We start from the raw sequence: 56011 nt of genomic DNA, 5'->3' as shown, positions 1-56011 counted from the left end.
GTCGATCGGCCCCCTATGGTGGGCCCATGTCCGGCCGCCCTTTCGCCCCCCGCCTGCCCGGCACGGAGCTGGCTGCCCTCGTGACGGAGGCGGTCGACGAACTCACCCGGCGCCTCGCGCAGGACGTCGCCGCGCCGGCCGACTCGCACAACGCGTTGACGGATGCCCGCCAAAGGGCACTCGTACACCTGCATGTCCTCGGCTCGGTCAGAAAGGCCATCCGGCACCTGGAGGACGAGGCCGCCCGCGCGGCCGCCGCGAACGGCGCGACCTACCCCGAGATCGGACAGGCGAGCAACATGAGCCGGCAAGGCGCGCGACGGCGCTGGCCCGGCCTCGTCACCGGCCGCACGACCCATCCGACCACCCGACCCACCCCCCGGAGTTCGTAACCCATGGCTGCCGCCACCACCCGCCCGTACGACGTGCTGCTGGTCGAAGACGACGTCGCCGACGCCATGCTCATCCAGGACGCCCTCACCGAGCGTGGCACCCGCAACCTCACCCAGGTCTCCGACGGAGTGGCAGCCCTGGAGTATCTGCGCGACCCGCACAAACCGCGGCCCGACCTGATCGTGCTCGACCTCAACATGCCGCGCATGAACGGCCGTGAATTCCTCGCCGTGGTGAAGGAGGACGCCGATCTGCGCACCATCCCGGTGGTCGTCCTGACCACCTCCGCCGCACCGGACGACGTGACCGGCGCCTACCACCACCACGCCAACGCGTATGTGACGAAACCCGTCAATCTGGAAGATTTCGAAGAAGCGGTGCGCAGCATCGACGCGTTCTACCTGGACGTGGCGGTCAAGCCACCGAAGCAGTAGGCCACGGCTCCGGGCGGGCGCCGCTTGCCCGGCGGTCTGGCGGGTACAGCGTTGGCATGAGGATGACAGCCGTCTGGTCCCGGGGTTGTTGGAAGTGATGTGTTCGTGACTCGTCTCGGCGGGGTCGGTGACGACCGGGCAAGCGGGCCGGGCGATGCCCCCGAGGCCCGCGCCCTGGAGATGGCCGACGCCGTGGAGGGTCTGGCGGACCTGTGGTCGGCCGCCGCGCAGCAGGCGAGCCTGCGGCTGTCGCCGCACCAGCTGCGGGGCCTGCGGATACTGAAGGCGCAGCCGGAGCTCAATCTCACGGGTCTGGCCGACCGCATGGACATAGGACTGCCCACGGCCAGCCGGCTGTGCGATCGGCTGGAGGCCGCGGGGCTGCTGGAGCGCTCCCCGCATCCGGACAACCGGCGAGAGGTCCGGCTGAGCCTGACGGCGCACGGCCGGCACGTCCTCGCCGAGGTCGCCTCGCACCGGACGCGGGCGCTGGCCGCCGTACTGGCCGGGATGGAGACCGGGGAACGCGCGGCACTGGGCCGGGGCCTGCGCGCCTTCCTCGAGGCGCACGAGCGCACGCCCCCGCCGCCGGACCGGTCCGGGACACGCGAGCGGTGACGCCCGGGGCCGCGGACCGGCTCGGGGCGCATGTCCGACGGGTGAAGGTCAGCGGCCGTTCCAGTCGAGACACACCACGGCGGCGTCGGACACGGGCTGCTCGCCCCCGAAGTGCTCGACCAGCCCGCCCACCACGGCGCGGGCCGTCTCGTGCGGGGTCGCGGCGCGGGTGGCACCGAGGATCTGACGCAGCACGGACTCCCCGAACACCTCGCCGGTCGCGGCGCGCGCGCCGTGCACGCCCGTGCTGACCGCGATCAGCCGGTCACCGGGCCGGACGTCGAACGTCTGCTCCGCGTACGGCGTCTCCTCGAACATCCCGAGCGGCAGCTGGGCGTCGAGTTCGATCCGTTCGGTGCGCCCGTCGCGCTGGCGGTACAGATGGGGAGAGCCCGCGTCGACGGCGCGTACCGTGCCGGTGGGCAGATCGAACTCCAGCAGCAGCGTGGAGGCGTACACCTTGCCGGCGTACTGGGCGTACAGGGCCTGGTCGGCGAGGGCCGCCTGGTCGGCCAGGCCGACGCCGGCCCGCCGGGCGTTGCGCAGCGCGCCGACGGCGAGGCTGGTCAGCAGGGAGGCATCTATGCCCTGCCCCATGCCGTCGGTGACCGTGAGGACGAGGCGGTCTGCGCTGGTGGACCAGTCGAAGTTGTCACCGCCGACGGCGTAGGCCGGTTCGAGGTGAGCGCCGATGACGTACTCCTGGCGCGCGCAGCCGCGCCCGGGCAGGAGCTGCCACTGCATCTCCGCGGCGAGGGTGAGGCGGCGGGTGCGGCGTGCCTGGAGGTACAGGTCGGTGTCCCGGTCGGCGGCGGCCAGCTCGTGCGCCAGCTCGGTGGCGAATTCACCGAGCCGCAGCACGGTGGCGGGATCCGCCACGTCGGCGCGCAGCCGGACGGAGAGCACGCCCACGCGGTCGCCGCGGACGGTCAGGGGCAGGTGCACCAGCCGGGTGTCGCGCTCGTTCAGGACCTCCACCACCGGCTTCTGGGTGATGAAGGCCGTGCCGGCCGGGCCCTCGTGGGCCGACACCGACGGCTCGGTGTGCGGCAGGTGCGACACGGGCTGCAGGACGGTGAGTCCGTAGTCGGCCATCAGCAGCGTCATGTCCTCGGCGCCCACGAGGTCGGCGAGGATGCGCCCGGCCGTGGCGACCAGCGCGTGGGGCGGAGCGGCGCGCAGCCTGCTCCCCGGGGACGGCAGTGCGTCACGGTTCTCCACGGTCTCCACCCTCTCCCCTTGCGGCCTCCACACTAGCGTGCGGCGGAACGGGGCCTGCCGCCCGGGGGCGGCGACCGCGGCCGCCGGGCGCACGCGGGCGCCGGCCCGCGGGGGCGCGGGGGCGCGGGTCAGCTCCCGGGTGCGGGCGAGACGATGACGCCCTGGCCGTCGAGGGCGTACTGCAGCGCGTCGGCGAGGCGGGCCCGTGTGACGATCGTTCCCAGGTCGATCCCGAGGCCGACGATGGTCTGGGCGATGGCGGGGCGGATGCCGGAGACGACGCACTCCGCGCCCGTCAGCCGGGTGGCTGCGGCGGTCTGCAGGATGTGGCGGGCGGCGAGGGTGTCGACCGCCGGGACGCCGGTGATGTCGAGGATGGCGTACCGCACGCGCCGGGCGACGACCGCCTCCAGCAGGTTCGCCATCACGGCCTGGCCGCGCGCGCTGTCGAGGGTGCCGATCAGCGGTACGGCCACGATGCCCTCCCACACCTCGATCACGGGGGTGGCCGTCTCCAGCAACTGCCGGCGCTGCCGCGCGGCCGGCTCGTCGCCGGTGGTGAGCGCCGCCGCCATCACCGCCAGCCGCAGGGTGCCCATCAGGAGCGCCCAGGCGAGGAGAAGGTCGTGGGTGGGCGCGGCCGGCCGGGCCGGGGCCTCGGCCCGCAGCAGTTCGGCGGCGGGTTCCCGCAGTTCGGCGACTTCGGCGGCGATCCGGGCCGGGACGGCCCCGGTGCGACCGCGGGCGGCGGCCATCCGGCCGAGCTGTTCCCTCACGGCGCCGAAGCCGGAGGCCAGGATGTCCTCGAGCCGGCCGGAACGCGCCACCTCGGCGAGGGCGTCCACCACCGATCTGCTCGCCTCGACGGCCTCGTCCCGGGAGACGGTGAACACCGTCCGGAACAGGGTGGCGTCCGCCCAGCGCTGGGCTATCTGTTCCCGGCGCCGCTCCAGGAAGGCCCCGACGTCGTGGGCCGCCTCACGGGCGGTGTCGCGCTGCGCCATCGGCGTCTTCTCCCTGTCGTGACGTCCGACGCCGTTCGGCGGCGGGTCCGCACCCCATCCTTGCCACAAGGCAACTACCCCGCGCGGGTGAACGATGCGACCGACACACGATCGCCACAACCCGCCGGGCCGGCGGGCTCAGTGGCCGGACGGCTTTCCGCGCCAGTCCAGGCACACCACGAGAGCGTCGTCGTCCGGTGTCGCCTCGCCGCGGTGGCTGGTCAGTTCGCGCAGGATGGCGCGCGGCACCTCGGCCGCCGGGAGCAGCCGGGTGGACTGGATCGCCCGGGCGAGGGCCGCGTCCCCGTAGGGCTCGCCCTTGGGCGAGGCCACGGCGTGCACGCCGTCGCTGACGAAGACGAGCCGGTCGCCGGGTTCGACCGTGAACTCCTGGGCCACGTAGTCCGTCTCCTCGAACATGCCGAGCGGCAGCTGGGCGTCGAGGGTGACGGACTCCACGACGCCGTTGCGAAGGCGCAGCATCCGCGGCGAACCCGCGTCCACCACGCTCACCCGGCCCGTGGCCAGGTCGAAGTCGAACATGAGGACGGACAGGTAGCAGCGGCCGCGGTAGTGGGCGTAGACGGCCTGATCGGCCAGGGCGGCCTGGTCGGCGATGGAGACACCGGCCCGGCGCGCGTTGCGCAGCGCGTTGAGGGCGAGGCTCGTCAGCAGGGATGCCTCTATGCCCTCGCCCATGCCGTTGGTGACGTAGAGCATCAGGTGGTCGGCGGTGGCCGACCAGTCGAAGTTGTCGCCGAAGATGCCGTAGGCGGGTTCCAGTTGCCCCGCGAGGTCGTACTCCGGGCGGGAGCACGAGCGGCCGGGCAGCAACTGCCACTGCATCTCGGCGGCCAGCGTCAGCCGGTCCTTGCGCCGCGCCTGCAGATAGAGGTCGGTGTCCCGCTCGGCGACCACCACCTCGTGCCCGAGCACATCGGCGATGTCGCGCAGCTCGTCCTCGCAACCGCGGGCGAGTTCGCCTTCGGGCAGCGTCACGGTCAGCACGCCGAGCCGGTCGCCGCGCACGCTGACCGGCAGGTGCAGCCGTACGTGGCCGTCGCGCCCGTCCTCGGCGTACGGCTGCTGCGAGCCGAAGGCGCGTCCGGCGGGACCGTTGTGCACCGACAGCGGCTGCAGCGTGTGCGGCAGCACGGAGACCGGCTGCAGCACCGTCAGGCTGTAGTCGGCCATGAACAGTTCGACGTTCGTGGCCGCGTACTGTTCGCTCAGCACGCGGCGCACGGCGTCCAGCAACTCATGGGGGGCCGCTGTACGCAGAGCGCGTTCAGCGGCGAGGAATCTGCTCACGATGGAAAGAATGCCAATCTCTCGCCGGAAATCTTCGGGCCTCGTTCAGGAGGCGAGGCTTCCTCTTCGACCGTGCCGGTCCGGGGGACATCGGTAACCGGCGGCCCTGTACCTAGTACGCTGACGGGCACCCCAGTGCCTGCGAGAGTGTGACCGTGACTGCCTTCCACCGCCGCCCGGAGCCCGAGCAAATCGCGCGTGTGACCACCACGGCCTCCGAGCTGCTGGAAGTCCTGTGGGGCCGGGCCTCCACCGCGCCGGCGTCCGCGTCCCAGCTGCGCCTGCTGCACATACTCGAGCACCAGGACGGCATCAACCTGCGGACCCTCGCGGAGTCGCTCGCGTCCACCCCGCCGTCGACCAGCCGCCTGTTCGACAGGCTGCAGGCCGCCGGCTTCGTCGAGCGCGCGACCAGCCCGGACGACCGGCGCGAGGTGCGCCTGCACCTGAGCCTCCGGGGGCGCGCGTTCCTCGCCGACCTGCGCGCACGTCGCGAGGCGGAGCTGCAGGCGGTCCTCGAACTGATGCCCGCCGCCAAGCGGGTCGCGCTCGCGGAGGGGCTGGACGCCTTCTGCGCCGCTGCGGCCACACAGATACACGACGACGCCCAGGGATCCGGCAGCCGGACGGCCTGAGCGGGCGGGCGCACCGACGCCCCGCCTTCGCGTCCGCGGTGACCAGCACACGGAACGGTCTCCGCCCACGGCAGCATTCCAGTCCCTTCCGCGTGTACGTCGACACGGCTACTTTGTTGCCTCGTGATCATAGTTGTCAAACGACAACATAGAGGTGTGGCTCGGCCCTCGCTGTCTTTTCTGATACCCGCCTTCGAGCGGATCTGTCGCGGATGTGGTCCAGGTCTCGGCCGACGGAGCGGTGCGGTCCGTCAGGTCGCCGGACCGGCCTCGGGCGGCGCGTGCACGGTGCTGAGGTCGGCGAGCCCCGAGACGGTCAGGATCGGCCGGAGCATCGACGGGGCGATCAGTTCGATACGCTCGGCATGGGCGAACAGGACGTTCAGACCGGCGCTGTCCAGGTAGTCGACGGCCGTCAGATCGACGACGACGGCGCCGGGGGCACCCTCCAGCGCCCGGGCCAGCTTCTCGCTGTTGCTGAGGTCGATCTCGCCGGCCAGGGTGAGGAGCGAGGTGCCGTCGTGCCGTGTGGCCGGCGTGATGGTGAGTGGGGTGGCCATCAGGGGATCCTCGTGTACATGTCGATGGTGGTCCCGGTGGGGGCCGGGTCGATGGTCACGTGCTCCATCAGTTCCCGCATGAGACTGATCCCCCTGCCGCGCAGGGGGTTCGCCACGGCCCGGGGTTCCTTCCAGCGTCCGCTGTCGGCGACGGTGAGCCGGACCCGTTGCGCCGAGGCTTCGGCCCGCAGCCGGACGGCGGCACCGGGAGCGTCGCGGTGGCCGTGTTCGACGGCGTTGGCGCATGCCTCCCCCGCCGCGATCAGGATGTCCATCACGGATGTCGGCGGCAGCCCGCAGGAGCCGAGCCAGCTGCGCAGGGCGCGGCGGATGGGGGCCAGCTGCCCCGACTCGGCCGGGAAGCAGATGCTGAGCGGTGCCGGGTGCCGGTACAGCAGCAGCACCACGTCGTCCTCGTAGCCGTCCGCCGGCGCCAGGCGGTCCATGAGGTGGGCGGCCAGGTCCTCCAGGACGACGTCACCGCCGGCCCGGAGGACCTCGCAGGCGCGGCCGATCCCCTTGTCCAGGCTCTGCCGCCGGCGCTCCACCAGCCCGTCGGTGTAGAGCAGGAGCGTCGACCGGACCGGTACGGCGGTGGTCGCCTCCGGCCGTGGCCGTCCCGGCCGCACGCCCAGGGGCAGCGAGCGCCCGTCCTCGAGCAACCGGGCGGTGCCGTCGGGATGGGCGAGGACACCGGGCGGGTGGCCGGCGCTCGCGTACGTCAGCTCGCCGGTGTCCGGGTCGAGGACACCGCAGAAGACGGTGGTGCAGATGGCGCCGGCGATGCCGGTGGCGAAGTGGTCGAGGGCTGTGAGGGTGCGCCCGGGGCTGGCGTCCTGCAGGAACAGCGCCCGGCAGGCGCTGCGCAGCTGCCCCATCACGGCGGCCGCCCGCAGCCCCCGGCCGACGCAGTCGCCGACGACGATCCCGATCCTGCCGTCGGGCAGCGGAATCGTGTCGTACCAGTCGCCGCCCACTTCCAGGGGCGGTGTGGCGGGTTCGTAGCGGACGGCGAAGCCGCCGGGCAGTGCGGAGGGACCGAGGATCGCCCGTTGCAGGGCGAGCGCGGTCCCGCGCTGCAGGTCGAACTGGTGGGCCCGGGTGAGGGCCTGGGCCAGGTGCCCGGCCAGCAGCGTCAGCAGCAACCGGTCCTCGTCGCCGAAGGGCCGGTGCCCGCCTGTCTCCACCCACAGCACCATCGGGCCGTCGGGATGCTCCACCACTGTTCCGGCGCCGGTCTCGTCGGCGGCGGAGGCCAGCGGCGAGCCCCGGTGCAGGTCGGTGATGGTGCTCCGGCGCCGCTCGGGCAGGTCCGGCCAGTCCACCGGGTCGGTGGCCGTGACGGAGGGCGTTCCCCCGGAGGCGAAGACGGCCGCCATGACACGGTCGGCCCGCCACACCTCCTTGAGCTGCTCCAGGGCCGCCGCGAGGGTGTCGGTCAGGCTGGTCGCCTGGGACAGCCGGGTGCCGAGGGCGGCCAGCGCGCTCTCGCGCTGGACGGCGTAGCGCTCGGCGGTCACGTCGCGGAAGGTGCCGACGATCATCCGGCGCCCGGTGTCGGGGTCGTGGGCGTGGGTGAAGGTCACCGCGACCCACAGGCGGCGCCCGTCCCTGCGGACGACCGGCACGGTACGGCTGTCGTGCCGCTCGCGCAGCAGGGCGGCGAAGGAGGCGGCGAACTGCCGGTGCCCGTCCGGGTCGGCCGTGGCATCGGGCCACCAGGGGTGGAGCGGGCGGTAGGGCAGCCCTTCGGGGCCGTATCCGAGGATGTCGGTGAAGGCCTTGTTGATCTCGATCACGACACCGTTCTCGTCGCAGACGAAGAAGGCCTCCTGCAGGGAGTCCACGAGTGCGTTGCGCCACCGGGCGTGGTGTCCGCGCAGCCGGGCCAGTTCCACGTTCGCCCGGACCCGTGCCAGCAGTTCGGCGGCGGCGAACGGTTTGACCATGTAGTCGTCGGCCCCGGCCCGCAGGCCCTCGATGGCCGCCTCCTGCCCCGCCCTTGCGGACAGCAGGAGCACCGGCAGGGACGCCGTACGCGGGTCCCGGCGCAGGGCGTTGAGCAGCGACAGCCCGTCGACGCGGGGCATCATCACGTCGCTCACGATCAGGTCCGGCGGCGTGGTGCGCACGGCCCGCAGCACCTGCTCCCCGTCGGCCACGGCGGACACGCGGTAACCGGCGTGGGTGAGGAGGCGGGTGAGGTACTCCCGCATGTCGGCGTTGTCGTCGGCGACCAGTACCCGGGCCGGCTTCCCGGCGGTGCGCGGCGCGGCGGGCGTAGCGGTCTCCGTTCCCGCGTCCTCGCGCTCCTCGCGGGCCTCCTCGCCGGGCAGCCAGCGCAGCGCCTCCTGGAGGTACGGCGCCGCCGTCACGGCGGAGTCGTGCGGCTCACCGGCGGCGACGGCCTCGACGGGCAGATGCGCGGCACCGAAGCGCAGCCGGACGGTGAAACAGGTGCCCTTGCCCTCCTCGCTCTCGGCGGTGATGGTGCCGCCGTGCAGCAGGACCAGTTCCCTGACCAGGGCGAGGCCGATGCCGCTGCCTTCGTTGGAGCGGGCGCGGGTGCCGCTGATGCGGTGGAACCGCTCGAACAGGCGGGGCATCTCGGCGTCCGGGACGCCGACGCCGGTGTCCCGGACGAGGACCTCGGCCGAACCGTCCCGCTCCCGCACGGTGACCGAGACCGTGCCCTCGAAGGTGAACTTCAGTGCGTTGCTGAGGAGGTTGAGGACGACCTTCTCCCACATGCCACGGTCTATGTGGACCGGCTGGGACAGCGGCGCGCAGTCCACGTCGAAGACGAGGCCCGCCCGCTCGACGGCGGAGCGGAAGACGCTGGCCAGTTCGGCGGTGACGGCGGCGAGGTCGACCGGTTCGTAACGGGCCTCCATCCGCCCCGCCTCGATGCGGGAGAAGTCCAGCAGGCTGTTGACGAGCTTGCCGAGCCGCAGGCCGTTGCGGTGGATGGCCGCCAGGTCCTGCCGGACCGAGGGCTCGGCGGCCGGCAGCCGGGTGAGCAGTTCCTGTGCCGGGCCCATCATCAGGGTGAGCGGGGTACGGAACTCGTGGCTGATGTTGGAGAAGAAGGTCGTCTTGGCCCGGTCCAGTTCGGCGAGTTCCTCCGCGCGCCGCTGCTGTGCCCGGTATCCGCGCGCACTGCCGATGCCGGCGGCCAGGTGACCGGCCGTCAGGTCGATGAAGCCGCGGTAGCCGTCGTCGAGGGGGCGGTAGCGGTTGAGGGCGGCCACCAGGAAGCCGTAGGGGTCGCCGCCCTGCCGGAGCAGCGGCATGACGAGCGCCTGGGCGGGCGGCTCCGGCCACTCGCCCGTGGGCAGGGTGCCGAACCCGTCCTCGACCAGCGGTACGCACACGGGCTCCCCGCGCCTCGCGGCGGCCGCCGGCCACAGCTGGTCCGGCCCGTCCTCGGACAGCAGCGCGGGGGCGGCCGGGTGCCCGTCGGGCAGGCCCGTGCTGCCGGCCAGCCGGGCGCCGTCGGCCGCGAACAGATAGGTCAGGGTGAAGGGCAGATCCCTGGCGTTGCGGGCCAGTTGCCGGCAGGCGAAGGCCAGCGTCTCCGTCTCGGTGCGGATCACGGTGGGGTCGGACCCCAGGTCGCGCAGGGTCGCCATGCGCCGCTCGCCCACGACCCGGTCGGTCTCCTCGCTGACCACGCAGAGCATGCCGACGACCTGCCCGGCGTCGTCGTGCAGCGGACTGTAGGAGAAGGTGTGGTACGTCTCCTCCGGGTAGCCGGAGCGTTCCAGGAACAGCAGGAGCGCCTCGTCCCAGGTGGCCTCACCGGTGTCGAGGACCCGGTCGATGCGGGGACCGATGTCGGGCCAGATCTCCGCCCACACCTCACGAGCCGGCCGGCCGAGCGCCCAGGGGTACTTGCGGCCCAGGGTGTCGCGCCGGTAGCCGGCGTTGCAGAAGAACGTCAGCTCCGGTCCCCACGCCATCCACATGGGGAACCGTGACGAGAGCATGATGCCGACGGCCGTCAGAAGACTCTGCGGCCAGCGGTCCGGCGGACCGAGCGGCGTGGCCACCCAGTCGACGGCGGCGAGGTCGGCACCCACCTCGCGGTCGCCGGCGAACACCGCGCCCGCGCCCGCGGGACGCGCCGTGTCCGCCACGCGCCGAGCCTCGTCGTCCACCCCGTCCCCTTCGCCCATCCCCGGCTCCGATCCTTCCAAGTGCGGCTCGTGTCCGCACGAGGACCGGCTGCGCCGACGCGACCGGCCGGCTCAGCGAGGCCCGTATGCCCCCGGCGGGACGTTCCATCCGTCCCGCTTCCCGAACGCCACGGGTGCCGCGGGACGAGCAGACCAGGACATTCTGCCGGATCCGGCCGCCCTCCGCGGTCGGGGACCGGAAACGGCCGCGAGCCGCTCGGTGAGCAGCGGCCGGTGAGCGGTCCCCTGGTCGGCGGCTCGTGAGCGGGCCCGTGCTCGGCGGATCCTGAGCGGGCCCCTGGTCAGCGGCAGGTGAGCGAGCCCGTGTTCAGCGGCTTGTGAGCCGTCCGGGCGGCGGCATCGCGTCGTCGCGCGAGCCGGTGCCGGATGCGGACCGGTGTGCCGGTCGGGGCTTCGGTCAGGTCACGCCGAGCCGGGTGGCGTCACCGTCGGCCCTGGAGGCGCCGGGGTCCGAGAAGCGGCCGGGCCCGACGAGGTGCTCGAAGACGTTGGTGAGGCGGAGCCGGTCGTCGAGGAAACCGGGGCGGTTGTCCAGGCGCAGTTCGGCACCCACCGCGCCGGCGTGCCGGTGGATCATCAGCAGGGCGGCGAGGCCGGAGGAGTCGATCCACGTCAGGTGACGGAAGTCCAGCCGCACCTCGCGTGGTGCGGGATGCCGGCCGAGGTGGCCGGCGAACGCGGTCACCAGGTCGTCGCCGGTGTCGTAGTCGAGCTCGCCCGCGACGTACACCGTCAGCGTGGTCGGCTCGGTGGTCACCGTGAGGCTGAATTCGCTGGGCTGATGCTGGCTCATACGTGGGTGCCGGGTCGGGGTTCGGGACGGGAGGCGATCGCGGCGGCCCCGTCACGGAGCAGACCGAGGGTGCGGGGGAACTCGCGCAACTGCTCGCTCATCGCGTCGAGTCCGGCCGGCAGGGAGCCTGCCGGTACCTGTCGCGCCTCCAGGATGCCGGCGGTCCAGGTGAGGAACGTGGTGAAGACCTGGGCGTCGTCGACGTAGAGCGCGGTGGCCAGGAAGTCGATGATGTGGGCGACGTCCTCGGCGGTCCGCTCCCGCTGGGCCTCGCCGTACCCGCGCATCGCGGGGAAACGGTCCTCCAGGTCCGCGAGGGTCTGCTTGACCAGTCGGCCCCGGGAGCGGACGACCATCGTGTACTCCTGGTCGGCCAGGTGCGGCAGGTCGTCCACCACCTGCCGCACGGCCGAGGGGGCGGGCCGGGCGATACCGCTCTCCAGCGCCGCGGCGGCGGCGCGGGCGTCGGCGGCCCAGCGGTCGGCTCCCAGCGCCCGGGCATACCTGCCGTCGGGGCCGAAGGCGCGGCCGCCGGTCATCACCGGTATCCCGACGGCCTGGCAGGCGGTGACGGCCGTGTGCGCGGTCGGCAGGTGGGTGGGCAGGGAGCTGGACAGCAGCACCGCCCGCGGATCGGTGTGGTGGAGATGGGCGACCAGGTGCGGGGTGGGCGTCTGCGCGCCGAGATAGTCGACCTGCCAGCCGCGCAGGCGCAGCACCTCGCCGACGAGCCGGGCGGGGAAGGCGTGCCACTCACCGTCGACGCAGCCGACCGTGATCCGTCCGCGGTGGGCGGAGTTCCGCGGCCGCTGATGGGCGAGAGCGGCGACGACACGCTCGTTGATGGCGGTGGCGGCGTGTTCCTGGGCCACGGTGAAGCGGTCGGCGGCCCATTCGGTGCCGACCTTCTCCTGCACCGGCGCGATGACGTCCAGGAGCAGCGCCTCCTCGTCGAGTCCGGCGGCCAGTGCGGTCCGCACGGCGCCGACCGCTTCGTACTCGTCACCGGCGGCGACGGCCTGCCAGAGCCGGTCGCGTGACTCGGCCGCCCTGTCGGGGTGGATCACTCGCTCTCCCCGGGAAGCGGCTGCCGGGCGTGGCCGCCCGCGATCGTGAGCGGTCCACTCTTCGGGGCGCTGATGGCGAGGGCGGCCATGTCGTCGTGACGGCCGCCTCCCAGCCACTGGGAGGCGAGCATCTGGACGCGTTCCACGACCGCCTCGGCGGGCATCCCCGCGCATTCGGCCAGTACGCGCTGCAGGCGCGGCTCGCCGAAGAACTCCTCGCCGAGCGGTCCGCCGCGCGCCTCGGTGATGCCGTCGGTGTACAGCAGGCACGTCTCCCCCGGCGCGAGCGTCGTCTCGACCGTCTGCGCGGTCACCTTGGGCAGGGCACCGACCAGCGAGCCCTGCGTGGGGACCTGTTCGACCCGGCCGTCGTTGCGGACGATGAGCGGCGGCAGATGCCCGGCGCTGGTCAGCCGCAGGTGCACGCGTCCGGCCCGGCGGCACACGGAGGCGAGCACCAGCGTGGCGAACCGGGTGTGGTGGGAGCTGAGCAGCGCGCCGTTGAGGAGGTTCAGCACCTTCCGGTGGTCCGCGGCGAGGGGCAGCAGGGCGTGCAGGGTGTTTCGGATCTTGCCGGTCAGTACGGCGGCGTCCAGGCCCTTGCCCGCGACGTCCCCGAGGACGACGAGGCTCTCCTGGGTGGGGTCGGCCGCGGGATGGAAGTCGTAGAAGTCGCCGCCGACCCGCTCGTGGTCCTTGGACGGGCGGTAGCCCGCCGCGTACTCCACGCCGTGCGTGCGGTGCAGGGCGGGAGGGAGCAGTTCGCGCATCAACGTCGCGGTGATGGCGGTCTGTTCCGCGTACAGCCGGGCCGCCGACAGGGCGGCACCCGCCCGGGCCGCGAACAGCCGGGCGAAGACCTCCTCGTCCTCGGAGAAGTTCTTCTCCGAGCCGGAACGCAGCAGGACCAGTGCCCCGGCGGGCACGCCGTGGCCGGGCAGCGGAGCCACGATGACGGAACCGGCCGATCCGCGGAAGCCGTCCGGGAGCAGCCAGTCGGGCATGTCGTCGGGGTTGATCCAGCGTGCGGGAACGGGCGGGAAGCCCTGCAGCGCCTCGCTGAGGCCCGGGACGGAACGCGGGTCGATCTGCCGGGTCTGCTGTGCCGCGGAGCCGCCGCGGACCGCGTAGTTGAGGGTGTGGCGCCGCCCGTGCGGCGGGGAGACGAGGACGGCGGCCTCGGCCAGGTGCTCGGCCGCCAGGGAGGCGGCGAGTTCCATGCACCGGGGCACGTTCAGCGTCGACAGCAGACTGCTGGAGACCTCGGCGAGGAGGTTCGTCCGCTCCCGGGCCCGGTACAGCGCCTGCTCGGCGAGACTGCGGTCGGTGTCGTCCACCAGCCACCAGACCACGTCCCCGTCGGTGGTGGCGGCGGACGGGTGGGCCGCGAAGACGCGTTCGTCGATGGTCCCGGTCGAGGGGGCGGACGGCGAACCGTCCGGCCGGTGGACGAGGCGCCGGTGGGCGTCGGACAGCCAGGCCGGCACCACGTCGCGCAGCCGGTCGCCGTGGACGGCGCCCGGGAGCAGGGACCGGGCCGCCTGATTGATCTGGACCAAGCCGCCATGGTGGTCGACGACCAGTACCGGGTAGGGGGCGTCGCCCCACGTCGCACCGACACTGGCGGCGGCGTCACGCGGGCTGGTCGGAGAGCCGCGAAAAGCGCACACAAGCAGGGGCACGCATGATGCGTGCCCCACCACCTTCCTGCGCTGGGAAATAGATGCCTTCCGACAACAGTCCCGCATCGGCCTCCCGGACGCAAGCCACCGCGTGCCGGAGTCGGTTGCGGACCGCGGGCGGAACTCACCGCCGGAGCGGCCCCTCCACCCGTGAGCAGCGCCTGTGAACATCGCCTGCCTCGGCGACGGTTGCGAATCCTCATCCTTTGCGGTGGTGTGACTTCCGTTCGTTCGATTGCCGTTCGGGCCGTGGGCGTCATGGCCGCCGGATCGCCGGTGGCCGGTACGGGCGTGCGGGGGCGGGCTCGCCCGGCTCATCGGGCGTTCACAGGGCAGGTTCGCCGGCGCGCCCGCGCCGATCGTCGTCCGTGAGCGCGATGCGGGCGGCGATCCGCTTGCCCACGGGCTCGCGCCGGGCCTCGAAGCCGTGGACGACGGACATGACGATCTCCAGGCCGTGCCGCCCCACCCGGCCGGGCTCGGCCGCATGCGCCAGCGGCAGGGCCGGATTCGAGTCCCAGACCGCCACCTCGACCAGTCCGCCGGTGATCCACAGGTCCAACAGGACTGGTCCGGGGGCGTACTTGACGGCGTTGGTGACCAGCTCGCTGACCACCAGCCGCGTGACGTCCAAGGCCCGGGCCGAGACCGGCATGCCGTGTTCCGACCGCGCCCGGTCCAGGAAGCGCGCCGCCCGTCGTCGTGCCTCGGCGATGCAACCGCCGCCGCCGTCGAACGCCGTCGTGGTCCGCATCGGCGCGGGGGCCGGTGCGGAGCCGTCGCCGGGCGCCGCCGCGTCGCCGCCGCCGGAACAGGGCACGGTGGCGGCGCCGGTGCGGGGCACTGCCACCGTGGTAGCCGTTGTCGAAACCTTCACTCCGCTGCGTCTGCCCGTCTTTCCGCTCGCCATGCCCGCCCCGGCGACTCCGATCGATCGGCGGGCGGGGGTCAGTGGTCGGTGAGGAGCCCTTCGCGCAGCCGCTTCAGCGTGCGGGACAGCAGACGCGAGACGTGCATCTGCGACACACCCAGCCGCTCACCGATCTGCGCCTGCGTGCACTCCTCCACGAAACGCAGATGCAGAATCAGCCGGTCCCGCTCCCCCAGCTCCGCGATCAACGGCGCCAGCGCATGGAAATCCTCCACCAGCCCCAGCGCCGCATCCTCCGCCCCGATGAAGTCCCGCAGCGCACTCTCACCCTCCTCACCAGCACCGATCGCCGCGTCCAGAGAAGCGGAGTTGTACCCATTGGCCGCCAACCGGGCCTCCACCACCTCCTCCTGCGACAGACACATCAGCTCCGACAACTCCCCCACCGTCGGCGTCCGCCCCAACCGACTCCGCAACTCCTCCGTCGCCCGCGCCAACTGCACCCGCGCCTCCTGCAACCGCCGCGGCACATGCACCGCCCACGACGTGTCACGGAAGAACCGCTTGATCTCCCCCACGATGTACGGCACCGCGAACGACGTGAACTCCACCTCACGCGTCAACTCGAAACGATCGATCGCCTTGATCAAACCGATCATCCCGACCTGAACGATGTCCTCCATCTCCTCCGGCCCACGACTACGGAACCGGCCCGCCGCAAAACGCACCAACGACATATTCATCTCGATCAGCGTGTTCCGCGCATACTGGAACTCCGCCGACCCCTCCTCCAGCACCGCCAGCTGATCGAAGAACACCCGCGACAACTCCCGCGCGTCCTTCGGAGCCACCCTCGAAGGATCAGCCACCTCGGGCAACCCCACCGCCGCCCCCATCCCCTGGCCCGCCACGGTCAGCGCCGTCATGATGTCCCCTCCCGGTTGGTACGCCGTTACTCTCGTGCGACTTTCACGACGAGAGCGCGTCTACCCCCGCCCACGCTGCGCATTCCCGCCCCGCGCCGACCGTTTCGGAAAGGTCTCGGGTCCTCCTTCCGGGGGTGGCATCGCCTTCACGGGGTGTCGGATGCCAGGATGGCGGCATGGAGTGGGAGTCCGGAACGACTGTGCTGATCGCGCGGCACGATCGTATCTTCGAGATCACGGTCTGCGGCGAGGTCGACTATGACGAGTGCGACCTCCTCCGGGCCGCCTGGGCCGAGGCGGACGAGGCCGCCTTGCCGGCCACGGTGGTGGACGTGTCCCGAGTGACATTCGGGGACAGCCAGTTGCTCAGCGCCCTGCTGGAGGCGCAACAGCGCCATCACGCGGGCGGGCGCTCCTTCATCCTGCTGGGGCCGCTGCACGACAGCGTGCTCAGGCTGCTCACCGTCAGCGGAACGCTCGGCCACTTCACCGTCGCCGACTCCCGCGAGGCGGCGCTGCGCACCGCCGGAGACTGACGGATCCGGAGCGGGCACCGGCCGGCCGGCGCGCGAGGCGGCCGGCAACGGCGGCCCGGCCCCGTGTCCCGCCCCGTCAGGTGCGCGCCGTCATCCGCTCCCCCACCTGGCGAGGGCCCGCAGGGCGGCGCTGCGGCCGCGGTTCGGCACCGTCCAGAGGGTCTGGCCCCGTACGCCCCACTGCTCCAGGAGCGCGTCGGCGGCCAGGAACCCGGTCGTCGCCGCCCGTTCCATCAGCGCCACCGGCAGGTCGGTGCGGACCAGGTCGCCGGCCACGACGAGGCGTGGATCGGGGGTGCGGACGGTCGGCCGGTCGAGGTGGCCGCCCACCGGGAACAGCGGGCAGTCGTCGTGCCACTCGTGGCGGGCGTCGACGATCGTGGCCGTACGCGTCTCCGGGTACACCCGGTGCAGTTGCTCGACGAGCCCCTTCTGCGCGACGTCCCGGGGCACGTGCGACGGGGCCGCGTAGGCGTGCAGTTCCACGACGGATCCGCGGTTGCGTCCGGCCCAGCGGGCGGCCTCGTCCTCCCAGCGTTCGAGCACGCTGACGTTGTCGAGGGCGCCGAAGCCGCTGGTCCCGAGGAACCCCGGCCGGTCAGGCGCCACGGGCCGGTCCAGCCACAGGCGGCTGACCAGGAACGGTGGGGCGTTGCGCAGCCGGGCGATCCGCTCGCGCCAGGAAGCGTCGCCCAGGCGGTCCGAACGGGCGACGAGGGAGCGCAGACCGGCGGTGTCCAGGGCGAGTACGACGCTGTCGAAGGACCGCTCGTCCCTGCCCGTGGCGATCCGGTGGCCGCCGTCCGCGACCGGCGTGATCTGCTCGGCCGGTGTGGCGGTGAGCACCTCGGCGCCGTGCCGCCGCAGGTAGTCGGCCAGCGGATCCCACAGAGCGGGGAAGGGTTCGCGGGGCACGTCGAACAGCAGGCCCTCGGCGGAGCCGAGGAAGTAGATGTGGAACATCAGCGCCATCTCGGCCGCCGACAGCTGCCGCGGGTCGGCGAAGAAGCTCCGGGAGAACACCTCGAAGGCCAGATGGCGGGCCTTCGCGGGGAAGCGGACGGCGTCCAGGAGGTCATGGGCGCTGATGTCGTCGAGGCGGGCGTACACCTCGGGGACGCGCACGTCGAGCAGCGGCAGGGCCGCCACCGGATCGAGGGTGCGCAGGTCGCGCAGGGCGAAGGACGGGCTGAGCGCGGCGAATCCGAGCGCGCTCCACGGCGGGGTCCGCGGGACGTGCCGGAAGCTGTCGTGCGCGCCGCCGCCGTGCCGCAGCGGGTAGTCGGGCAGGCCGGTCAGCCGCCGCAGTCCGGGGTCGGTGCGGCGGAGCAGCCCGCGGAGGTTGTAGTACTGCCGGAAGAAGGCGTGGAAGCCGCGGCTCATCGTCACCGTGGTGCCGTCCGCCAGTTCGGTCGGCCAGCCGCCGACGCGCCCGCCGAGGTAGGGCCGGCGTTCGTAGAGGGTGACGGCGACACCGCGCTCGGCCAGCGCGGTGGCGGCGGCGAGGCCGGCGATGCCGCCGCCGACGACGGCGGTCGTGGGGCGGTCGCCGGTGACGCGCCGGACCCCCGGCCGGGCCGGGAGGACGTGGGCGCGCCGGTCGCGGCCCCGGCGGGCGGTGTCGCGGGGCGGGCGGCCGGTCATCGGACGTCCTCGCCGCGCCGGGCGACGAACGTGTGGGTGATGCCCGTCTGCCAGCCGGGCAGCGGCAGGGCGCGGACATGGTCGAAGTGCGCCGCGCGCAGTCGGTCCGCGAAGCGGCCGGCGGTGTCGAAGTCCACGACGCTGCGCCACAGATGGCGGTACAGCGCGCCGTCGCCGAGGAGGGTCGCGGTGGGCTGCACGATGCCCCGGCACACCGCCGTCCACACCGCGCGGTCGGCGCGGCGGCCGCTGAGGGTGTACTCGTGCACCGCGAGCCGTCCGCCGGGCCGCAGCAGTTCGCGGACGGTGGCGAGCACGGTGTCGGGGTCGGCGAGGTTGCGGAAGAGGTAGCCGGCGAACACCGCGTCGAAGGGGCCGGTCACCCCCGCCTCCGCCAGGCGTTCCGCCGGAGTGTGCACGAACGTGACACCGGACGCCCACGGCTTGGCGGCGGCTCGGGCCAGCATGCCGGCGGAGGCGTCCACGGCCGTGACGCGGGCCGCCGGCAGAACCGAGCGGAGCGCGGCGGTGGAGGCGCCGGTGCCGCAGCCGAGGTCCAGCAGCCGCAGGCCCGCGCCGTGTCCCGGCAGGCCGAGCCGGCGTACCGAGCGCCGCAGGTGCGCGTGGTAGCCGGGGTTGGCGGCCACCAGCGTGTCGTAGCTGCGGCTGGCGTGGTCGAAGGCGGCGGTGAGGTCCTCGTCGCGCAGCAGGGTCATGCGGTCTCCAGGGGCGGCTGGTCGGGGCGGGGGTGGTCGAAGGGGCGCCGGGGCAGGGCGGGCAGTTCGAGAGCCGAGCGGAGCATCGGGACGATGGGCGCGTGCAGGCCGACGGCGAGGTCCTCGCGCAGGCGGGTGCGTCCGTCGAGGAAGCGCAGGAGCCGTGGCAGGGGGACCCGGTCGAACAGCCGGCACAGCAGCGCGGGGCCGTCGGCCCGGCCGCTGTCCAGGGTGCGCAGCAGGACGGCGTCCATGGCGCGTGAGCGGGCGGAGTGGGGGTCGGGCGGCTCGGGCCTGCGTCCCTGGCGCAGGGCGGCGGCCACGGCCCGGGTCTGGCGCTGCAGTCCGGCGAACGTGTAGCCGGTGGAGGGCCGGGTGGCACCGCCGGCCGCGCCGATGCGGAACACCGAGGCTCCCACCTGCCGTTGCATGGGGGCGTCCGTCATCGGGATGAGCCCGGTCTCGGTGGCGAGGACCCGGAGGCCGCCCAGCCGCAGCACCTCGTCGGTGTACTGCCGCAGCGCGGCCTCGTAGCCGCTCACGCCGAGCGGCCGGGAGGAGAACTCGGTGTACTCCACGAGCGCCTCGTGCGGTCCCGTGGGCAGGACGTAGCCGAAGGACAGGCCGTGTGCGGGCTGCGGGGTGCGGAAGTCCATGAGGTCGGCGGTGCCGGGGTCGAAGACCGGCCGTGCGGTGCGGACGAACCAGCCGTGGAAGTGCTGAAGGAGGGTGGTGCGGGCGGCCGGCAGGCTGCCCGGGGGGCGGGAGTCGAACACCCAGCGGGCGGTGAGGACGCGTGCTCGGCCGTCCGTGTCGGTCAGCTGGATCCGGGCGCCTCCCCGGACGTCCTCCACCGCCTCGGCCGTCGCCGTCAGGCGCCGCACGTTCGGGCTGTCCGCCAGCCTCCGCCCGACCAGGTCCTCGAGGTCGTCGGACCGGATCATCTTGTACCGCAGCGGAGCGAGGTCTCCCTCGATCGGGTCACCCGTCGGCGGGCGCACCCGCAGCCGGGGCCACCAGGCCGTCACCGCGGCGTCGAAGCGGCCCGCGCCGGGCTCCCAGAAGCACCAGGTCCGGCGTGGTGGGCGCAGCGGCCCCGGCGGCGCGTCCACGAGCAGCACGGACGGCGTCCGCAGCCCCGGCACGTCCCCGGCCAGCCGATGGGCGAGGGACAGTCCGGCGGCTCCCGCGCCCAGGACGGCCACATCCGCGTCGACCACGACGGCTCCCTCCCTGCTTCTCCCGCGCGCACGCACGGCGCGCCTCCCGCGTATTCCCGCCCGTGTGCCCGCCCGGATGCGGATCACCCGGTCCCGGTGACCGGCCGTCCTCGCTGCGGGTGAACATGAAACAGACACGAACTCCCCCCGCCTGCGCACCACGCACCGCACACCTCCGCGTATTCCCACCCGGATGCCCGCCCGGATGCGGGTCACCCGGTCGCGGCGACCGGGCGTCCTCGCTGCGGGTGAACGGGAAACAGACACGAACCTCCCCCCGCCTGCGCGCCACGCACCGCACACCTCCGCGCAATCCCGCCCGTGTGCCCGCCCGGATGCGGGTCACCCGGTCGCCGCGACCGGCCGTCGTCGCTGGGGGTGAACGTGGAACAGACACGGACGAATGTGGAAGACACATCGTCACAAGGCGTGCCGCCCGCCCCGGCTCACGCCGCCACCGCGTCCGGTGCGCGCTGCATCCGCGTCCGGCACGCGTCGCGACCGTGTCCGGCACACGCTGCATCCGTGTCCGGCGCCCGAGCCGAAGACGTGGCTGACGGTGGTCCGTGACGACGAGAGGAACCGGGATGCGTCCCACGCAGGCGAAGGAACACCACGCGGCAGCGCCGCCGCCCGTCCCACGCCTGGTGCCGGTGCCGGGATCGCCCGCTCGGGCGCACGAGGCCGACGCCGCGGGCGCAGCCGGGGGTGGCGCGAACGGCGGGAGGGGCGGGGCCGATCCGCTCCTCCCGCCGGGAATCGGTGAGGCGCGTGCGGTCGACGCGGACGTGCGCGGGGCCGTCGGCCGGGTGCTCGACCACGTGCTGGCCGACCGCCTCGCCCGCGCCCGCGCCGTGGACGCGCTGTTCGCCGGCGATCTGGCCGAACGGGTCGCCGACTTCACCCGCACGGGTGGCAAGCGCACCCGGTCGCAGCTGCTGTGGTGGTCGCTGCGCGCCTGCGGCGGCCCCGTGACGCTCGCGCCCGCCCTGCGCGTCGGCGCGGCGCTCGAACTGCTGCAGACCTGCGCCCTGGTCCACGACGACGTGATGGACGGGGCGGAACTCCGCCGGGGCCGGCCCGCGCTGCACGCCGGACTGCGTGACCGGTACGCGGATGCGGCGTCCTCCCGCCGGGCCGGGCGGTTCGCGGAGGCCGCCGGGATCCTGGCCGGGGACCTCGCGCTCGCCTGGGCCGACGACCTCGTGGCCGAGACGCCGTTCGATCCGACGACGGCGCGCGCGGTGCGCCGCCTGTGGAGTGACATGCGCACGGAGATGGTGGCGGGTCAGTACCTGGACGTCCACGGACAGATGGCACCGGGGTACTCGCTGCCCCGCGCGTTGCGCGCGGCCTGCCTGAAGAGCGCCCTGTACTCCGTCGAACGGCCCCTGGCGCTCGGCGCCGCCCTCGCCGGCGCCGACGAGGTCACGACGCGGGCGCTGTGCTCCGCCGGCCGCTGTGTCGGCATGGCGTTCCAGCTGCGCGACGACCTGGACGACGTCTTCGGCGATCCCCGGCGGACCGGCAGGCCGTGCGGCTCGGACGTCCGCGAGGGCAAGCCGACGTATCTCGCCGCTCTCGCGCGGGCCCGGGCCGAAGCCGCCGCCGACGGGCACGCCCTGGCCGTGCTGCGGCGGTCGCTCGGGGACGGCGCCCTGACCTGGGAGGGCCTCGACGAGGTGCGCGAGGTGCTGGTGCGCACCGGCGCCCGGGCCGCGGTGGAGACCGCGATCGGCCGGTTCGTGGCGCGCGGGCTGCGTCACCTCGACCGCGCACGGCTCGCCCCGGACGGTGCGGCCCGGCTGCGCCGGATGCTCGGCGGCGTCGCGGACGGCACGTCCCCCGAAGGCGGTCCCGAGCGCGGCGCACCGAGTGCGTCCGCGTCGGTGTCCACGTCCGCCTCCACGTCCACGTCGGCTTCCACGTCCACGTCGGCTTCCACGTCCACGTCGGCTTCCGCCTCCACATGCGCTTCCGCCTCCACGTCCACAGACGCTTCCGCGCCCCCGTACGCTTCCGCCGAGCGGGAGGCCCGCCGATGACGCGCGCCCTGCCCGGACGCACCGACCACGTCGTGGTCGTCGGAGCGGGACTCGCCGGGTTGTCCGCCACCCTGCATCTGCTGGGCGCCGGCCGCCGGGTCACCGTCGTGGAGCGCGACCCGCTGCCGGGCGGCCGGGCCGGCCGGCTGGAGCTCGGCGGCTACCGCATCGACACCGGTCCCACCGTGCTGACCATGCCCGACCTGGCCGACGAGGCGTTCGCCGCCGTGGGTGACAGCCTGCACCGGCGCGTCGAGCTGATCCCCCTGCACCCGGCCTACCGGGCCTGCTTCGCGGACGGCAGCCGTCTGGACGTGCACACCGATGCCGAGGCGATGGCCGCGGAGGTGGAGCGGTTCGCCGGGGCCGGTGAGGCGGCCGGATACCGGCGGCTGCGCGAGTGGCTCGTCCGGATCCACCGGGCGCAGATGCGCCGGTTCATCGACGCCAACTTCGACTCGCCGCTGGGCCTGTTGAACGCCGACCTGGTCCGGCTCGCCGCACTCGGCGGCTTCGGCCGGCTCGAGACCCGTATCGGCCGCTTCCTCAAGGACGAACGGCTGACACGGATCTTCTCCTTCCAGGCCCTGTACGCGGGTGTGCCGCCCGCCCGGGCCCTGGCGGCGTACGCCGTCATCGCCTACATGGACACCGTCGCCGGCGTGTACTTCCCCCGGGGCGGCATGCACGCCCTGCCGCGGGCCATGGCGGACGCCGCCGCGGACGCGGGCGCCGATCTGCGGTTCGGGCAGAACGTGACCGGCCTGGAACGCTCGGGCGGGCGGGTCACCGCGGTCCTCACCGACCAGGACCGCCTGCCGTGCGACGCGGTCGTCCTCACCCCCGACCTGCCCGTCGCCTACCGGCTGCTGGGCCGCCCGCCGCGGCGGCCGCTCCGGCTGCGGCACTCCCCGTCCGCGGTCGTCCTGCACGCCGGCACCGACCGCACCTGGCCGGAACTCGCCCACCACACTCTCTCCTTCGGCGCCGCCTGGCGCTCCACCTTCGACGAACTCACCCGCACCGGGCAGCTGATGAGCGACCCCTCGCTGCTCATCACCCGGCCGACCGCCGGCGATCCGGGACTGGCTCCCCCGGGCCGCCATCTGCACTACGTCCTGGCTCCCTGCCCCAACACGGACATCGGACCCGGGGCCGCCGCCTGGACCGATCTCGCCCCGCGCTACCGGGACACGCTGCTCGGGGAACTCCAGCGGCGCGGTCTCGACGGCATCGGGGCCGCCATCGAGCGGGAATGCCTCGTCACCCCGGCCGACTGGCACGCCCAGGGCCATGCCGCGGGCACGCCGTTCTCGGCCGCCCACACCTTCGCCCAGACCGGGCCGTTCCGGCCCCGCAACCTCGTACGCGGCACCGAGAACGCCGTCCTCGCCGGGTGCGGCACCACACCGGGCGTCGGCGTGCCGACCGTGCTGGTGTCGGGGAAGCTCGCCGCGGCACGCGTCACCGGCCTGCCGGGGCGCCCGTCCCCCAGCAAGCGCGCCGCTCCGGCGGCCCGCCCGAAGGAGACCGCCGTATGACCGACCGGGAACTCGACGCGGCCCGGATCACCGATCCGGCGCTGCGCGCGGCGTACCGCCACTGCCGCGCGCTCAACGCACGGCACGGCAGGACGTACTTCCTCGCGACCAGGCTGCTGCCGGTCGAACGCCGGCCCGCCGTGCACGCCCTGTACGGCTTCGCGCGCTGGGCGGACGACATCGTCGACTCCCTCGACCCCGGCGCGGGCGCCGGCCGGCGCGACGCTGTGCTGGAAGACCTGGCGCGGAGTCTGGACCGGGGTCTGCGGGGCGGGCGCACCGACGAGCCCGTGGTGCTGGCCCTGGCCGACACCGCGCGCCGGTACGCCATCGCGCACGCGCATTTCACCGACTTCATGGCCGCGATGCGCTCCGACCTGGTGGTGACCGACTATCCCCGCTACGCCGACCTGTGCGGCTACATGCACGGCTCCGCGGCGGTGATCGGGCTGCAGATGCTGCCGGTGCTCGGCACGGTCGTCCCGCGCGAGGAGGCGGCACCGCACGCCTCCGCGCTGGGCGTGGCCTTCCAGCTCAGCAACTTCCTGCGGGACGTCGGAGAGGACCTCGACCGGGGCCGCGTCTACCTGCCCGCCGACCTCCTCGCGGCACACGGCGTGGACCGGCCGCTGCTGCGCTGGAGCAGGGACACGGGCCGGCCCGACCGCCGTATCACCGCCGCGCTGCGGGAGTTCGAGGCGCTCACCCGCGGGGTCTACCGCCAGGCGGCCCCGGGGGTAGGGATGCTCGATCCGGTGTCGAGACCCTGCATCCGCACCGCGTTCGTGCTCTACGGCGGCATTCTGGACGCCATCGCCAGGGAGGGGTACCCGGTGCTGCACCGCCGGGCCGTGGTGCCGCGTCGGCGCCGTGCCGCGGTCGCCGCCGACGGGCTCGTCCGGGTCATGGCCGCGCGACTGCGCGCCCGCGGCCGGCCCGGGGGCCGGGCGGCCATGGCCGAACGTCCACTGCCCTCCCGCGTCGTGGACGCGGCACCGCGCCCGGCCGTCTCGCCCGTGTCCCCCGCCTCGCCCGTCTCGCGGGAGGTCGTGTGAACGCCCGCGGGCCGGCCGGGCGCGGCCGTCTCCCGCTGTCGCTGCGCAGGCGTGCCGTGCCCTGGGAGCGCCAGCGCCCGACCTGGCGGGAGGCCAGGCCGTCGGTGATCGCCCAGGCACTGAAACGGGCTCAGGCCCGTCCGGCCGGCAACTGGTACGTCGTCGGCGCCTCACGCGACCTGCGATCCGACCGCCCGCTGGGGCGGACGGTCGCCGGGCAGGAGGTGGTGCTCTGGCGCGGCACCGACGGGCGTCCGGTGGCCGGCCCGGGCAGCTGCCCGCATCTCGGAGCGCCTCTGCGGGACAGCCCCGTGCGCCGCGGCACCCTGGTGTGCCACTGGCACGGGCTCGCCCTGGACGGCAGCCCGTGCGCGGGCTGGGCGCCGCTTCCCGCGCACGACGACGGCGTGCTCGTCTGGGTGCGCCTGGACGAGGCCGGTGGCGAGGAACCGCTGCCCGCGCCGGTCGTCCCACGGCGGCCGGAGCTGTCGCGCGCGCTGACGGCCGTCTACGTCGGCACGGGGACGTGCGAGCCCGAGGACGTCGTGGCCAACCGCCTCGACCCGTGGCACGGCGCCTGGTTCCACCCCTACTCGTTCGTGGATCTGACGGTGGTGGGCTCACCCGGCGACCCCGGGGACGGATCCGGGGACGACACGGGTGACGACGCCGGTGACGCCTTCACGGTCGACGTGTCGTTCAAGGTGGCGGGGCGGCTGGTGGTGCCCGTGCGGGCCGAGTTCACGGCACCGGGACCGCGCACCGTCGTCATGCGCATCACCGACGGGGAGGGCGCGGGATCCGTCGTGGAGTCCCACGCCACCCCCCTCGGACCCGACGTGCTGGGCCGGCCCCGTACCGCCGTGATCGAGGCCGTGGTGGCGGCCTCCGACCGGCCGGGCTTCGCGGTGGCGCGCGGGGGCGCGCCGCTGCTGCGGCCCCTGGTGCGCGCGGCGGCCGGACGCCTGTGGCGGGACGACCTCGCCTACGCCGAACGGCGCTGGCTGCTGCGCTCGACCGGACGGTTCCCGGGCTGACGGCGGCCTGCCGGCCGGTGCCCGGTGCTCCCCGGCTGACGGGGGGTGCTCCCCGGCTGTCGGCGGGCTGTCAGCCGATGCCCAGCGTGTTCATGGTGCGCTCCGCCATCCGCTGCTCGCCGAGGGCGTTGGGGTGGACCGGGACGACGTTCTGCCCGAAGAGCAGCGGCTCGATCCACCGCGTGCCGACGGGCTTGCAGGCGTCGTGCCCCTCGGATGCCTGGGCGAAGTCGACGAAGGTGGCCCCGCCCTCCTCGGCGGCGCGCCGGACGACGGCGTTGAGGTGTGCCTGCAGGGCGCGCAGGTACGGCACGTCTCCGGAGGCGATCGGCAGTCTGGCGAAGCAGGAGGGGTCGGCCGTGGCGGGCGTGATCCACGGATAACCGAGGACCGCCACACGGGCGTCGGGGGCCTTGGCGCGGACGGCGCGCAGAGCGGTCTTCAGCGCGGGGTACGTCTTCGCGTCGATCGCGTCCTCGAAGGAGCTGCCGTACCGGTCCTTGCAGGGGCTGCCCCGGCCGCCGCTGAGTACGCCGGCGGTGCCGCAGGACGTGATGGCGTTGATGAAGGTGCCGTTGTCGTTGCCGCCGATCGTGAACGTCACCAGGCCGGTGTCGGGGGTCACCGCGTCGGCCTGGGGGGCGAGCCCGGGGTACTGGGCCTCGGTGAAGTCCTCGGTCTGGGCCGCCCCGCAGGTGACGTCGGTCAGCCGGGCCCCGGTGCGGGCGGCGATGACGTGCGGGTAGTTGGCGGTGGAGCGCAGGCAGAGCAGGTTGCCGGGGTCGACGGGCAGGACCCCGGAGGCGGCGCTGTAACTGTCGCCGAGCGCGGCGTACTTCAGGGGCGGCGCGGCGTGCGCGGGGACGGCGGTGAGACTGAGGGACAGCGCGCCGGCGGCTGCCGAGGCGGCGGTGAGGGCACGGCGCAGGACGGGCATGGGCATGGGCGGTTCCTTCTCGTGGCGGGGACACGGAGCACCTGGGCACGGCGGTGCCCAGGTGCGTGCTGGTACGCGAAGGTGCGGCGGCTCGAGCCAGGGGAGGGCCGGCCGGCGATGCGTGGCGAACGGACGCACGCACGTCGGCGGGTGAAGTGCCGGTCACGGGATTACCGCTGGGTACTACCGATAGGTAATGTGCGGGCGCCGGATCGCCCAGTCAACATTGCCGACCGAACTTATTGAAACGCTCATGCATCCCGCGCGAGCACCTGCCGCTGACGGGCCGTCATTTCCACGGCAGACAGCCACTGTTCCCCGGCGACCGTCGCCCCGGGGCACGGTCGGAGAGCCGCTTTCCCTGGGAGACCGTCACCCGGCGCGCCGTCAGGCGCCGGGGGGCCGGGGCCGGAGGCCGGGGCCGGGGGCCGGGGCCGGAGGCCGGGGCCGGGGGCCGGGGCGTCGCCCAGCGGACGGTTCGCGTGTGCAGGCGGCCGGTCCCCGGTGGCGGCCGCCTGTGCGTCGGCCGCCGTACCGTGCGTGGTCACCGCCAGGAAGACGCCGGTGCGCTGCGGCCGTCCCCAGGGGTCACCGCGGACCCCGAGTGGGCGGCCACGACCGCCATGGCGAGGGGGTGCGGGGACTACAGCGGGGCGCCGACGCCTCCGATGAACAGCGAGGCGTCACCGTGCACGGTGCGGACGGGGCGGCCGGGCGCGAACGGGCGCGGGCCGGGCGTGCCGTGGATCCGGGCCCGCACGGCCGGCCCGTCGGGGCCCGCGACCCGCCGGGAGATCAGCGCGCCCGGCTGGGCGCGTACGTCCGCACGCCCGCGTCCCTCCGTCTCCGGAGCCGCCCCGCGCTCACGGGCGCGTGGGCACCTCGTCGCGTTCCCGGTCGGACCGCGGCCACACGTAGGGCAGGTCGTCGGGTACGCCGGGGAACTCTTTCGCGTAGGTCTCCGGGGCCTTGCGGACGAGGGCGGAGCGGTGGCTGAGGTGGAAGGCCTCGTCGCCGAGCCAGGGCGGCAGCTCACCGGCGGCCGCGAGCGCCTGCTGGTCGCGGACGGGGGCGCCGGGGCGGCATCCGGCGAATCCGGCCACCAGGGAGGCGGCACAGCTGTCCTGGTGGCCCCGGTCCCGCCACACCCGGCAGATCTCCAGGCCGTACCGGACCAGCGCCTCCTCGTATCCGTGCCACATGCGGACGGCCGGGTGCCTGCGCCAGCCGTACCCCGGGACCGTCAGGCCGCGCAGGACCTGCAACGCCTCGACGCGCTGCTTGCCAGGCGCCTGCGGTCCAGGAGCAGCGCGCTGCGGTGGAAGTCGGGATCGGGCAGGAAGGTCTGCATGGTCGCCCTCCTTCGGTGGGGTCCCGGCCGGCGGGAGCGTCCGGCCGGGCCGCGGGGACCGCTCGCCGGTTCACTTCTTCTTGCGGAGGGCGGACGGCCTGTGCACCGCCGAACGGCCGGACCCGGCACTGCGGACCTCGTACCGCGGTTCCCCGGGGGATGCGTCGACCGTGCGGCCGGCGGCCTTCGTCCGGCGGGTGATCCTGCGCTCGACCTTTCCCTCGGTGGTCGTTCCGCGGGTCTTCCAGGTCACCTCGTCGCCCTTGCCCAGCCGTTCGTCCGGGCCCTTCCGGTTCTCGTCGGTCATGACGGTCGTTCCTTTCACCGGTGCGGTCCGGGCTCGCGCTGGGCCGCGGGGCTCAGGGGGTGCGCCCCGTCACGGCCCGGTCGGCCTCGCCCCCGGCACCGAGCAGCCCGGTGGCGACGAAGGGCTCCTCGGCCTCCAGCCGGGGCAGTCTGCGGCGCGAGACGCGCAGCACGACCGGCGGGAGGGCCGCCCGCACCGGCTGGACCAGCCGCAGCCAGGACGGTACGTACACGGCCGTGCGCCGCCGCTCCAGGCCGCGTACGAGCCGTTCCGCGACGACGTCGGCGTCGGTCACCCGGCGGGCCGGCGGGGGCATGGCGGCCCGCAGTTCACGCAGCACGGCGTGCCGGTCCGCGTCGTGCACCATGTCGGTGTCGGTCCAGTTGAGGTAGCCGATGCCCACGGCGACCCGCCGATGGGCCACCTCGGCGCGCAGGGAGTGCGCGAGGGCCTCGGCGCCGGCCTTGGCGGCACAGTAGGCGCTCATCAGCGGGGCGGCGCCCAGCGAGGCCAGGGAGGCGATCTGCAGGTAGTAGCCCGCCGTCGCGTAGAGGTCCGGGAGGAAGGCCATGGCGGTCTGGGCGCTGCCGGTGAGGTTCACGTCGACCACGCGGCGCCAGTCGGCCGGGGCGGTGGTCTCGAAGGGGCCCCCGAGCGCGAGTCCGGCGTTGGCGATCACGACGGAGGGGCGGCCCAGCCGCCGGCGCACCTCGTCCGCGGCCGCCCGCAGGGCCGCCAGGTCGGTCACGTCGACCTCGATCGCCAGGGCGGGGGTGGGCATCATCGCCGCGGTCGCCTCCAGCAGGTCCTTCTCGTGGCCGAGGAGCGCCGGCCGGGCGCCCCGCCGGGCGACCGCGTGCGCGAGCGCGGCGCCCACCCCGCGGGCGGCTCCGGTCACCACGACGGTTCGGTTCCTCAGGGGGCTGCTGGACACGGGTGGGCCTTTCTGTCGTGCGAGGGGCTTTCCGCCGCGGCCGGCCGGGCGCGGTCAGCTCTCCGCGCCCGGGGGCAGGGCCGTGTGGTCGGGGTGGCCGGGGGTGCGGCGGGCTTCCTTCAGCTCCGCCTCGTACAGGTGGTCCCGGCCCTGGGCCAGTTCGGCGACCATGCTGCGCTCCAGCTCCTGGAAGGGCCGGTAGTAGGTGGCGTTGTAGGCCTCGACCACCTGGAACGTCCAGTGACCGGGGATGACGTTGCGGCCCAGGATCTCGGTCTCCACCGTGTCGGCCCACTCGGCGTGCCCGGCCTCGCGCAGGAGCCGTACCGCCCGGTCCAGTTGCAGGTCGGCCCCGCCGGTCAGCTGGTGGAAGCCGTAGAGGTGGCCGCGGGCCCGCTCGGTGGTCTCCAGTGCCTTCGACAACGCGCCGAGGGCTTCGACGGTCTTGTCGTCGACTCCTTCGGGGCGCCGGTGGCGGTGGTCGGGACCGTCCTGGTGCTCGCTCATGCCGCTCTCCGCTCTGTGGCCGGACGCCGCCGAGCCGGCGGACGCTCGTCTGCTGTGAACCCCTTCCCGGTGTGCGGGGCGATCGGATGCGGCATCGGCCGAACGGGGCGGCGCGGGCCGGCGCGGTCAGCGCCTGTGTCCGGTCCGGTCGCGGCGGGTCAGCAGCCGCTGGGCGCGGACCAGTGCGGGTGCCCGGTGCGCGCGCAGTGCGGATCGGGCGGCGTTGGCTCCGGGAGCACCGTGCACACCGCCGCCGGGGTGGGCCCCGGCGGAGGCGAGGAAGAGCCCCGGCAGAGGGGTCTCGGGACGCCCCGTGCCGGGTACCGGCCGGAAGAGGAGCTGCTGGTGGATGTTGGTGGTGCCGCCGTTGATGGCGCCGTCCAGGAGGTTGGCGTCCAGGGCCTGGAGGGTGGGGGGCGCGAGGACGCGGCGGGCGCGGACGCGTGCGCGGAAGCCGGGTGCGAACTGCTCGACCTGCCGTTCCACGCGGTCCGCCATCCGTTCCTGGTCCGCCGGGCGCCACTTACCGGTGATGCCCTCGTCCCCGGCGTCCGCCCGGATGTCGTGCGGGACGTGGGTGTAGGCCCAGGCCGACTCGGTGCCCGCGGGGGAACGGGTGGCGTCCGCGGTGGTCATCTGCCCGAACAGGGCGAAGGGACGGTCGGGCACCTGGTGCATGGCGATCTGGGCCGCGAACCGGGTGAGCTCGTCCATGCCGTCGGCCAGGTGGACCGTCCCGGCCCGGCAGGCCCGCTCGGCCCGCCACGGCACCGGTCCGTCGAGCGCCCAGTCGACCTTGAAGGTGGCGAAGTCCCACTGGAAGCGCCGCAGATCCTCCATGAGCTGTGCGGGCAGGTGCTCGGGTCCGACGAGCTGCTGGTAAAGGACGGGTACGGCCACGTCCGCCAGCACCGCCCGCCGCGCGGTCACCGACTCCCCGGAGGCGGTCCGCACCCCGACGGCCCGCCCGTCGCGCACGGTGACGTTCTCCACCCGCTCGCCGCAGCGCAGCTCTCCCCCGTGCGCGCGCAGCCGCCGCACCAGGGCCTCGGTCAGCGCGCCGGAGCCGCCGACCGGCACGGGGAAACCGTACGTCTGTCCCAGCATCGACATCAGCCAGCCGAAGCCGCCGCTGCCCGCGGACTCGGGGGCGAGGTCCGCGTGCAGGGCGTTGCCGGCCAGCAGCAGCCGGCCGCCCTCGCCGCGGAACTCCTCCTCCCCCATCCGGCGCACCGGAAGGATCAGGGACCGTGCCGCCCGCAGACCGCCCGCGGTCCGCAGGGTGCGGGCCAGCCGAGCCAGGGATCTGACCGGCGGGAACGGGGTGAACAGGGCGTCGAGCAGGTCTTCGCGAACGGTCTGCCACAGGGCGAACAGGCGCCGCCAGGCCGCTCCGTCGCCGGGTGCGAACGCGTCCAGGGAGTCGGCGGTGACGTCGATCCGCCGGTCGAGCACGGCGCACCGGCCGTCGCTCAGCGGATGCGCCAGCACCTGCGGCGCGTGGCTCCAGTGCAGCCCGTGGTCCTCCAGATGGAGCGCGGACAGCACGGGGGAGGCGGCGGCCAGGGGATAGAAGGAGCTGAAGAGGTCGTTGACGAAGTCGGCGTCGACCCCGCGGTCGTGGCGGACCGCGCCGCCCGGTTCCGGTTGTTCCTCCAGTACCTGGACGCTCCATCCCGCGGCCGCCAGGATGTTGGCGGCCACCAGCCCGTTGGGGCCGGCGCCGATCACCACGGCGTCAGGCATGATCGGCTCCGGCACGGCCCGGCACCCGCCGTGCGGCCGCCCGGTCGCGCTCACCGTCCTCGCACGCCGCGGCGAGCCGGGCCAGCATGGCGCGGTGGCGCAGCTGGATGAGCGCCTCGAACCCCGCGTTGTGCAGCATGCCGCCCGCGCCCTGGAGCGGGTGCTCGTCCACGATGACCAGGCAGTACCGGCCCCACTCGCGCAGCTCGATGGCGATCCGGGCGGTGCCGAGGAAGCCCGCCTTGGCCTCCAGTTCCAGGACGGAACCCGCACGGCAGCGCCGTACGATCGTCTCGTTGCCGAGCCGGAACGGTCCCAGCCTGATCTCGTACTCGATGGACGCCTCCTCCTGCGGCCACCGGCCGCGCTTGGGCTGCGAGGACGCGGTGCCCACCACCCAGTCCGCATACCGGCTGCCGTCGGCGAGGACCTCCCACACGGCAGCGGGGCTGGCCTTGATCAGTCGATGACGTACCGCCACTCACGCCTCCGGTTGGTCGAGCCGGCGAAGAACCGAACGCCGAGTTCCCCGGCACGCGGTGGATCAACCATCCGGCGCCGGGAGCCGCGGCCGCACAGCCGGCGGACGTCGTGACGAGCGCGCAGACCGAGGACGACTGGGAGGCGGTGGGCCGCGGGGCCGTCCGGAAGGCCGCACTCGCCGGCGCGAGCGAGGGCCGCAACTCTGCGCGGGGCGGCTCCCGCCGTCGTACGAGGCCAACGCCCAGCCCCTTTCCGAACCGGGGGCTCGCCGCGTCAGAACGCCGGCCGGACCTCCCCCACCTCTCGTCCCCCGCCCAGCAGCGGCACCCGGCCGAGCCGCTCCACCACCGGCGCCGTCACGCCCAGCAGTTCCAGTGCGCGTGCCAGGACCGGGCCGAGGGCCCGGGCGGCTCCGTCCTCGACCTTGATGGCCAGAGCGCGGCCGTCGGGCAGGGCGAGGGCCTGGACGGCTTCCGCACCCACCTTGGACAGGGCGCCCGGGATCTCCCGCATCAGCAAGGTGTCGTGGCGGCGGGTGCCCGCGACGTACTCGGGATGGGCGCGCATGGCGTCGGCCACCCGCCGCTCGGGCGTGCCGGGCCCGGCCAGGACGAACCCGCGGAAGGCGCGGGCGAGGCCGGTGAGGCCGAGCGCCATCAGCGGCGCCCCGCAACCGTCCGTGCCGACGGCGGCCACCGGCTCACCGGCCGCCTCCTCCACCACCGTACGGATGAGTCGTTGGAGCGGGTGGTCCGGTTCCAGGTACGACTCCAGCGGCCACTTCCGCAGGGTGGCGGCGGCGAGCATCGCCGTGTGCTTGCCGGAGCAGTTCATGGCCACCCGGTCGCGCCGCCCGCCGGCTGCCAGGTAGGCCTCCTGCTCCTCCTGGTCCAGCGGGAGGGCGGGCGGGCACCGCAGCTGCTCCGGGCTCAGTCCGTGCTCGCGGAGCATGGTGCGCACCAGGTCGCGGTGGAAGGCCTCGCCGGAGTGGCTGGCGGCCGCGAGGGCCAGCCGTTCGCCGTCGAGCGCCACTCCGGCCCGCAGCACGGCCGCCGCCTGCATCGGCTTGTTGGCGGAGCGCGGGAAGACGGGGCGGGTCACGTCACCGAGCGCCAGCTCCACCGAGCCGTCGGCGGCGAGCAGCACCAGGCTGCCCCGGTGCCGTCCCTCGACGAATCCGGAACGGACGACTTCGGCGAGGACCGGGCTGGCGGCGGTACCGGCTGCTACGGCGGGGTGAGGCATCGACGGTGACCTTCCGGACGGGCACGGGCGGACATCGGGGCCGACCCGCCCGGCCCGCCGCGTGAAGTGCCGTGATCCGGGGGCGAGCTGAGCAGATCACCCACGAGAACTTCCCCGCCACGGTACCGACAGGCGACCTGCGGGGTGGGGCCGGGGGTGCGGACCGGCCGGCGCGGCCGGCGCCCGCGCCGCAGGGCCGAGCGGGCACCGGTCGGCCCCGGTCGCGACGGGTGCCGCCGGGACCGGGGCCGACCGCTCGGGCCGACCGCAGGGACGACCGGACCGGTCGACCGCGGCCTCCGCCGGACCGACCGGACCGGATCAGCCGGACCCGGCGAACCGGAGCGGATCGGCCGGACCCGCCGGACCGGAGCGGATCAGCCGGTCCCGCCGGACCGGAGCGGATCGGCCGGACCCGCCGGGGGGCCGACCGGACCCGCGGGGGGTCGGCCGGCCCCGCGCGTCGGTGTACCGGCCCTGGCGCCGTCGGCCTACCGCGATCCGCGGCACCGCCGGCGGCTGTCAGCCCTGGCGCGCCTTGAAGCGCGGGTTCTTCTTGTTGACGACGAAGACCACGCCGCGGCGGCGCACCACCTGGGCGCCCGGCTTGGACTTCAGCGAGCGCAGCGACCTGCGTACCTTCATGGCTGGGTTCTCCTCGTGCCGGGTCCGGCGTGCGCGGTCAGGCTCGGGATGTGACCGGGTGGCCGTAGCGACGCTGGAAGCGTTCGACGCGGCCGGCGGTGTCCACGACCCTCGTGGTGCCGGTGTAGACGGGATGGCTGGCCGACGAGATCTCGACGTCGATCAGCGGATAGGTGTTTCCGTCCGCCCACTCGATCGTCTGCGACGCGGTCGCGGTCGAGCGGGTCAGGAAGTGCGTGCCGGCCGCACGGTCGCGGAAGACGACCGGCCGGGACGTGGGGTGGATGCCGGACCTCATGAGGTATGCCTCCTTGTCACGGTTCTTCCCGAGCGGCTGCGTGGGTCAGCGTTCCTCGCGGAAGGGGACGTGCTTGCCGACGACCGGGTCGTACTTGCGCAGCACGAGCCGGTCCGGGTCGCTCAGACGGTTCTTCCGCGTCACGTAGGTGACTCCGGTCCCCGCCGTGGACCTCAGCCTGACGACGGGACGCACGGTGTTGCCTGCCATGGGGTTTCTCCCTTCACACGCTCTAGATTGTCCTGAGCATGTCACTGACGGGTAACGCCACCGATGGCCGTGGCATTCCCGGTTCTGTCATGGGGTCCGGACCGGGCAGCGGCCGGATCCCGCGAACGGCATCGTGATCGTGAAGGGCGGTCGCCTGCGCGGCGAGATGCTCCATGAGGCTTCAGCCGGACGATCGTCCTCATGGGCGATAGGTGAGGCCCGGGGACACTGTCCCCCTCACGACCACGCCTGATACAACCAACCGAGGCCACCCCGCATTCCCGCTCGCCCGTACGGCTTCGCCTCGGCGGCCCTCCCGGTGCGGTGAGCACTCGCTGGTACTGCTTCGACCAGGCGGACCGCCCGATGCGGGAAGCAGTCGCTGGTACCGCTTCGGCCCGGCGGTCCGCCCGGTGCGGGAAGCAGTCACTCGTACCGCTTCGACCCGGCGGCCCGCCCGGTCCGGAAAGCAGTCGCTCCTACGGCTTCGGCCATGCGGTCCGTCCGCCGGCCACGGGTGATCCCGCGACCCGGCGGGCCGTCGCGGGGTGCTGCCGTCCGGGTGACGGCTCACCGGGTGAATTCCGCCGACGGGGGCGCCGGCGACAGCGCGCGCCCGCGTGTCGGCGCCACCCCCGCCGCGACGGGACGCTTCGGCGGCGGCACCTGCCGGGCCGTTTGTCAACGTGGCTGAGCGGAACGGGCGAGCACGACGGGTGGGGGCGCCCCGCGCCCGCTATAGCAGAACCATGAGAAGGTCCCGAACAGCGTCGTGTGCGTCCGCCTTCCTGCTCGCGGCCGCCTGCACCTTCGCCGGCCCCACCACGGCGCCGGCCGCGTCGAACAGCACCGCGCTGGACTACGTGGCCCTGGGCGACTCCTACGCGGCCGGTGTAGGCGCGGGCAGCTACGTCACCTCCGACCCGAGCTGTTTCCGCAGCAGCCGGGCGTACCCCGTGCTGTGGGCCGCGTCGCATGCCTCGTCGTTCAGCTTCAACGCGTGCAACGGCGCCCGGACCACCGATGTCCTGGCGACGCAGCTCGGTCCGCTCAGTCGCCGTACCGACCTGGTCAGCATCAGCGTCGGCGGCAGCGACTCGGGCTACGCCCGTGTCATGGCGAGCTGCGTGCTGCCGGGCACCGGCATCTGCACGTCCGCCGTCGCCCGCGCGAACACCTTCATCGACGGGGCCCTCCCCGCCAACCTCGACCGGCTCTACTCGGCGATCAGGCTGAAGGCCCCGGCCGCCCATGTCGTGGTGCTCGGCTATCCGCATTTCTACCAGCTCCACGGCACCTGCCAGGGCGGCCTGCACGACACGGAGAGGTCCGCCCTGAACGCGGCCGTGGACCATCTCGACAGCGTGATCGCCGAGCGCGCCGCCGCGCACGGGTTCACCTTCGCCGACGTCCGCGGCGCCTTCACCGGGCACGAGATCTGCTCGTCCAGCCCCTGGCTGCGCAGCGTGGAGTGGCTGAACCTCACGGAGTCGTACCACCCCACGGCCTCCGGGCAGGCCCTGGGCTACCTCCCCCTCCTCACCCGCACGGCCTGAACTCCGGCCGCGGGCACGGCAGACGGCCCACCCTCCCGGCGGAAATGAGGGACCGTCAGGCATGGGTCAAGGTCCCCTGAAGGCCTCAGTCCGTGAAAAGGGTCCGGAACCCACCCATAAGGATCCCTGGTCCGTCTCACTGTGATCCCCTCCATTGCGATCGTCGGCCGGTCCGACGAACCTCTCCTCGAACGAGCCTCCGAATAAGTGTTATCCGGGGCTCGCCGGGCGGTCTCCCATGTGTCGGGCAGCTCCGTCCGGCATCGAGGACAGGGAAGCTATTGATGAGTACACAGCGCACGGTGGGGACGGCGGCACTCGTGACCGCTGCCCGGGCGGGGGACGCTGCGGCGCAGGACGCCTTGGTCAGCGCGCACCTTCCGCTCGTCTACAACGTCGTGGGCCGCGCTTTGAACGGCTCGGTCGACGTCGACGACGTGGTGCAGGAGACCATGCTCCGCGCCCTGGGCGCACTGGGCGAACTGCGTACTCCCGAAAGCTTCCGCTCCTGGATCGTGGCGATCGCGATGAACCAGGTGCGAGCGCACTGGCAGGCCCGGCAGGCGGCGCCGGTCGGCGTGGAGGAGGCCGAGGACCTCGCCGATCCGGGCGCGGACTTCGTGGATCTGACCATGATGCAACTGCAGTTGTCCGGCCAGCGGCAGGAGACCGCGCGCGCCACCCGCTGGCTGGAGCCGGACGACCGGGGACTTCTGTCGCTGTGGTGGCTGGAGTGCGCCGGTGAGCTGACCCGCGGGGAAGTCGCGGCGGCCCTGGAGCTGTCGCCGCAGCACGCGGCGGTGCGGGTCCAGCGGATGAAGGCCCAACTGGAGGCGGCCCGGGTGGTGGTACGGGCACTGGAGTCGCAGCCACGGTGCGAGGAACTCCAGGGCATGCTGGCCGCCTGGGACGGGCGGCCCTCGGCGCTGTGGCGCAAGCGAATAGCCCGGCACGCCCGCGGCTGCGTGCGGTGCGCCGGGCTGTGGAGCGGTCTGATGCCCGCCGAGGGGCTGCTGGCCGGCCTGGCGCTGGTCGGTGTCTCCCCCGCGCTGCTCGCCGAGTGGGGCCCCACCGCGGACGCGATGGCCGGTGCCGGCTCGGCGCCGGCGGTGGACGTGTCCGCCCACTCCGGCACGAGCTCGGCGGCGGACATGTCCGCCGGGTACTCCGGCAGGGACGCGGCGACCGGGCACGGCACCGCTCGCGGCCGGACGGGGTCCCGGGGTGAGGCGCGCCGGCGTCGGCGCGTGAGGCGCCGGGCCGTCGGGGGCGCCGTGGTGGCGGCCTGTGTCGCGGGCGGGGGCTTGTGGTACTTCGGAACCGACTCGGGTACGGGCGGCGACGGTACGGCGACCGCGGCCGCCACCGGCGCCCCCGTCGTGGACCTCTCCGCACCCAGTGCGAGCGAGACCTCGTCGCCGGCCCGGACGACGTCTCCCACGCCGACCGCCTCGGCCTCGAAGAAGCCGAAGCCCGCCAGGAAGACCCCGCAGCCCCCGAAGAAGAGCTCGCCGGCTCCGGCACCGACCCCCCGGCCCACCCGGACCGCGTCCTCCGCGCCGCAGGCCGATCCGGCTCCCGCGGGCACCGTCGCGCAGGTGGTGGCGCTGGTGAACAAGGAGCGGGCGGCGGCGGGCTGCGGACCGGTCACCGAGGACCCGCAACTGGAGAAGGCCGCGCAGGCCCACTCCGACGACATGGCCGCCCGCGGCTTCTTCGAGCACACCAATCCGGACGGCGCCGACCCCGGACAGCGCATCACCGCCGCGGGATACCGCTGGTCCACCTACGGCGAGAACATCGCCAAGGGCCAGCAGACCCCGCAGGCCGTGATGGACTCCTGGATGAACAGTCCCGGCCACCGTGCCAACATCCTCAACTGCTCGTTCAAGAACATCGGCGTCGGCGTCCACGACGGCGGGGGCGGCCCTTGGTGGACACAGGACTTCGGCACCAAGCTCTGACCGGCGCCGTCCCCGGCCGGCGGCCACTGGTCACTGGCCCACACCTTCACTGCCGGGCGGCCCCTGACCGACAGTCACTGCCCGTCTGTCACCGACCGGCGACCTCTGGCCGGCGCTCGCTGGCCGGCCGCCACTGACCCGCGCTCACTGCCCGGCGGCCCGTGCCCGACGGTCACCGCCCGGCCGCCACCGACCCGCGCTCACTGCCCGGCGGTCGCCCGGCGCTGCGCCTGGTCGAACTCGGTCACGGGATCGCCGCCGACGCCCCAGGGCCAGGCGGTGACGGTGCCGCCCAGCGCCTCGAAGAGCGGCCGCGCCTCGCGGCGGCGATCGGCGGCCATCAGCGCGTAGGCGAGGGAGTTGAGGTCGGCGAGGGCCCTTGCGTGCTGGAGGAATCCCGGCTGCGCCCAGGTGTGGGCCACCCGGTCGAGCGCCTGGGCGGCCATCGCATGGGACCAGTGGTTGCGTGCCACCAGCGCCTCGAACCCACCCCGCTCCAGCACCGCGTGGTACTGCGAGACCTGGGCCGTGAGCTCGGTCGCGGCGCACGGAGCGTTCGCGGGCATGCGCGCGCTCAGGGCGTCCACGAAGTCCAGGACCTGGATCCGCGAGCCCGCCTCCTCCGGCGAGAGGTAGCCCAGCATGCTCAGGTAGGCCTCGCGGTTCCAGCGGTCGCGCGCGAGGACCTCGTTCCACACCCCGAACGTCTGGGACTGGTCCCAGCGTTCCAGGCGCGCCACTCCGAGCAGGACCACCCAGGGCGTGGGGTCGTGCGGAAGCAGCTCCGCGGCCCGCACGCAAGCGTCGACCACGTCGTCCGGGCTTTCCAGCCGCCCCCCGGAGCGGCCGCGCACCAGCTGCGTCCAGGACTGCAGCAGGAGCGCGTTCGCGTTGCGCGGCTCGCGCGTGATCCAGGACCGCGGAAGGTGCGATGCCGCCAGGTAGTCCGCCAGCACGGACATGCGGTGGGCCCTGCGGTCCCAGTCACCCGGCTCCTGGTCGAGGAGCCGGCTGATCTGGGCGACGCAGAGGTCCGTGGTCGCGATCGTGCCCGTTCTGGTGGTGGCCAGCAAGGACTTCAGGAGCCTGCCCAGCTCCTGATCGTCCAGTTCCGGAGCAAGTCGCACCTTTTTGCGGCGGCTCGATAGAAATGCCATGCCCGGAGGCTAGAGCCGCTGCCGATCCGCACAAGGGATGAGTCAAGATCGTTACCGGTTACACGACTCACCCGTCGTTACTTGCCCGTATGGCGAGACGCGAGGACACGAAGCGGCCCGGTCACGAGGTGCCGAGGAAGCGGACGAGGCGGCCGGCGACCTCGTCCGGGGATTCGGCCTGGGGGCGGTTGCCGACGGCGGGCGGTCCGGCGAGTTGACTCACGGTCGCGGCCGGCATGCGCCGCCTGATCCGGGCCGGTACGTGGGCGTGGGCGCCGGCCGGCGGATGCGTACGCGGCGGCGCGTGCGGCGGGGGGTGCTCCGGAGGCAAGGCCTCAGGTGTCGGCGGCCTCGCCCCACCGCGCGCATCCGGCGGCCGCCTGATCACGGTCACTGGCGTCGGCGGCGTGGGACGTCCGACCGGGCCCGCGGTTTCGCGGGCACGGAGCCCACCGGCCTGGACGGCTCCGCGGTCCTCGGCCTCACCCGCGCCCGGGTCGCCTGACCCGGCCTCGACGCCTGGGACGTCTGCCCCGCCTTCGCCACCGGCCTGGTCCGGCCTCCGTCACGGCCGGCGTCCCGCCGGGCGCCGGTACGGACGTCCGGCCGGCCGACGGACGGCAGCCTCGGGAGGGTGTTCGCGCAGTGCGCCGTAGGCGACGAAGTACGCGGGGAAGCGGCGGATCCATCGTGAGCCGGCGACGAGGCGCGCGACGCGCTCGGCCCGCTGCGGGCTCCCCAAGGGGGAACGGCCCTCCAGCACGGGCGCGATGAAGCAGGCGTGCGCCAACCGCTGGAGTGTCTGGGTGGCGACCGTGGTCGGGCCGCGACGGCGCTGCACGGCGCGCACGTCGCGCAGGCGCACGGTGCCGCGGCCCAGTGGCTCCGCCAGGCAGCGGGCGGCGGCCACGGCGTCCTGGACCGCGAGGTTGATCCCGATGCCGAACACCGGGGACATGGCGTGTGCCGCGTCGCCGATGCACAGCAGGCCGGGGCGGTGCCAGCGGCGCAGGCGGTCCAGGCGCACCCGGAGGAGCTTGACCTCGTCCCACGAGCGCAGCGCGTGCGCGCGGTCCGCGAGCCACGGGACCGCGGCGGTGAAGTCCGCCAGGAAACGGTCGAGACCGGCGGCGCGGCGCCGGGAGTCGGTGCCCTTGGGGATGAGTCCGGCGCACTGCCAGTAGTCGCCGCGGTCGATCATCGCGGTCAGGAACCGGTCGCCCGCGCTGCCGACGAGGCCGGCCGGATCGCCTTCGCGCCGCGGCAGCCGGAACCACCAGGCGTCCATCGGGCAGGCGAAGCTGCGCAGTCCCAGTTCCGGACGGGAGCGGGCCAGGGATCCGCGGCCGTCGCAGGCGACGGTGAGGAGGGCGCGCACCTCGCCGGTACGGCCGTCCGAGGTGCGGTAGCGCACCCCGGTGACGCGTCCGGACTCCGTCACGAAGGAGGTCGCCTCGGTGTTCATCCGCAGCTCGAAGGCCGGCTCGCGCCGGGCCTCGTCGGCGAGCAGGTCCAGCAGGTCCCACTGGGGCACCATCGCCACGTAGTCGTAGGGGCCGGGCAGCACCGCCAGGTCGGCGACGGTGACCGCCGAGCGGCCTGCGCCGACAGGCAGTTGCACGGTGCGCACCCGGCGCTGCGGCAGCCGCGCGAAGCGCTCGGCCAGGCCGAGGTCGTCCAGAAGCGCGAGAGTGGAGGGATGGACGGTGTCGCCGCGGAAGTCACGCAGGAAATCGGGGTGCTTCTCCAGGACCGTCACCGCGACCCCGGTCCGGGCCAGCAGCAGGGCGAGCACCATGCCCGCGGGGCCGCCTCCCACCACACAGCACGTGGTTCGCTCCATTGCGCTTCTGCCCTTCCGGTCGCGAGCGGACTGCCGGGAGAATTTAATTCAGCACTTGATGAATACGTTACCCCGTTCGGCCGGACCATGCCGGGGCGACAGAACATGCCGCTGAACGGCGCAATAACCGGCGGGGCGCGGCCCGGCACAGCAGGCTGGAGACCGTGTCGGGTCGTGTGACAGGAGTCCGTGTGCCAAGGCTGCGTGAGCCCAACCATCAGACGTGGTGTCCTGCCGCACGCCACGCCCTGCGGGCGGCGCCGCACAGGGACGACGGGTGAGGCATCCGCGTGCCGGCCGGCAGCCGCACGGCGCGATGGCCGCCCGGAGCCGGCCGCCCGCGCCCCCGGCGTGGATGCGCTGGCTCCCGGTCCTGTACGTCGTCGCCCTCCTGGTGATCGAACCGGTGACGCCTACGGACTGGCCGGTGAGCTTCGCCCTGATCGCCGTGCCGCTGGTGACCGCTTTCGCCAGCGGACCGGTGGTGGTGGCCGGCGCGACGGTGTTCTCCGTGCTCTTCGAGGGGGTGCTGGCCGGCACTCCGTGCTGCGCGGGCCGGTCCGTCGGCTATCTGTGGGACCGCCATTACGTGGCGTCGTACATCTGCACCGCCCTGGTGGGCGCCCTGGGCACGGTTCTGGCCGCTCACCGGATCCGCCGTGAGCGCACGCTGGCCGACGTCCGTTTCGTGGCCGACATCGCGCAGCGCGTCCTGCTCCGGCCGGTCCCCCACCGCATCGGCGGTCTTCTCATGGAGAGCCTCTACCTCTCCGCCGCCGCGGAGGCACGCATCGGCGGCGATCTCTACGAGGCCGTCCCCACCCCTTACGGGGTGCGCCTGCTCATCGGCGACGTCCGGGGCAAGGGGCTGCTCGCGGTGGAGACCGCCGCGGCCCTGCTCGGCGCGTTCCGCGAGGCCGCGCACGACGAGCCCGACCTACCGGCCCTGGTGGACCGGGCGGAGAGGAGCATGAACCGCAGGGCCGCGCAGCTCGGCGGAAACGAGGTGGGCGAACGGTTCGTGACGGCCGTCTTCGCCGAGATCCCCGCCGACGGCCACCTCGTCCGCGTCGTCAACTGCGGCCACCCGCCTCCGCTGCTCATCCGCCCGGGGGAGGTGAGCGAGCTGGACAGGGGGCGGTCGGCTCCGCCGCTGAACCTCGGCATGCTCGTCGGCGACCCGTACCACGTCGACGTCTACGACTTCCGCCCCGGCGACCAGCTTCTGCTGTACACGGACGGCATCACGGAGACCCGCGGTCCCGACGGCTCCTTCTACCCGTTGCTCCAGCGCCTGCGTTCCTGGGGGCCGCTGGCGCCGCACGATCTGCTGGAACGGCTGCACAACGACCTCCTGGCGTACAGCGGCAACCGCAGACAGGACGACACCGCCGCGCTCGCCGTCCACCTGCCTGCCGAGGAGCCGCCGGCGCGGTCCGCTCCGGCGGCCGGCTGACGCCCACCCGACGGCGCACGGTCGCGGCGGGCGGCGTTCTCCCCCGGGAGTCACCCGCGGGAGTCGCGTGCCGCGCACCTGAGCCCCCGCCGGGTCGGGCAGGCGCGCGCCGCCCGGAGCCGCCGGCCGGGCCCGGGCGGCTCAGAAGGCCGTTCGGGCGAACCACCGGTCGAGGATCCCGACCGGTCCCGACACCTCGAAGACGGGCTCCCGGTAGGACCGGCGGCCGTAGAGAAGCTGCAGGAGATCCTGGGCCTGCCCGCGCACCGCCACGGTAGAGGTGCCGGGTTCGGCCGACTCGCCGTCCGTCTCGGGCAGCAGACGGAAGCCGTCCGGGTCCAGCCGCACGCGCCAGACCCCACCGGTCGCGGCACCACGGTCCGTGAGCTCGAACGCGATGATCTCGCCGTCGCCCCGCAGCTTGTCCACCTCCGGGGCGAAGAGGCCCGCATGCGGCAGGTTGACGAGGAACTCGTCGACGCCGTCCGCCGCGAGGGCGGCGTCGACGTCCGGTTCCCGGCCGACGGCGCGCTCGGCGTCCACCCGGTGCACCAGCGTCTCGAAGAGCATCCGGCGGGCCCAGAAGCGCGCGTGCCCGTCCTCGCCCCAGGTCCACATCGCCGCCTGCGGATCCGTGGCCCGCAGCACGGCCGCCACGTCCGGTACTCCCGCCGCCACCCAGTCGGCGAGGTCACGGGGATCGCCGGGAAGTCCCAGGTCCACGTCGCGGCTGCGCGGAGGCTCCTGGTCGAGGCGGGTCAGCAGCGTGCAGAACCAGCGCTGGAGCGCGCCCACGTGCCGGGTGAGGTCGGCCAGGGTCCAGTCCGGGCAGGACGGCACCGCGCTCGCGGGGTCGGCGCCCCTGACCGCCTCGGCGAAGCGCAGGGTCTCGCGCGCGACGGCCTCGCGGTAGGTGTCGTACGGCAGGGGATGCCCCGCCCCGCTCATCGCTGCCATCTGCTGGTGCCGCCGTTCTTCGTCCCGGGGTTGCGTCGCGACCATTGTGGCCGCTGGAGTCCGCTCGAAGACGTTCCAGGGGAGTTCCCGGGCCGCCCGGATGATCTTTCTCTCACCCGTGCACCCGGCGCCCCGGCGACGGGCGATCCAGGCCGCAACGACGACGGGCGGCGGATACCCGGCCCCGTACTCCATCATTTAGTCCTATACGTAGCGATGCGTGCTTTTGTACGTCTGATGCGCCTAAGGTTCCTGATGTGGACGTGGTCGGCGGCTGCTGTCGCGGCCGGCCGCCGGGCCCGCGCGGCACGGGGCACCCGCTGTGCGGACCGCATTCTCCGGCGCCGCCGGGTTGGGCCGGCGGGGCACCCGAGGCAGCATGGAGGGAACCGGTTCTCGTACACGCACACGCGGGGCCCCGCACGACGCCGACCCCCGGGTCGGCCGACCGGCCGGTGGAGGTGGATCCGGGATGGCAGCGGAGTTCTTCGAGACCGGGCACGGTGTCCGACAGCCCGATCTGCCCCGGCCGACCGGCCTGCTGGACGTGCTCAGCGTGGCCGCGGTCGCTCTGGACACCCGTGGCCGCGTGGTCTTCTGGTCCCCGCAGGCCGAAGAACTCTTCGGCTACAGCGCGGAGGAGTCCCTCGGCAAACACGCGGCACGCCTGCTCGTCCAGCCCGAGCACCTGGACTCCGTGGTGAGCCTGTTCACGGAGGTCCTCGAGACCGGCCGGGGGTGGGCCGGCGCGTTTCCGGTGCGGCACAAGGACGGCAGCAGCCGCCTGACGGAGTTCCGCACGATGCGTCTGCTGGACGACCTCGGGGACGTCTACGCCCTCGGCATCGCCGCCGACCACACCCTGCTCCAGCGCGTCGAGACCGACCTCGCCCTGTGCGAGCAGCTGATCAACCAGTCCCCCATCGGCCTGGCCCTGCTTGACCCCGAGCTGCACTACCTGCTGGTCAACCCGGCGCTGGAACGCATAGACGGCATCCCGGCGGAGGAGCACATCGGCCGCCCCCTCCGGGAGACCCTGCCGTTCCCCGACGTCGAGACCGTCGAGTCCGCTCTGCGCCAGGTGCTCACCACCGGCACGCCCCTCCTCGACCAGTACCACGTGGGCCGGCCACCGGGCGATCCCGAGCACGAGCACGCCTGGTCGCTGTCCTTCTACCGCCTGGCGGATCCCGGCGGCCGCGTCCTGGGCGCGGCCGCCTCGGTCGTCGACGTCACCGAGCGGCACCGCGCGGCCGCCGAGGCCGACCGGGCACGGCGGCGCCTGGCACTCGTCGCCGAGGCCTCCACACGGGTCGGGACCACGCTGGACGTCGAGCAGACCGCCCACGAACTGGCCGAGATCGCGGCACCCGCGCTGGCCGACGTGGTGGCGGTGGACGTGCTCGACTCCGCGCTGGCCTGCCGCCGGATGCGCAGGCCCGACAACGGTCCGGAACTCTTCCGGGCGCTCGCCCTGAAAGCCGCCCACTCCACCGTCGCCGAGCGTGCCGCCGACCCTCCGGGCGACCTCGCCGCCTACGAAGGGGACCGCCTGGTCACCCTGTGCGTGCACACCGGCCGGCCGGTCCTCGTCCCGCGGGTCGGGCCGCGCGATCTGCCTCGGATCGCCCGGGACGCCGAGGCCGGCGCCCTGCTGGCCCGGGCCGGCGTCCACTCGTATCTCGCCGTGCCGCTGATCGCCCACGGCGAGGTGATCGGGGTCCTCGACCTCAAGCGCACCCAGAACCCGGCGCCCTTCGACGACGACGACGTCGTCCTGGCGAGCGAACTGGCCGGGCGTGCCGCCGTGGCCATCGACAACGCCCGCTGGTTCCAGAGTGTCCGCAACACCGCGCTCACCCTCCAGCGCAGCCTGCTGCCCGAACACTCGCCCCACCACACGGGCCTGGAGGTCGCCTCCCGCTACCAGCCGGCCCAGGCCACGAGCGAGGTCGGCGGGGACTGGTACGACGTCATACCACTGGCCGGCGACAAGACCGCCCTCGTGGTGGGGGACGTCATGGGGAACGGTATCGACGCCGCCGCCACCATGGGCCGGCTGCGCACGGCCACGTGCGCCTATGCCGAACTCGACCTCGCCCCCGGCGAGGTGCTCCAGCACCTGGACAAGGTGACCTGCGATCTGGAGCACTACATCGTCACCTGCCTGTACGCGGTGTACGACCCCGCCACCGGGCGCTGCACCATCGCCAACGCCGGACACATGCCGCCCGCGCTCGCCCGCCCCGGCAGCACCCCCGTGCTCCTCGACCTGCCCGCCGCGGGCCCGCTGGGCGTCGGCGGCATCCGGTTCGAGGCCACCACGATCGAACTGTGCCCCGGTGACCTGCTGGTCCTGTACACCGACGGGCTGGTCGAGACCCGCCAGCACGCCATAGACGACCGGCTGAAGGTGCTCCTCGGCTTCCTGGACGAGCCCGAACGGCCGCTGGAGGAGACCTGCGATCGCCTGCTGTTCGGCCTGCGCCACCCCGACGACCACGACGACGTGGCCCTGCTCATCGCTCGGGCCCTGTAGGCGGTGGCACGGAACGCCGGTGCGGCGAAGAAGCGTTGTCCGCTCACCGAGGCGCCCTGACCCGGTGGGGCAGCTGATTGACTACGCGTCATGTGCTTGCCGCGGGCGTTGCCCAGGAGCACCGGCACGGGTGCCGCGGACGGGCGTCGGGGCCTGGAGCGGAACGGTCCGGCGTGTGGTGACCGGGACGCCGGAGGGGCGGCGTGTCGCGGCCGCGGTGCCGGGCGGTGTTCCCGCGCGCGGCGGGGTGGTCGGTCATGACCGGCGGCGGTCCGCCGGAGCCCGGGCCCTCCGGCCGGCGTGCGCCCGCTCTCGATCCCGAACTCGGCGCGGTGCTCGCGGACCTGGGTGAAGCCGCGCGGGAGCCGTTCACCCGGGAGAACCTCGCGGCCCGGCAGGAGCGGGACGCGGCCGCCCGGGCCCAGGCAACGTTCACGTACGTGAATCTTGCTCATGTGGGTGTACTAGGGTGCGCCCGTCGTGTCACACTCGCTCATCGTCCTTGCCAGACCGCCCAGTTGGAGGACACACATGAGCATTTCCCGGCGTACCGTGCTGGCCGCGTCAGCCGGAGCCGCGGCGATCGCCGCCTCACCGGCGCACGCCGCGGAAGCGGCCGGCGGTCAGGAGCCGGCGTCGGCAGCCGATGCCCTGCGGGCGGCAGCCGACTACGCGGTGGAGAAGTTGCGCGCCGTCGCACCGGGGGTCAGCGCCTTCCCCGTCGGGACGAAGTTCGAGAAGTGGACCTTCTCCCAGAACGGTGACTGGGTGGGCGGATTCTGGCCGGGGACGCTGTGGATGGCGTACCTCCACAGCCAGGACGAGATGTTCCGGACGCTGGCACTCGACTCGGCGCGCAAGCTCGCTCCCCGCCGGAACGACACCACCACCCACGACCTCGGCTTCCTCTTCTATCCGTCCTGGGTCACCGCCTGGCGGCTGACGGGCGACGACAGCTGGCGGGCCGGCGCCGTGGAAGCGGCCGGGTCGCTCGTCCAGCGGTACAACCCGCGCGGCCGCTTCATCCGGGCGTGGGGAGCGCTCGGCGATCCGGACAACGCCGGCCGCGTCATCATGGACACGATGATGAACCTCGATCTGCTGGCCTTCGCGAGCAGGGAGACCGGCGACGGGAAGTACCTCCGGGTCGCCGTGGAGCACGCCAGGACGGCGCAGCGGTACTTCCCCCGGCCGGACGGCTCGACCCCGCACGTGTACGACTTCGACCCGGACACCGGCGCACCGGTCGGTCCGGCCACCGTCCAGGGGTACAGCTCCGGTTCCTGCTGGTCCCGCGGTCAGGCGTGGGGGATCTACGGGTTCACCACGATCTACCGCCGGACCGGAGAGCGGCAGTTTCTGGCCACGGCACGCAAACTGGCCGACTTCGCGGTGGGCGCGCTGAGCGCGGACCACGTGCCCGTGTGGGACTACCGCGCGCCGCAGCAGCCCCATGACATCAAGGACGCGTCGGCGGGCGCCGTCATGGCGTGCGGGCTGCTGGACCTGGCCGCCGCGACCGGCAGGCGCGAGTACCGGCAGGTCGCGGTGCGGATCCTCACCGCCCTGTCGGAGACCTGCCTGACGCGGAATTCGGCCCGCGCCGAGGCGATCGTCGCCCGGTGCACCCGCAACCGGCCGGCCGAGGACGGGATCGAGATCTCGCTCCCCTATGCCGACTACTACCTGCTCGAAGGCATTCTGCGCGTCCTGAGGCCGCAGGACGTCGACCGGGCCATCGATCTGTCGACGATCTGACCGCCACCACCCGCCTGCGGACCGAGGCGTCTCCCCGGCTGCCACAGATCCGGCAGCCGTCCTGTCCTGCCGACGCGCGTGCCGACGCACCGGGTCCGGCGCCCCGCCGGTGTCCACCTCAGGGGCGGATCAGCGAATGGAGCCGGTGCTGAAGCTCGTGGCCATCGGTGGTCGGGGCTCATCGGCTCGCAGGTGGTCGCGCCGGTGCGCGACCGTGGTCACGCCACGGCGCACGCCGCGTCGAGCCGCCACGAGGACCGACTCCCGCCGAGCCGACCTGCGCTCCCGCCGGGCCGACCTGTGCTCCCGCCCGGCGGATCGGCCACCCGCCGGGCGGGACCGTCCGGCGCCCCGCCCCCTTCAGCCGCCCCGGACCGCCCCCGCCCCCGGCCCCGCCCGGTCGGGTGTTCCGGGTCAGCCGAACTGGCCGGGCTGGTAGTCACCGGCCGGGACCCGGGCGATGACGTTCCCGCGGTTGAAGGCGTTGATGAGGGCGATGACACCCAACAGGGCGGCGAGTTGCTCCTCGTCGTAGTGCTTCGCCGCGTTCTCCCAGGCCTCGTCGGTGACGCCGCCGGCCGCGTCGGCGATGCGGGTGCCCTGCTCCGCCAGTTCCAGGGCGGCGCGCTCGGCCTCGGTGAACACCGTGGCCTCCCGCCAGGCGGCGACCAGGTTGAGGCGCGTGGCGCTCTCCCCGGCGTGGGCCGCGTCCTTGGTGTGCATGTCGACGCAGAAACCGCAGCCGTTGATCTGACTGGCGCGGAGCTTCACCAGCTCCTGGGTCGCGAGCGGCAGCGTCGAGTCCGCGAGCGCCTTCCCCGCCGCGACGAGGTGCTGGGTGAACTTGGCCGCGACCGGGCTGGCGAAGAGATTGAGGCGAGCTTCCATGGTGCACTCCTGCGGTGTCGTGGTGCGTACACCTCCTTGGACGGAACAGCTCCTACCGTTTGTGACATGGTCGAAATGTGACGTACGTCTCCTGCCGTTCCGGCGGTGCGGACCGCCCCCGCGTACCGCTCGGCTCGGCAGGCCGGTGAGCCGGTCCGCCGGCCTCTCGATCGTTGACGTACGGAGCCGTGGCGGCGCCCTGACCAGGCCTTCTCATCGGGCTCGGGGTCCCGCCGAGATGCTGGCCGGTCGAAGGGCGGCTAGCGTGTGATGAGAGGGCCGCGTTCCGTGAGGTGCGCCCCGTCGCCATCGGCGAGGGCCCTGTCCGAGGGCCGTCAGCCCCTGCGTGGCGGCCGCACCTCTCTCCACAACGCGGCGACACCCATGGCCGCACCGTGTCTCTCCCACGGCGGCCCGGCCATCCCCCTCGCACCGGAAACCCACGAGGGGTGGAAAGAAGGAAGGCCCATGAAAGGACAGCGCGCGAGGCGTCTCTTCGCAGGTGCTGCGGTCAGCGTTCTCATGGCCGGTGGCACCGCCGTCGGCCTGGCGGGTACCGCATCGGCAGCCACGCCGGCGAACGCGCCCACACACAACGGCTGCTTCTACCGCGGCGGCTTCTGGTACGGCGGCTGCAACGGTTTCGGCAACCGAGGCGACTTCTACCGCAACGGCTTCCTCAACGGTGGCGGCGGCGTCGTGGTGATCTTGCTGGGCTGACCCCGGCAGGAAAGGAACAGCAGCAGGAATCGACCGCCCCCGCCACGCCACAAGGCCACCGCAGGCAGGCTCGGCGGGGGCGGCGACCGCTTCGGTCCGGACGGCGGTAACGGGGCCCAGGGCATGCCACGCGCCGCCGGACCGTCCAGCGGACGCATCACCACACACAGACGGCCATCGGCTGGTGGCGGACACGGCATCCGTCACCAGCCGAGCCATGTCCGCCGTCCACCACAGCCGGGCCGTGCCCACCGCCGCCGGCGAAGCCGTGGCCGGCGTCACCAGCCGAGCCATGTCCGCCGTCCACCACAGCCGGGCCGTGCCCACCGCCGCCGGCGAGGCCGTGGCCGGCGTCGTCAGCTGAGCCATGGACCGCCGCGGCAGGTGAACGCGCTCCGCGGGGCCCCCGGTGAGCCGCACGGTTCCTTCCGTCCTGCTCGGTTCCAACTGCCCGTCACGACGGCCTTGTTCAGCTCTTGACCGTCTGGTCCAGACCTTCTATGTTCCAGGTCCCGGACCCCTCTCCGTCCGGTCCGTTGTACTGCCGACGACGCCACACCCCCCGGACCCTCGCCGCGCCCTCCACCCGCAAGGCCTTTCTTCAAGGCTTGACTTAACAGACGAGTAATGCGACAGGAGCGTCATATGCACACCGGCAGAGCCTCCTTGCCCGTCCCGTCCCGCTGTCTGCGGCTGCTGTCGCTGCTGGCCGTGCTGATCGGTATCGCCGCGGCGCCCGCCCAGGCCACCCCCCGGGCGGCCGCCGCGCCCTTCAAGGTGCTGGCGCTCTACAACGGCACCTGGGACGCGGCGCACATCAGCTTCGTGAGGGAAGCGAACGAGTGGTTCCCGAGGCAGGCCGCGGCCAACGGGTTCACCTACACCGCCAGCAACAACTGGGACCTGCTCGCGGACGGCGGGGTGGACGCGTACCAGGTGGTCCTCTTCCTCGACGACCTCCCGCAGACCCCGGCCCAACGCACGGGCTTCGAGCGGTACATGCGTGCCGGCGGCGCCTGGATGGGCTTCCACGTCTTGGCGTTCACCACGAACGCGGCCGGCTGGTCCTGGTACCACGACCAGTTCCTGGGATCGGGCGACTTCAGGTCCAACACCTGGGGGCCGACATCGACCGTGCTGCGCGTGGAGGACCGTACCCATCCGGCCACGAGGAACCTGCCGGCCACCTTCACCTCGTCGGTGAGCGAGTGGTACAGCTGGTCCCGCGACCTCCGGCAGAACCCCGACATCAGGATTCTGGCCTCGATCGACCCCGGCAGCTTCCCGGTCGGCACCGATCCCAACCAGACCTGGTACAGCGGCTACTACCCGATCCTGTGGACGAACACCAAGTACAGGATGCTCTACGCGAACTTCGGCCACAACGCCATGGACTACTCCACCGACACGCCGCTCTCCTCGACGTTCGCCAGTGAGACGCAGAACCGGTTCGTCCTCGACGGACTGAAGTGGCTGGGCGGCGCGACCGGGACGCAGCCGCCGTCCGGGCCCATCTCCGAAACGGCCTGGTACTCGCTGCGCAACTCCGGCAACGGCACCTGCGTGGACGCCCGCGCCGCCGCCAGGGCCAACGGCACCGTGATCCAGCAGTACACCTGCAACGGCACCACGGCCCAGCAGTACCGGTTCCGCTCCACCGACAGCGGCTACCTGCGGATCACCGACCGGGGCGACCCGCAGCAGGTCGTCGACGTCACCGACCGCTCCACCGCCGACGGCGCCGGGCTCCAGCTGTGGGCCTACGGCGGCGGGGGGAACCAACAATGGCGTGCCGTCCGGCAGCCCGACGGCGCCTACCGCTTCGTCGCCCGGCACAGCGGCAAGTGCCTGAGCGCCGGTCCCACGGCCGCCACCGGCGTCCAGCTCACCCAGCGCACCTGTGACGACTCCGCCGCTCAGAGCTTCGCACTGACCGCACAGCCCTGACCGGAGGGCCCCGACCTTCGTCGGCCCGGGTGCCGGCGAGCTGCTGCACCCGTCGATCCTGGTCAGGGGCGGTCTCGTGCCCGCGCTCAAGTCGCTCGGGCGCCGCTGCCCCGTACCGGTCGATCTCGCCGTGCATACCGAGGGTGAGCTGCCCGAACCGGTCCAGGTGAGCGGCTACTACGTCGTCTCGGAGACGCTGACCAACGTGGTCAAGCACGCGCGCGCCTCGGCCGTCACGGCCACGGTCGAGCAGGGCGACGAGGTGCCGCGACTGACCGTGCGCGACGACGGCGTGGGCGGTGCCGACTTCGGCCGCGGTACCGGCCTCGCCGGCCTCAAGGACCGCGTGGAGGCACTCGGCGGCCACATCTTCGTGGACAGCCCACGCGCGGTGGGGACGACCGTGCGCGTCGACCTCCCGCTCACGGAGAAGGGCCGCGCCTACGCCTAGCCGGCACGGTCACTCCCGCTCCGCGGCCGGAGTCCAGGAAGCCGGGAGGGGCGGCGGGCCGCCCAAGGCGCTGCGGAACCTCTCCCTCAGGTTCTTCGGCGGGGCCTCCTTCTCCCTCGGCGCGGTGGATCCTGCCCCGCGGATCACCGCCGAGGGCGGCCTGGCGGGCGCGGCCGGTGCCGGTGGGGTGTCCGGCCGTCGGGCGGGCAGCGCCCGATACGGGAGGCGCGGGGAGGCCATCAGGGTGTCACTGGGCGGTGTCGGGCGCCCTGCACGAGTGCCGTTGGCCATGCTGGGCCCGGAGTGAAACCCTTCCACGCGACAAGGAGCACGCATGCCGACGGATGCGGTCGGACGATTCCTGGCGGCCCTGGACCCCGATCACCGGGAGGCGATCGGCGCCAGACCACGCGAGGAGCAGGAACGGCTCGCGGCGGCCTGGGAACGAGAGCTGGAGGCGGACGACGAGCTCGACACCCTCGACGAGCTGTCCCCGGCGGCGGCGGAGGCCGAGGCGGCCCGCCGCGTCCTCGAACGAGAAGCGGGCTAGGCAGTGTTCCTGGTTTGGATCAAGGCGTGAGGTCCGGTGGCCGGGTAACTCGGCCGAGCTGTTAGAACGCCTGCGTGGCTCGTGCAGAACTCACTGAGGAATGGGAGTTGGTCGAACCGTTCCTGCCGATAGGCGGGTTCGGCCCATACCCCGAGCGGCTGCGGCCGCAGTTTGAAGGCGTGATCTGGCGGTTCCGCACCGGCAGCCCTGGCGGGAGGGACATGCCGACCGAGCACGGCGCCTGGCAGACCGTCTACCACCGGTTTCTACAGTGGCGGGACACCGGCGTCTTCGAACAGCTGATGGACGAGATGATCAGCGAGGCGGCACGACGGGGACAGGTGGACCTGTCGCTGGTCAGCGTGGACTCCACAGTGGCCCGCGCCCACCACCACGCGGCCGGGATGGTGGTGGGTGTGGAGGTACTGGCTGCCCTCGAAGAGGCCGTTGCCGATGAAAAAGGGGCCGGGCGGCAGGGACAGGAGGCACAGGACGCCTCAGGCGACGGCGAGCCCGGCGACCCTCGGCGGGAGAGCGGCGGCGACTGCGGCGTAGGCGCCGGGCCCGACTGAAGGCTGCTCGGCTGGGCCGCCCGTGCGGTGGGCTGAGCAGCAAGGTCCACCTCGCCGCCGAACGCCGCCGCCGAACGCTGTCCTTCGAGCTGACCGAGGGGCAGGCGGCCGACAGTCCCCGCTTCATCCCGGTGCTGGAGAAGGTCAAGGTCCGTGGCCCGGTCGGCCGTCCGCGAACCCGGCCCGATGCCGTAGCCGGCGACAAGGCGTATTCCTCTCGTGCCAACCGCGCTTACCTGCGCAGGCGCCGCATTCGAGCGGTCGTCCCGGAGAAGGCCGACCAGGCCGCCCACCGCAAGAACAGGGGCCGTCGGGGCGGGCGGCCGGTCTTCCACGACACCGAGCTCTACCGCGACCGCAACACGGTGGAACGCTGCATCAACAAGATCAAAGCGTGGCGCGGACTGGCCACTCGATACGACAGGACACCCGAGAGCTACCTGGCCGGACGCCACTTACGCGGCGCGCTCATCTGGTTCCGAAGCCTCCGTCCCGCGACATGATCCGAAGCAGGGCCATGCAGAGGCGTTGTATCGCGAGCTCAGTGGTCTCGCTCGATCGCCTGGACGCAGCGGGCCAGCAGGGCCCGGAGAATGTCTTGTTCCTCGGCGGTGAACTCGTCTGCAAGGCGGCGTTCGATGCGCACCGCCTCGGTATCGGCGGCAGTAAGGGCATGCCGGCCGGCCTCGGTGAGCCGGGTCTCGAGGACCCTCTGGTGCCAGGGGTGCACCGTCCGCTCGATAAGGCCGTGTGTCTGCAGGGTCTTGAGCACCCCGGTCATGGCCTGCGGGGTGACCAAGCAGTCGCGGGCCAGCGCGGCAGCGGAGATCCCGGGGTGCTGGGCGATGGCCAACAGGGCGGCGTACTGAGCGACGGTCAAGTCGGCCGTGCGCACGGCGCTGCTCTTGGCGGCCATCAGCGCCTGCTCGGCCCGTTTGATGTCCAGGCCGAGCCGGACCTGCGGCGGCATCTCCATGCGCTCAGCTTACCGACCCTTGAGATGAATCAGGACTGGAAGATATATAAAGACGTTGATATCTCTGGGGCATGCATAAACACGCAGCTACTCCGGGCGACCTGCGCGGAAAGACGGTCCTGCTGACCGGGGCCACCCAGGGGATGGGGCTCCGCCTGGCCCTGCTCCTGGCAGCCCGCGGCGCCACACTGCTGCTCCACGGACGCGACCAGCAGCGGCTTGCAACGGCCACCGACGAGATACGGGCGCAGGCCCCTGAAGTCTCGGTGCGTACCTACCGGGCCGACCTGGCCGACCTTGAGCAGGTGAGCACGCTGGCCGACACCGTCCTCGCCGCCGAGCCGCGGCTCGACGTACTGGTCAACAACGCCGCCGTGGGCGGTGGCATTGACCCGACCGTTCGGCAGACAAGCCGCCAGGGCCACGAACTACGGTTCGCCGTCAACCACCTGGCGCCGTACGTTCTCACCCGCCGGCTCCTCCCGCTTCTGGTCGCCTCGGCGCCCTCGCGGGTGGTCAACGTCACCTCGGCTGGGCAGATGCCCATCCATTTCGACGACGTGATGCTGGAACGCGACTACGACGGAGTGCACGCCTACTGCCGCAGCAAACTAGCCCTGATCATGGCCACCTTCGACCTGGCAGCCGAGTCGGCGCCCCACCAGGTCACCGTCAATGCACTGCACCCAGCACACCTGATGGATACCTCCATGGTCCGGCAGAGCGGCTTCACCCCGGCCACAAGCCTCGACGACGGTGCTCAGCCGACGCTACGTCTCATCGCTGACCCAAACCTGGAGAACACCACAGGACAGTACTTCGACCGATACGACGACCAGCCCGCACACCCACAGGCATACGATTCGCAGGCCCGCGCCCGGCTGGCAGCACTCACCACGAACCTGACCGCACCGTTCCTTGCATGAGTGCTTCTGCGCCGCAGGCCCCCGCCTCAACGAGGCGCGAGCCGCTACCCAACCCCGGCGATCAAAACAACCCGCCGCAGCACCCCGCGCCAACGAACCGAGTCATCGAGCATCAAGGAGAGGCATCCCCAAGATGCGGTCCTCACGCCCCGAGTGCCTGCTGATCCCAACCAGGAACACTGCCCAGCAGCACCTGGCAACGCGGCCGGCCCACCCACCGGGCCCTCGGCACGCCCGGCCTGCACCTGCAAGGCGACATCAAGGACCGCCCCGTTCCCCTTCCGGTGGCTTCCCCTTCCGGTGGCTTCCCCTTCGCCACCCGCCGGCCGGGGGAGGAGGGGGGACAACCCCCGAGGCCTGCGGGGGAAAGGCCTCCGGCGTACCCGGTGGCCGCCCGGATTCTCCGGTGCCGGCCCCCGCTCCAGACTTGCCGGCATGACCATTCTCCCCACTGACTCCCCGGCGACCCGGCCCTCCGCCTCGTCCGGCAGGGCCTCCGGTCCCGGCGGCGGGAGCGACTTCGCGAGGCTGTCGCGGCGCATCACCGAAGCCGGCCTGCTCAAGCGGCGCCCCGGTTACTACACGGCGCGGATCGGCCTGGTGGTCGCCCTGTACACGCTGGGGTGGGGGGCCTTCTTCACCCTCGGCGACACCTGGTGGCAGCTCGCCGTGGCCGCCCTGCTGGCCTTCGTGTTCGGTCAGGTGGCACTGGTGGCGCACGATCTGGCCCACCGGCAGGTCTTCCGGCGCCGCAGGCCCGGTGAGGTCATGGGCAGGCTGTTCGGCAACGTGGGTGTCGGCATGAGCTACGGCTGGTGGATGGACAAGCACACACGCCACCACGCCCATCCCAACCACGAGGACCTGGACCCCGATGTCGCCCCCGACATCCTCGTGTGGTCCACGGATCAGGCCCGCGCGAGCAGCGGAGTGGCCCGTCTCATCGGTGGCCACCAGGCGCTGCTGTTCTTCCCGCTGCTGACGCTGGAGGGTTTCAACCTGCATGCCGCGGGCCTGCGTGCGCTGCGCTCACCGGGCATGAAACACCGGGTGCTGGAGGGCACCCTGCTCCTGCTGCACCTCGCGGGAGTGCTGTCCGCGCTCTTCCTGGTGCTCCCGCCGGGCAAGGCGCTGGCCTTTCTGGCCGTCAACCAGTGCCTGTTCGGCGTCTACCTGGGCTGCATCTTCGCCCCGAACCACAAGGGCATGCCCACCCGCACCGGTGACGAGCGGCCCGACTTCCTGCGGCGCCAGGTCCTCACCTCCCGCAACGTGCGCGGCGGCCGGCTCACCGACATGATGCTCGGCGGCCTCAACCATCAGATCGAGCACCACCTGTTCCCGAGCATGCCGGCCCCGCACCTGCGCCGGGCCCGGGTCATCGTGCGCGAGTACTGCGCCGAGATCGGGGTGCCCTACCACGAGACCGGCCTGATCCGGTCCTACCGTGAGGCCCTGGCCCACCTGCACCGGGTGGGTGCCCCGATCAGGCGGCGGCGCAAGGCCTGACCGGGCACCGGGCCCGCGCACCGCCGCGCCGCGCCACCCCCCCACCCCCCGGGGGGGGGGGGCCGCCCCCC

The 56011-nt window shown here is 73.4% G+C and carries 49 protein-coding genes and 3 pseudogenes; 22 read left to right on the top strand and 30 right to left on the bottom strand.

From position 1 onward, the window contains the following. Positions 1-26 precede the first annotated feature (26 nt). The 3 genes from ABVB68_RS25345 (at position 27) to ABVB68_RS25335 (ending at position 1445) form a co-directional block, all read left to right on the top strand. Positions 27-392, top strand: coding sequence for a hypothetical protein (locus tag ABVB68_RS25345; protein WP_353603430.1), 366 nt, complete (start codon positions 27-29; stop codon positions 390-392). A 3-nt stretch (positions 393-395) separates the two neighbouring features. Then, positions 396-827, top strand: coding sequence for a response regulator (locus ABVB68_RS25340; RefSeq protein ID WP_353603429.1), 432 nt, complete (start codon positions 396-398; stop codon positions 825-827). Positions 828-932: 105 nt separating this feature from the next. Continuing rightward, positions 933-1445, top strand: coding sequence for a MarR family winged helix-turn-helix transcriptional regulator (locus ABVB68_RS25335; RefSeq protein ID WP_353603478.1), 513 nt, complete (start codon positions 933-935; stop codon positions 1443-1445). Positions 1446-1493: 48 nt separating this feature from the next. Here ABVB68_RS25335 and ABVB68_RS25330 read toward each other — a convergent pair whose 3' ends face one another. From ABVB68_RS25330 to ABVB68_RS25320, 3 genes are all read right to left on the bottom strand, one after another. After that, on the bottom strand, positions 1494-2675 hold the full coding sequence (locus tag ABVB68_RS25330) for a PP2C family protein-serine/threonine phosphatase (protein ID WP_353603428.1): 1182 nt from the start codon (positions 2673-2675) through the stop codon (positions 1494-1496). Between the two features lie 119 nt (positions 2676-2794). Further along, a complete protein-coding gene (locus ABVB68_RS25325) occupies positions 2795-3670 on the bottom strand; it encodes an STAS domain-containing protein (RefSeq protein ID WP_353603427.1) in 876 nt (291 codons plus the stop codon). A gap of 138 nt (positions 3671-3808) precedes the next feature. Beyond that, positions 3809-4981 carry a PP2C family protein-serine/threonine phosphatase gene (locus ABVB68_RS25320; RefSeq protein ID WP_353603426.1) on the bottom strand — a complete coding sequence of 391 codons (1173 nt, stop codon included), beginning with the start codon at positions 4979-4981 and terminating at the stop codon, positions 3809-3811. Between the two features lie 200 nt (positions 4982-5181). Between ABVB68_RS25320 and ABVB68_RS25315 the strand changes: the two genes are divergently transcribed. Further along, positions 5182-5616: a MarR family transcriptional regulator gene (locus ABVB68_RS25315; RefSeq protein ID WP_353603425.1), complete on the top strand. Its 435-nt coding sequence runs from the start codon at positions 5182-5184 to the stop codon at positions 5614-5616. A gap of 251 nt (positions 5617-5867) precedes the next feature. Here ABVB68_RS25315 and ABVB68_RS25310 read toward each other — a convergent pair whose 3' ends face one another. From ABVB68_RS25310 to ABVB68_RS25280, 7 genes are all read right to left on the bottom strand, one after another. Beyond that, entirely contained in the window at positions 5868-6176 is a 309-nt protein-coding gene (locus tag ABVB68_RS25310) for an STAS domain-containing protein (protein ID WP_353603424.1), read from the bottom strand. Then, complete coding sequence (locus ABVB68_RS25305; protein ID WP_353603423.1) at positions 6176-10354, bottom strand: SpoIIE family protein phosphatase; 4179 nt, start codon at positions 10352-10354, stop codon at positions 6176-6178. Before ABVB68_RS25305 ends, ABVB68_RS25310 begins: the two co-directional genes overlap by 1 nt. Before the next feature lie 418 nt (positions 10355-10772). Beyond that, positions 10773-11168, bottom strand: a complete 396-nt coding sequence (locus ABVB68_RS25300) for an STAS domain-containing protein (RefSeq protein ID WP_353603422.1) — start codon at positions 11166-11168, stop codon at positions 10773-10775. Next, positions 11165-12235 carry a cobalamin B12-binding domain-containing protein gene (locus ABVB68_RS25295; protein WP_353603421.1) on the bottom strand — a complete coding sequence of 357 codons (1071 nt, stop codon included), beginning with the start codon at positions 12233-12235 and terminating at the stop codon, positions 11165-11167. Before ABVB68_RS25295 ends, ABVB68_RS25300 begins: the two co-directional genes overlap by 4 nt. Beyond that, on the bottom strand, positions 12232-13905 hold the full coding sequence (locus tag ABVB68_RS25290) for a PP2C family protein-serine/threonine phosphatase (RefSeq protein WP_503006239.1): 1674 nt from the start codon (positions 13903-13905) through the stop codon (positions 12232-12234). Before ABVB68_RS25290 ends, ABVB68_RS25295 begins: the two co-directional genes overlap by 4 nt. Before the next feature lie 337 nt (positions 13906-14242). Then, positions 14243-14671: an ATP-binding protein gene (locus ABVB68_RS25285; RefSeq protein ID WP_353603477.1), complete on the bottom strand. Its 429-nt coding sequence runs from the start codon at positions 14669-14671 to the stop codon at positions 14243-14245. 194 nt (positions 14672-14865) lie between these two features. Then, on the bottom strand, positions 14866-15714 hold the full coding sequence (locus ABVB68_RS25280; protein WP_353603419.1) for an RNA polymerase sigma factor SigF: 849 nt from the start codon (positions 15712-15714) through the stop codon (positions 14866-14868). A gap of 176 nt (positions 15715-15890) precedes the next feature. Here ABVB68_RS25280 and ABVB68_RS25275 point away from each other — a divergent pair, with 176 nt between their 5' ends. Further along, positions 15891-16250: an STAS domain-containing protein gene (locus tag ABVB68_RS25275; RefSeq protein ID WP_353603418.1), complete on the top strand. Its 360-nt coding sequence runs from the start codon at positions 15891-15893 to the stop codon at positions 16248-16250. 90 nt (positions 16251-16340) lie between these two features. Here the strand turns inward: ABVB68_RS25275 and ABVB68_RS25270 are convergent, their stop codons facing one another. Genes ABVB68_RS25270 through ABVB68_RS25260 form a run of 3 tightly spaced genes read right to left on the bottom strand, consistent with a single transcriptional unit; the run spans position 16341 to position 19830 of the window. Continuing rightward, entirely contained in the window at positions 16341-17894 is a 1554-nt protein-coding gene (locus tag ABVB68_RS25270) for an FAD-dependent oxidoreductase (protein ID WP_353603417.1), read from the bottom strand. Further along, on the bottom strand, positions 17891-18610 hold the full coding sequence (locus tag ABVB68_RS25265) for a class I SAM-dependent methyltransferase (protein ID WP_353603416.1): 720 nt from the start codon (positions 18608-18610) through the stop codon (positions 17891-17893). The genes ABVB68_RS25270 and ABVB68_RS25265 overlap by 4 nt, the downstream gene beginning before the upstream one ends. Continuing rightward, positions 18607-19830, bottom strand: a complete 1224-nt coding sequence (locus ABVB68_RS25260; RefSeq protein WP_353603415.1) for a lycopene cyclase family protein — start codon at positions 19828-19830, stop codon at positions 18607-18609. The genes ABVB68_RS25265 and ABVB68_RS25260 overlap by 4 nt, the downstream gene beginning before the upstream one ends. 587 nt (positions 19831-20417) lie before the next feature. On the opposite strand from ABVB68_RS25260, the gene ABVB68_RS25255 reads away from it, so the two are divergent. From ABVB68_RS25255 to ABVB68_RS25240, 4 genes are read left to right on the top strand one after another with little or no spacing between them, the layout of a single operon-like run. Beyond that, the gene (locus ABVB68_RS25255; protein WP_353603414.1) at positions 20418-21875 is read left to right on the top strand and encodes a polyprenyl synthetase family protein; all 1458 of its coding nucleotides are present in this window, start codon (positions 20418-20420) and stop codon (positions 21873-21875) included. Next, entirely contained in the window at positions 21872-23416 is a 1545-nt protein-coding gene (gene crtI / locus ABVB68_RS25250) for a phytoene desaturase family protein (protein WP_353603413.1), read from the top strand. Before ABVB68_RS25255 ends, crtI begins: the two co-directional genes overlap by 4 nt. Beyond that, entirely contained in the window at positions 23413-24471 is a 1059-nt protein-coding gene (locus ABVB68_RS25245) for a phytoene/squalene synthase family protein (RefSeq protein ID WP_353603412.1), read from the top strand. The genes crtI and ABVB68_RS25245 overlap by 4 nt, the downstream gene beginning before the upstream one ends. Further along, on the top strand, positions 24468-25508 hold the full coding sequence (locus ABVB68_RS25240) for a DUF5914 domain-containing protein (RefSeq protein WP_353603411.1): 1041 nt from the start codon (positions 24468-24470) through the stop codon (positions 25506-25508). Before ABVB68_RS25245 ends, ABVB68_RS25240 begins: the two co-directional genes overlap by 4 nt. Before the next feature lie 70 nt (positions 25509-25578). Here the strand turns inward: ABVB68_RS25240 and ABVB68_RS25235 are convergent, their stop codons facing one another. The 12 genes and pseudogenes from ABVB68_RS25235 to rpmG form a co-directional block, all read right to left on the bottom strand. Further along, positions 25579-26451: an SGNH/GDSL hydrolase family protein gene (locus ABVB68_RS25235; protein WP_353603410.1), complete on the bottom strand. Its 873-nt coding sequence runs from the start codon at positions 26449-26451 to the stop codon at positions 25579-25581. Between the two features lie 503 nt (positions 26452-26954). Next, positions 26955-27244 (bottom strand): annotated as a pseudogene (locus ABVB68_RS25230) (oxygenase MpaB family protein); the annotation flags it as partial. Between the two features lie 64 nt (positions 27245-27308). Then, positions 27309-27796, bottom strand: a pseudogene (locus tag ABVB68_RS25225) (MSMEG_6728 family protein). Between the two features lie 70 nt (positions 27797-27866). Further along, the gene (locus tag ABVB68_RS25220; RefSeq protein ID WP_353603409.1) at positions 27867-28103 is read right to left on the bottom strand and encodes a hypervirulence associated TUDOR domain-containing protein; all 237 of its coding nucleotides are present in this window, start codon (positions 28101-28103) and stop codon (positions 27867-27869) included. Between the two features lie 52 nt (positions 28104-28155). Further along, positions 28156-29037, bottom strand: a complete 882-nt coding sequence (locus ABVB68_RS25215) for an SDR family oxidoreductase (protein ID WP_353603408.1) — start codon at positions 29035-29037, stop codon at positions 28156-28158. Positions 29038-29091: 54 nt separating this feature from the next. Then, on the bottom strand, positions 29092-29544 hold the full coding sequence (locus ABVB68_RS25210; RefSeq protein ID WP_353603407.1) for a hypothetical protein: 453 nt from the start codon (positions 29542-29544) through the stop codon (positions 29092-29094). 126 nt (positions 29545-29670) lie between these two features. Beyond that, a complete protein-coding gene (locus ABVB68_RS25205) occupies positions 29671-31290 on the bottom strand; it encodes a phytoene desaturase family protein (protein ID WP_353603406.1) in 1620 nt (539 codons plus the stop codon). Then, positions 31283-31771, bottom strand: a complete 489-nt coding sequence (locus tag ABVB68_RS25200; RefSeq protein WP_353603405.1) for an SRPBCC family protein — start codon at positions 31769-31771, stop codon at positions 31283-31285. The genes ABVB68_RS25205 and ABVB68_RS25200 overlap by 8 nt, the downstream gene beginning before the upstream one ends. Positions 31772-32046: 275 nt before the next feature. Then, positions 32047-33018 (bottom strand): asparaginase, encoded by a 972-nt coding sequence (locus ABVB68_RS25195; protein ID WP_353603404.1) that lies wholly within the window; start codon positions 33016-33018, stop codon positions 32047-32049. Between the two features lie 522 nt (positions 33019-33540). Then, positions 33541-33663, bottom strand: coding sequence for a type B 50S ribosomal protein L36 (gene ykgO, locus ABVB68_RS25190; RefSeq protein WP_353603403.1), 123 nt, complete (start codon positions 33661-33663; stop codon positions 33541-33543). 37 nt (positions 33664-33700) lie between these two features. Next, positions 33701-33961: a type B 50S ribosomal protein L31 gene (locus tag ABVB68_RS25185; protein WP_353603402.1), complete on the bottom strand. Its 261-nt coding sequence runs from the start codon at positions 33959-33961 to the stop codon at positions 33701-33703. A 45-nt stretch (positions 33962-34006) separates the two neighbouring features. Further along, entirely contained in the window at positions 34007-34171 is a 165-nt protein-coding gene (rpmG, locus tag ABVB68_RS25180; RefSeq protein WP_353603401.1) for a 50S ribosomal protein L33, read from the bottom strand. A 749-nt stretch (positions 34172-34920) separates the two neighbouring features. On the opposite strand from rpmG, the gene ABVB68_RS25175 reads away from it, so the two are divergent. Together ABVB68_RS25175 and ABVB68_RS25170 are read left to right on the top strand one after the other, a co-directional pair. Next, complete coding sequence (locus tag ABVB68_RS25175; RefSeq protein WP_353603400.1) at positions 34921-35727, top strand: SGNH/GDSL hydrolase family protein; 807 nt, start codon at positions 34921-34923, stop codon at positions 35725-35727. A 284-nt stretch (positions 35728-36011) separates the two neighbouring features. Further along, a complete protein-coding gene (locus tag ABVB68_RS25170; protein WP_353603399.1) occupies positions 36012-37691 on the top strand; it encodes a sigma-70 family RNA polymerase sigma factor in 1680 nt (559 codons plus the stop codon). 200 nt (positions 37692-37891) lie between these two features. Here the strand turns inward: ABVB68_RS25170 and ABVB68_RS25165 are convergent, their stop codons facing one another. Both ABVB68_RS25165 and ABVB68_RS25160 read right to left on the bottom strand, forming a co-directional pair. Continuing rightward, complete coding sequence (locus ABVB68_RS25165; RefSeq protein ID WP_353603398.1) at positions 37892-38848, bottom strand: hypothetical protein; 957 nt, start codon at positions 38846-38848, stop codon at positions 37892-37894. Positions 38849-39413: 565 nt separating this feature from the next. Continuing rightward, positions 39414-40691: an FAD-dependent oxidoreductase gene (locus tag ABVB68_RS25160; RefSeq protein WP_353603397.1), complete on the bottom strand. Its 1278-nt coding sequence runs from the start codon at positions 40689-40691 to the stop codon at positions 39414-39416. Between the two features lie 355 nt (positions 40692-41046). Here ABVB68_RS25160 and ABVB68_RS25155 point away from each other — a divergent pair, with 355 nt between their 5' ends. Continuing rightward, entirely contained in the window at positions 41047-42147 is a 1101-nt protein-coding gene (locus tag ABVB68_RS25155; RefSeq protein ID WP_503006238.1) for a PP2C family protein-serine/threonine phosphatase, read from the top strand. A gap of 141 nt (positions 42148-42288) precedes the next feature. Here the strand turns inward: ABVB68_RS25155 and ABVB68_RS25150 are convergent, their stop codons facing one another. Beyond that, positions 42289-43302: a maleylpyruvate isomerase family mycothiol-dependent enzyme gene (locus tag ABVB68_RS25150; RefSeq protein WP_353603395.1), complete on the bottom strand. Its 1014-nt coding sequence runs from the start codon at positions 43300-43302 to the stop codon at positions 42289-42291. Positions 43303-43576: 274 nt separating this feature from the next. Here ABVB68_RS25150 and ABVB68_RS25145 point away from each other — a divergent pair, with 274 nt between their 5' ends. Continuing rightward, positions 43577-45643 (top strand): SpoIIE family protein phosphatase, encoded by a 2067-nt coding sequence (locus ABVB68_RS25145; RefSeq protein ID WP_353603394.1) that lies wholly within the window; start codon positions 43577-43579, stop codon positions 45641-45643. A 531-nt stretch (positions 45644-46174) separates the two neighbouring features. Continuing rightward, complete coding sequence (locus ABVB68_RS25140; RefSeq protein ID WP_353603393.1) at positions 46175-47401, top strand: glycoside hydrolase family 88 protein; 1227 nt, start codon at positions 46175-46177, stop codon at positions 47399-47401. 414 nt (positions 47402-47815) lie between these two features. Here the strand turns inward: ABVB68_RS25140 and ABVB68_RS25135 are convergent, their stop codons facing one another. Next, the gene (locus tag ABVB68_RS25135) at positions 47816-48289 is read right to left on the bottom strand and encodes a carboxymuconolactone decarboxylase family protein (RefSeq protein ID WP_353603392.1); all 474 of its coding nucleotides are present in this window, start codon (positions 48287-48289) and stop codon (positions 47816-47818) included. Positions 48290-48757: 468 nt separating this feature from the next. Here ABVB68_RS25135 and ABVB68_RS25130 point away from each other — a divergent pair, with 468 nt between their 5' ends. The 6 genes and pseudogenes from ABVB68_RS25130 (at position 48758) to ABVB68_RS25105 (ending at position 53032) form a co-directional block, all read left to right on the top strand. Continuing rightward, positions 48758-49009: a BPTI domain-containing protein gene (locus tag ABVB68_RS25130; RefSeq protein WP_353603391.1), complete on the top strand. Its 252-nt coding sequence runs from the start codon at positions 48758-48760 to the stop codon at positions 49007-49009. Positions 49010-49193: 184 nt separating this feature from the next. Continuing rightward, positions 49194-49373: a hypothetical protein gene (locus tag ABVB68_RS25125; protein ID WP_353603390.1), complete on the top strand. Its 180-nt coding sequence runs from the start codon at positions 49194-49196 to the stop codon at positions 49371-49373. Between the two features lie 281 nt (positions 49374-49654). Then, positions 49655-50956 carry a ThuA domain-containing protein gene (locus tag ABVB68_RS25120; RefSeq protein ID WP_353603389.1) on the top strand — a complete coding sequence of 434 codons (1302 nt, stop codon included), beginning with the start codon at positions 49655-49657 and terminating at the stop codon, positions 50954-50956. A gap of 76 nt (positions 50957-51032) precedes the next feature. After that, entirely contained in the window at positions 51033-51407 is a 375-nt protein-coding gene (locus ABVB68_RS25115; RefSeq protein WP_353603388.1) for a sensor histidine kinase, read from the top strand. A 334-nt stretch (positions 51408-51741) separates the two neighbouring features. Beyond that, positions 51742-51957, top strand: a complete 216-nt coding sequence (locus tag ABVB68_RS25110) for a hypothetical protein (RefSeq protein WP_353603387.1) — start codon at positions 51742-51744, stop codon at positions 51955-51957. Between the two features lie 74 nt (positions 51958-52031). After that, positions 52032-53032 (top strand): annotated as a pseudogene (locus tag ABVB68_RS25105) (IS5 family transposase). A 38-nt stretch (positions 53033-53070) separates the two neighbouring features. Here the strand turns inward: ABVB68_RS25105 and ABVB68_RS25100 are convergent. Beyond that, positions 53071-53505 carry a MarR family winged helix-turn-helix transcriptional regulator gene (locus ABVB68_RS25100; protein ID WP_353603386.1) on the bottom strand — a complete coding sequence of 145 codons (435 nt, stop codon included), beginning with the start codon at positions 53503-53505 and terminating at the stop codon, positions 53071-53073. A gap of 71 nt (positions 53506-53576) precedes the next feature. Between ABVB68_RS25100 and ABVB68_RS25095 the strand changes: the two genes are divergently transcribed. Then, the gene (locus ABVB68_RS25095) at positions 53577-54431 is read left to right on the top strand and encodes an SDR family NAD(P)-dependent oxidoreductase (RefSeq protein ID WP_353603385.1); all 855 of its coding nucleotides are present in this window, start codon (positions 53577-53579) and stop codon (positions 54429-54431) included. Positions 54432-54866: 435 nt separating this feature from the next. Beyond that, positions 54867-55940 carry a fatty acid desaturase family protein gene (locus tag ABVB68_RS25090; RefSeq protein ID WP_353603384.1) on the top strand — a complete coding sequence of 358 codons (1074 nt, stop codon included), beginning with the start codon at positions 54867-54869 and terminating at the stop codon, positions 55938-55940. Positions 55941-56011 lie beyond the last annotated feature (71 nt).

The sequence above is a fragment of the Streptomyces sp. NPDC096012 genome, from assembly GCF_040426375.1.
Classification (GTDB): Bacteria; Actinomycetota; Actinomycetes; order Streptomycetales; family Streptomycetaceae; genus Streptomyces.
This window is presented reverse-complemented; position numbering and strand designations above follow the sequence as displayed.

Excerpts from the sequence above, each read along its gene's own strand:
- ABVB68_RS25270 (WP_353603417.1), bottom strand. The coding sequence starts at position 17,894 with ATGACCGGCCGCCCGCCCCGCGACACCGCCCGCCGGGGCCGCGACCGG.
- ABVB68_RS25185 (WP_353603402.1), bottom strand. The coding sequence starts at position 33,961 with ATGAGGTCCGGCATCCACCCCACGTCCCGGCCGGTCGTCTTCCGCGAC.
- ABVB68_RS25325 (WP_353603427.1), bottom strand. The coding sequence starts at position 3,670 with ATGGCGCAGCGCGACACCGCCCGTGAGGCGGCCCACGACGTCGGGGCC.
- ABVB68_RS25220 (WP_353603409.1), bottom strand. The coding sequence starts at position 28,103 with ATGACCGACGAGAACCGGAAGGGCCCGGACGAACGGCTGGGCAAGGGC.
- ABVB68_RS25300 (WP_353603422.1), bottom strand. The coding sequence starts at position 11,168 with ATGAGCCAGCATCAGCCCAGCGAATTCAGCCTCACGGTGACCACCGAG.
- ABVB68_RS25160 (WP_353603397.1), bottom strand. The coding sequence starts at position 40,691 with ATGGAGCGAACCACGTGCTGTGTGGTGGGAGGCGGCCCCGCGGGCATG.
- ABVB68_RS25110 (WP_353603387.1), top strand. The coding sequence starts at position 51,742 with ATGCCGACGGATGCGGTCGGACGATTCCTGGCGGCCCTGGACCCCGAT.
- ABVB68_RS25310 (WP_353603424.1), bottom strand. The coding sequence starts at position 6,176 with ATGGCCACCCCACTCACCATCACGCCGGCCACACGGCACGACGGCACC.
- ABVB68_RS25305 (WP_353603423.1), bottom strand. The coding sequence starts at position 10,354 with ATGGGCGAAGGGGACGGGGTGGACGACGAGGCTCGGCGCGTGGCGGAC.
- ABVB68_RS25235 (WP_353603410.1), bottom strand. The coding sequence starts at position 26,451 with ATGCCCATGCCCGTCCTGCGCCGTGCCCTCACCGCCGCCTCGGCAGCC.
- ABVB68_RS25280 (WP_353603419.1), bottom strand. The coding sequence starts at position 15,714 with ATGACGGCGCTGACCGTGGCGGGCCAGGGGATGGGGGCGGCGGTGGGG.
- ABVB68_RS25245 (WP_353603412.1), top strand. The coding sequence starts at position 23,413 with ATGACCGACCGGGAACTCGACGCGGCCCGGATCACCGATCCGGCGCTG.
- ABVB68_RS25170 (WP_353603399.1), top strand. The coding sequence starts at position 36,012 with ATGAGTACACAGCGCACGGTGGGGACGGCGGCACTCGTGACCGCTGCC.
- ABVB68_RS25150 (WP_353603395.1), bottom strand. The coding sequence starts at position 43,302 with ATGATGGAGTACGGGGCCGGGTATCCGCCGCCCGTCGTCGTTGCGGCC.
- ABVB68_RS25345 (WP_353603430.1), top strand. The coding sequence starts at position 27 with ATGTCCGGCCGCCCTTTCGCCCCCCGCCTGCCCGGCACGGAGCTGGCT.
- ABVB68_RS25140 (WP_353603393.1), top strand. The coding sequence starts at position 46,175 with ATGAGCATTTCCCGGCGTACCGTGCTGGCCGCGTCAGCCGGAGCCGCG.
- ABVB68_RS25255 (WP_353603414.1), top strand. The coding sequence starts at position 20,418 with ATGCGTCCCACGCAGGCGAAGGAACACCACGCGGCAGCGCCGCCGCCC.
- ABVB68_RS25205 (WP_353603406.1), bottom strand. The coding sequence starts at position 31,290 with ATGCCTGACGCCGTGGTGATCGGCGCCGGCCCCAACGGGCTGGTGGCC.
- ABVB68_RS25275 (WP_353603418.1), top strand. The coding sequence starts at position 15,891 with ATGGAGTGGGAGTCCGGAACGACTGTGCTGATCGCGCGGCACGATCGT.
- ABVB68_RS25340 (WP_353603429.1), top strand. The coding sequence starts at position 396 with ATGGCTGCCGCCACCACCCGCCCGTACGACGTGCTGCTGGTCGAAGAC.
- ABVB68_RS25090 (WP_353603384.1), top strand. The coding sequence starts at position 54,867 with ATGACCATTCTCCCCACTGACTCCCCGGCGACCCGGCCCTCCGCCTCG.
- crtI (WP_353603413.1), top strand. The coding sequence starts at position 21,872 with ATGACGCGCGCCCTGCCCGGACGCACCGACCACGTCGTGGTCGTCGGA.
- ABVB68_RS25135 (WP_353603392.1), bottom strand. The coding sequence starts at position 48,289 with ATGGAAGCTCGCCTCAATCTCTTCGCCAGCCCGGTCGCGGCCAAGTTC.
- ABVB68_RS25265 (WP_353603416.1), bottom strand. The coding sequence starts at position 18,610 with ATGACCCTGCTGCGCGACGAGGACCTCACCGCCGCCTTCGACCACGCC.
- ABVB68_RS25120 (WP_353603389.1), top strand. The coding sequence starts at position 49,655 with ATGCACACCGGCAGAGCCTCCTTGCCCGTCCCGTCCCGCTGTCTGCGG.
- ABVB68_RS25100 (WP_353603386.1), bottom strand. The coding sequence starts at position 53,505 with ATGGAGATGCCGCCGCAGGTCCGGCTCGGCCTGGACATCAAACGGGCC.
- ABVB68_RS25175 (WP_353603400.1), top strand. The coding sequence starts at position 34,921 with ATGAGAAGGTCCCGAACAGCGTCGTGTGCGTCCGCCTTCCTGCTCGCG.
- ykgO (WP_353603403.1), bottom strand. The coding sequence starts at position 33,663 with ATGAAGGTACGCAGGTCGCTGCGCTCGCTGAAGTCCAAGCCGGGCGCC.
- ABVB68_RS25145 (WP_353603394.1), top strand. The coding sequence starts at position 43,577 with ATGGCAGCGGAGTTCTTCGAGACCGGGCACGGTGTCCGACAGCCCGAT.
- ABVB68_RS25165 (WP_353603398.1), bottom strand. The coding sequence starts at position 38,848 with ATGGCATTTCTATCGAGCCGCCGCAAAAAGGTGCGACTTGCTCCGGAA.
- ABVB68_RS25285 (WP_353603477.1), bottom strand. The coding sequence starts at position 14,671 with ATGCGGACCACGACGGCGTTCGACGGCGGCGGCGGTTGCATCGCCGAG.
- ABVB68_RS25195 (WP_353603404.1), bottom strand. The coding sequence starts at position 33,018 with ATGCCTCACCCCGCCGTAGCAGCCGGTACCGCCGCCAGCCCGGTCCTC.
- ABVB68_RS25130 (WP_353603391.1), top strand. The coding sequence starts at position 48,758 with ATGAAAGGACAGCGCGCGAGGCGTCTCTTCGCAGGTGCTGCGGTCAGC.
- ABVB68_RS25210 (WP_353603407.1), bottom strand. The coding sequence starts at position 29,544 with ATGAGCGAGCACCAGGACGGTCCCGACCACCGCCACCGGCGCCCCGAA.
- rpmG (WP_353603401.1), bottom strand. The coding sequence starts at position 34,171 with ATGGCAGGCAACACCGTGCGTCCCGTCGTCAGGCTGAGGTCCACGGCG.
- ABVB68_RS25155 (WP_503006238.1), top strand. The coding sequence starts at position 41,047 with ATGCGCTGGCTCCCGGTCCTGTACGTCGTCGCCCTCCTGGTGATCGAA.
- ABVB68_RS25095 (WP_353603385.1), top strand. The coding sequence starts at position 53,577 with ATGCATAAACACGCAGCTACTCCGGGCGACCTGCGCGGAAAGACGGTC.